This is a genomic window from Sphingorhabdus sp. (assembly GCF_050921905.1).
In the GTDB taxonomy this organism is placed as follows: domain Bacteria; phylum Pseudomonadota; class Alphaproteobacteria; order Sphingomonadales; family Sphingomonadaceae; genus Sphingorhabdus_B.
In genome coordinates, this window is the sequence record NZ_CP050888.1 from 2,370,432 (window position 1) to 2,428,102 (window position 57,671).

The following is a 57,671-nucleotide window of genomic DNA, read 5'->3' on the forward strand; positions in this document are numbered from 1 at the left end:
AGCATCTTCCTACTACGATTGATGAACAAATTGAGTTCCTCCGATCAAGAGGGATCGTCGGCGATGAAGACTTGATGCGTCGCTGGCTAAAGACAGTCGGCTATTACCGCTTGAGCGCCTATTGGCTCCCTTGGGAATTGCCACCAGCAGATGGAGAAACCCGTTCCAAGCGATTTCCGGCGGGCACGAATTTTAAGGATATCATCGACATTTACATTTTTGATCGCCAGTTGAGATTGCTGATCATGGAGGCAATTGACCGTTTTGAGATTGCTGTTCGCGCGCGGTGGACCAACCTATTCTCTTTGGCACATGGTGCCCATGCCCATATGGATTATACAAATTTTCAAAACGGTTTTGACTATGCTAGAATGTTTTCAAAAATAAGCACCACGGTCGAGCAAAGCAGTGAAGTGTTCATTGAACATTATCGAAAGAAATACACCTCCCCCTACCTGCCACCATTATGGCAGATAACCGAGTTGATGACTCTCGGCGAAATTTCGATGTGGGTGAAAGCAGCCAAAGACAATAATATGAAGGACGCCGTTGCCAAAGATTTGGGTTTGCCGAACAAGGAAACCATGGAAGGCACGTTGCAGCTTCTATCCTATGTCCGGAATATCTGCGCGCATCATGGACGTCTTTGGAATCGCCGAACAGTCAAGCGCGCGCCGAACATTAAAAGTTTTCGGCATGACATGGACATTGAAGTAAACGGCAACCAGCACCAACCGAGAAATTCCGTTTACAATGTGCTTGTCATCCTTGCGAAAACGCTGCGCCATCAAAGTCCGGATACGACTTTCCCTGATCGTGTGCGTTCCTTGGTGGAAACGCGTGCCGCAGGCCAGATGCGCTCTATGGGTTTTCCGGAGGATTGGAAGCAAAGGCCGATTTGGAAATAGGACGACCAAGGGTGCAGCGGTTTTAAGGAATGAGTCGCGGGCCATTTAGGGAGATTGGCATTGAGGTGGTTAAGGAAAGGTTGAGGGATTATTGCCAGATTGGACGGGACGCCCAGTCGGCTGGAAAACCCATTGCTTCCAAATCGCCAGTAGGGTGGGTTGTGATGTGATTTCGAATATCGAGGGCCCAGTTTGAATCTGGACACACGGTTTTTACGACATGACCGACCATGGTCAGTCCGTTGTAGAGTCTGGCGGGTGCCTGATTTGCGTTGTGGTCAAGAGACTGAGCGAGGCTCGTTGGCTTTAACGCTAACTTTGGCGGCCTTAGAAACTGTCGGTTCCAAAGCCTGCCATGATGTGCGCAGATGTTTCGCAAATCTGTCACATGACCAATTAACGGCACTAGGACGGTTTCGGGCAGGCCTAAAGGCTCCGCTATCTTGTTTCTTAGTGCACGGTCGGCAAGGTTTGAGTACCATCGGGATAGCTGACCAAATGACAACATCTCCGCAACCATCCATGCTGGCGGCAAAGATGGGCTATCGTAATTATCTCGATAATGCTTGATGTAGGTTTCACGTGATCGGCCTGTTTCGGAGGTTAACTTCGACAGATTGTCGTGAAATTCTGAACGGTTGGAATAGTGGCTAGCATCAGCGTAGCTATGGCCATTGCCAAGATGCGCTATTTGATATGCCCAACTTCCTCGCAAGGCCACCTCGACATGCTCGGTGCCGCGCATGGTTAGGCGTCTCAATATCCGGTCAAAATCATACAGGGCTGTGACGGCTTCAAAAGTTGTGCCGGGTTTAAATTTTAAGCCGTCCATTCTTTTTGGATGCTCAAAATACAACCAATACGCACTAAGCCGGTAATAGCTGACATGCTGTAACCAATATTCCGCCTGCGCTTCATCGGCGATCACCATCCCGTTCGCACGAAGATGCGCGATCTGCTGCTCATATGTCAAAGCCGGTTTGGTGTAAGTGCGGGTCATCTATTACTTTTCTATAGCAACATGAAGCACTTAATAAAAGACCCGCCAAGTGTGCATATCCGAATGGATAGAGGCCTGGCGGGTGCGATTGGTTATCATGTACCCGATCCAACCCTACATTTCAATGAAGAAAAGGGTGGCAGGTGAACTTGTTTGCTTCGCTCTCATTGGCCCTGTCATTAATTTCGTGTGTGGGCGGGCGGTTGAACATTATGCCGCCATGGCTTTGATGAACCGTTCGCCGAATATTACGGCGAACTGGGCCTTTGCCATGGTCCACTCACGTGGTGGCATCTTCCACTCTTTTTCCGATCGGTTCAAGATCAGATAAAGCAGTTTGGTTGCAGCCTCGTCGCTGGGGAAGTGCCCTCTGGCTCTGACCGCCCGCCGCAGCTTTGAGTTCAGCGCTTCGATGGCATTGGTGGTGTAGATGATCCGGCGCACTTCCTCGGGGAAGGCGAAGAACGGAATGACCTCAGCCCATGCCCGCCGCCAACTTTGGCCGATGGCGGGGTAACGCATGCCCCATTCGCTGGTCTCGAAGGCGGTGAGTGCCTCTTCGGCGGCTTTGGCATCGACGGCGCGGTAAATGCTCTTCAGTGCGGTTGCCAGCGGCTTTCGGTCTTTCCAGGACACAAAGTCCATAGAGTTGCGCAGCAGATGCACGATACAGGTCTGAACCACAGCTTCGGGGAACACGGCGGTGATGGCGTCGGGGAAGCCTTTGAGGCCGTCGACCACGGCCAGCATGATATCATCGACGCCCCGGTTCTTGAGTTCGTTCATGACGCGAAGCCAGAACTTGGCCCCTTCATTCTGCTCGATCCACAGCCCCAGAACCTCCTTGCGACCGTCAGCGCGGACGCCAAGGGCAATGTGGATCGCCTTGCTGCGGACCATGCCTTCGTCGCGGATTTTGACACGGATGGCGTCGAAGAACACCAGCGGATAGGCCGGATCAAGCGGGCGCTGCTGCCAGGCGGCAACCTCATCCAATATCGCGTCGGTGACGGTCGATATCAGGTCAGGCGATACGTCTATGGCATAAAGCTCGCGCAGATGCCCGGTGATCTCGCGCGTGCTCATGCCGCGCGCATACATTGAGATAATCTTATCGTCAAAGCCGGGAAAGCGGCGCTGATACTTGGCGATCAGCTGCGGATCGAAGCTGCCGGAACGGTCCCGCGGCACGTCGATATCGATCTTGCCGGTATCGGTAATCACGGTCTTGCGGCCATAGCCATTGCGGCTGTTGCCTGCCTGATCGTCGCTGCCCAGATGATAATCCATCTCAGCACCCAGCGCACGTTCGGCCAACGCCTTCTTCAAAGAATCAAGCAATCCGCCCTGATCCAATGCAGAAGCAGCATCCGTGCCAGCCAAAAGACGATCCAATAACTCAGCCGGGATCACAGGCTCTTTGCGTCGTGACATAGTAGGTCTCCTTCTTACCCATTATGCCCGCCCACACACGAAATTAATGACAGGGCCCTCTCATTTTATAATCCATTGACGGTTAGGACCGCTCTTATTCAATTTTCCCTCTTTCTGAAGGATTTGGCCTGCCCATCGCATAGCATATTGCCATGTATAGAATAAATCTCCTGACTTGCGCAGCTCTGCTTCGTGGTGATCCCAAATATACTTTGCGATATCTGGTACTCGAGCCGTTCCGCCTTGGCTTGTCAGCGCGTCAAGTACCCAGATTTTTAGTTTATCTCGCGTAACCATTTATTACTCCGCAGCAACCCCAGCTTGTTCAAGCCCCAAAGCCTGACCGCCAGCGCCAGCGCAAAATTCGATTGAGTTCATAGCAAAGCAGTTTATGTTCTATTAATGTTCTCGTCAAGCTTCAGGTTGCGCATCTCGTTTCGCAATTCCGTCGAGTTTGCTTTGGGGTAGTGAAGCGTAAAGCGCTTCTAGACGTTTCGGCTCGGTAATCTCGGTTTCGACTATCAGGTTTACAATGCGAAAAATCGCCAATGCAGTCTCTCTATCATCTCGGAGGTCCATTTCGCCAGGATGAACGCTTTCGTTGCCGACCACTCGAACAGTGTCCAAGGCCTGCTGAATTTGCGTCTTAATCTTACCAGCGGCTACCAGCTCTCCGATAGAAGCATCAATCGTCTTTTTGGTTGCGCCAAGGTGAGGCAGAAGCTTTTGTATAACTAAACGAAGAAGTGCCGCTGAGCCGCGAGGTGATCGGGGAAGAACTGCCCGAGCTTCCTCGTAATCGGGAATACAATCGGTAGGCAAATCAACTGCGGGCGGAGGTGCATCTGTTTCTGCGGGGAGAACAATTTGCCCTCCAATGTAAATCGCCTCGCGCCCGCAAGCTTCGCAAAGTGAAAAGTTAACAGGAGGCATACTGCCAAAATTTCGGTGGCTCAAAAGTCCTGCACCGTCACGAGCACTTGGACTGTTGCTTGCACCCCAACGGTGAACAGCGTAAGTCCTGCAATCGTTAAAAGGACAGGTGAATTTGGATGTTAGCCCTATTACGTGCCCATCTGTAGACTTTTTCTGTTCGTCAATTGCTGACTGAGCGCTTACGTATTGAGTATTCATCTACTCCGCCGCAACCCCAGCCGCTTCAAACATATCGAGGCCATCATTTTCGGCGACGATGACTTCGGTCACGTCTTTCTTTTTGCGGTTGTCGAAGCTGTTCCATACCTGGCCCCAATCGCCGCGTGTCGACGCCTTGCTGTACTCGGTGGCGCGGGTTTCGAAGAAGTTGGCGTGCTCGACGCCGTTCAACAATGGCGCGAGCCATGGCAGCGGGTGGTCTTCGACCATGTAGATGGGTTGGAAACCAAGCTGGCCCAAGCGCCAATCGGCGATGTAGCGGATGTAGCGTTTGATTTCCTTGGCGGTCATGCCGGGGACTGGGCCCATTTCGAACGCGAGGTCGATGAAGTTATCTTCCAGACGGACGACCTTCTGGCAGCAATCGATAATGTCTTCCCGCACCGACTTGGTGAGGCAGCCGCGTTCGGCGCAAAATGCGTGGAACAGCTTGGTAATGCCTTCGCAGTGCAGGCTTTCGTCGCGGACCGACCAGGATACGATTTGGCCCATGCCCTTCATCTTGTTGAAGCGCGGGAAGTTCATCAGCATCGCAAAGGAGGCGAACAATTGCAGCCCTTCGGTAAAGCCGCCGAACATGGCAAGCGTGCGCGCAATGTCTTCGTCGGTGTCGACGCCGAATTGGTGGATATAATCGACCTTCGCCGCCATTTCTTCATATTCGAGGAACGCCGAATATTCGGACTCGGGCATGCCGATGGTGTCGAGCAAATGGCTGTAGGCCGCGACATGGACGGTTTCCATGTTGGAAAAGGCAGTGAGCATCATCTTGACTTCGGTCGGCTTGAACACGCGGCCGTAATTTTCGTGGTAGCAATTCTGCACCTCGATATCGGCTTGCGTGAAGAAGCGGAAAATCTGCGTCAAAAGATTGCGTTCATGGTCCGACAATTTCTGCGCCCAATCGCGGCAATCTTCGCCCAAGGGCACTTCTTCGGGCAACCAATGGATCTGCTGCTGGCGTTTCCAGAAGTCATAGGCCCAAGGATATTCAAAGGGCTTGTAGCTGTTGCGGGCTTCTAACAATGACATCTTCGTTGCTCCAATATCTCTTCATTTCTGTTCCCTCTCCCCTTGCGGGAGAGGGTTGCGCAGACTTGGCAATATCGTTGCCTAGTCGTCGCTGGGTGAGGGGGCTGCTACGTAGAAACCCCTCACCAACTTTGCCTAGGTCGCTATGCGCCCAAGGCTTTATATCCTCTCCCGCAAGGGGAGAGGAGGATAACTTACTGACACGCCAGACACTCTTCATAATCGGTTTGCGCCGCAAGCTCGATAACGGGCGCTTCGGCGGTATTGTCCGCCTCAACCCCGCCGGCAAAACCGGCGCGCTGGATTGATTTTGAACGCAGATAATATAGCGACTTCACGCCCAATTCCCACGCGCGGAAGTGGAGCATGAGAAGGTCCCATTTTTCCACATCAGCAGGGATATAGAGGTTCAGCGACGTTGCCTGATCAATAAACGGTGTGCGGTCGGCGGCCAGCTCGATCAACCAACGCTGGTCGATTTCGAAGCTGGTTTTGAACGTATCCTTTTCCTCTGGCGTGAGGAAGTCGAGATGCTGAACCGAACCGCCCTTTTCCAGTATGCTGTTCCAGACATTGGTCGAATCCTTCGACTTTTCCTGCAACAATTTTTCGAGATAGGGGTTCTTAACGATGAAGCTGCCCGACAAGGTCTTGTGCGTGTAGATATTGGCCGGAATTGGCTCAATACACGCGCTGGTGCCGCCGCAGATGATCGAAATCGATGCAGTTGGCGCAATCGCCATCTTGCAGGAGAAGCGTTCCATCACGCCCATTTCTTCGGCGTCGGGGCAAGCACCACGTTCGTTGGCGAGCATCATCGATGCCTCATCCACTTGCGCGCGGACATGTTTGAAGAACTTCATGTTCCATGATTTGGCAAGCGCGCTTTCAAAGCCAACGCCGCGGGATTGTAGGAAGCTGTGATAGCCCATGACGCCAAGGCCGATCGACCGTTCACGGCTCGCCGAATATTTTGCCCGCGACATTTCGGGGGGCGCACGATCAATGAAATCCTGAAGCACATTGTCGAGCATGCGCATCACGTCTTCGATAAAGACCTTATCACCGTTCCATTCGTCCCATTTTTCAAGGTTCAGCGATGACAGGCAGCAAACGGCCGTCCGGTCATTGCCCAAATGGTCGCGGCCCGTTGGCAAAGTGATTTCCGAACATAGGTTCGATGTCGAGACCTTCAGGCCCAGATCGCGGTGATGCTTGGGCATTGCGTTGTTCACGGTGTCGCTGAAGATGATATAAGGCTCGCCGGTTGCAAGGCGGGTTTCGACGAGTTTCTGGAACAAGGAACGGGCATCGACGGTGCTGCGGACTTCACCTGTCTTAGGGCTGCGCAGGTGGAATTCTTCGCCAGCGCGGACGGCTTCCATAAATTCGTCGGACAGCAACACGCCATGGTGCAGGTTCAACGCCTTACGGTTGAAGTCGCCCGATGGTTTGCGGATTTCGAGGAACTCTTCGATTTCTGGGTGGCTAACATCCAGATAGCACGCCGCCGATCCGCGACGCAGCGAACCTTGCGAAATCGCAAGTGTCAGGCTATCCATGACGCGGACAAACGGAATGATGCCGCTGGTCTTGCCATTCAGGCCAACAGGCTCGCCAATGCCACGGACATTGCCCCAATAGGTGCCAATGCCGCCGCCGCGCGACGCCAGCCAGACATTTTCGTTCCAAGTGTTGACGATGCCTTCAAGGCTGTCATCTACGCTGTTCAAATAGCAACTGATCGGCAGGCCACGGCCCGTGCCGCCATTGGACAATACGGGCGTTGCCGGCATGAACCACAGGCGCGAGATATAGTCGTAAAGACGCTGCGCATGCGCCTCATCATCGGCATAAGCCGACGCAACACGTGCGAAAAGGTCCTGATAGTTTTCATCGGGCAACAGATAACGGTCCCGCAACGTGTCCTTGCCGAATTCGGTCAACAAGGCATCGCGAGCGGAATCAGTGACGACATTGAAACGACGCACGTCAACGGACTTGCTCGACGCATGCGCCTTGGCTTCAACGATCTCCGCCTTTGCCGCTTCAGCTACTTTTTCAAGCATATCTGTCATCATTCCTGCGGTCATGTCGTCCGCCCCTTGGCCTGTATCCCTGAAATCCATTTTAACCTGTAACTCCATTCATTGCGACACCCCGAAACTGGTTGTCGGTTTTCCGACATCCAGCGACCAGATGTATCTTGGCGGGAACCGATGTTCCCATCTTGTTCGACTCAGGGCACGAAGCGCCCTGATAGCATTTTTTGACCTTGTCAGGGGGAGTATTTTGACTTGTCCCCAGCTTATCGACGGGAAAAAGGCCCCCGCCGACACATTCGTCTACTGAAGCATAAAGCACAATTTGTGGTAATGCCCCCTGTGGCCAACCGCTACCTATAGTGCCTTATTCATCTTCAGACGCAAGGGATAAATACAAAATCTTGATCTCAATTCGTCGCTAATGTGATTCCATTCGTCGCACCTTGGCGCGTCCTAACAGCACGCGACGCGCGGATCTCCTAAGTGAAATTCAGAGCGCAAGATGCAAAATGGAGCAATGCCTATTTTTTACATGCCAAAGTGAATGTCCCGGTTGGGGGTCGCATATTCGGTGTTCTGGCTGTGCTTGCAAACTAGGATTTGCAATGACGCTTGAATAGACGCTCCAGCCCGTTAAGGGGCATGGCATAGTGAAAGCTCAGGGGCCGATATGACTGTAATCATCCGCAATGCCGACTTGATCGAAAGCGTGGCCGACGCGTTGCAATATATCAGCTACTTTCACCCGATGGATTATATCCGGGCCTTGGGCGACGCCTATGCGGCGGAGCAATCGCCTGCTGCCAAGGACGCCATTGCGCAGATACTAACCAACAGCCGCATGTGCGCAGAGGGGCATCGCCCGATTTGCCAAGATACCGGTATTGTTAACGTCTTCGTCAAATGGGGTATGGATTGCCGGTTGGAAGACACTTCCACACCCTTGCAGGACGTGATCGACGAAGGCGTCCGCCGCGCCTATTTACACCCTGAAAACAAGCTGCGCGCGTCGGTGCTTGCAGACCCAGCATTCACGCGGCGCAATACCAAGGACAATACGCCGTGCGTCCTGCATGTCGACCTCGTGCCTGGCTCTAAAGTGTCCATCGATGTTGCCGCCAAGGGCGGTGGCAGCGAGAATAAGTCGAAGTTCAAGATGATGAACCCGTCGGACAATATAGTGGATTGGGTCGTGGAGATGTTGCCGCAAATGGGCGCTGGCTGGTGCCCGCCCGGCATGTTGGGTATTGGCATTGGCGGCACGGCGGAACATTGCGTGTTGTTGGCCAAACAAGCATTGATGGAACCCATCGACATGGGACCATTGAAGGCACGCGGGCCGCGGAACGATATTGAAGCCATGCGCATCGAGATTTTTGACAAGGTCAATGCGCTTGGCATTGGCGCGCAGGGGCTTGGCGGACTTTCCACCATTCTTGATGTGAAGATCATGGATGCGCCCTGTCATGCCGCGGGCAAGCCCGTGGCAATGATCCCTAATTGCGCTGCCACGCGCCACGCCCATTTCACGCTGGATGGGGCTGGCCCTGCCTATCTTGAGGCGCCAAAGTTGGACCAATGGCCCAAGGTGGATTGGAAACCCGACGCTTCGGCGATTCGGGTCGACCTCGATATCTTGACGCCTGAGATTGTGGCCGGCTGGAAACAGGGAGACCGCTTGCTTCTCAACGGCAAGATGCTGACTGGACGCGACGCTGCCCATAAGCGCATTGCCGATATGCTGGCCAAGGGTGAGGAATTACCCGTCAGCTTCAAGGGGCGGATGATCTATTATGTCGGGCCTGTTGATCCGGTTGGCGAAGAGATCGTCGGACCAGCAGGGCCGACCACCGCGACCCGCATGGACAAGTTCATGGACATGATGCTTGAGCAAGGCCTACTCGCTTGCGTCGGCAAGGCCGAACGCGGCCCGGCGGCAACGCAGGCCATCGCCAAGCATAAGAGCGCTTATCTCATGGCCGTTGGCGGCGCCGCCTATCTCGTCGCCCGGGCCATTAAGGGCAGCACAGTCGTCGGCTTTGCAGATTTAGGCATGGAAGCCATTTACGAGTTTGAAGTGCAGGACTTCCCCGTAACCGTTGCGGTCGATAGCGACGGCAACAATGTCCACCAACTCGCGCCTGCGTATTGGCAAAAACGCATCAAAGATGAAGGTTTGTTGCAGGGGGTCTAAGCCCCGCAATTACTGACCGCGCATTTGGGCGTCGATTTGCGCCTGAATTTCGGGTGGCAGGCCCTGCGCCGCGCCGCCGCCTTGTTGTTGCTGCATCTCCTGCATCTGCTTTTGCATTGCTTCGATTTCCGCGCGCGACTTGAACTCAAGCAACTCGACATCGAATGTCAGTTCGCTTCCGCCCGGAATGGCAACTTCGCCTGTTTGCGGGTTGCGCTGATCCTCTGGACCATAGCCAAGCGCGGCTGGAATCCACAGGCGATATTTGCCGCCGCGCTGCATGATCTTCAGGCCTTCGGAAAAGCCGGGGACGACGCCCGTTACAGGAAAACCAGCTTGCGGGTTTTGGTCAAAAACGGTGCCGTCCTTCAACATACCCTTATAACTTACAAGGACCACGTCATTGTCCGTCGGGTTGGGGCCTTCGCCAGCTTCCATGATTTTGTAGCGCAGGCCAGATGGCGTTGTCACAACATCACCAAATTCCTGCCGCACGTCGCTGGTACCCCAATATGCCAAGCCACCACCTGCAGCGAGAACCAACGCAATCGCAGCCCAATATTTAGTGAGCGAACCTTTTTTAAGAGGCTGAATGGGAACGGCGGTGACAGACATGAAGAAATTCCTATTGGCTGGGTTGCGCGCTGACTAGCAGAATGCGGCGCGGATTCTAGACACAAAAAAAGCGCCAGTTAAAGGCGCTTTCCTTGTTGCAGAGTGCGGACGCCTATTTCGCGCCGTCACGTTCCTGTTGCTTACGCTCCATCTTGCGTGCGCGACGTACGGCAGCAGCCTTTTCACGCGCGCGCTTTTCCGATGGCTTTTCAAAATGACGACGAAGCTTCATTTCGCGATACACACCCTCACGCTGCAGCTTCTTCTTCAGCGCGCGTAGGGCCTGATCAACATTATTGTCGCGAACCATGATTTGCATAAAAAACTCAACTCCGCATCGAATCGGCAAAATGGCTTAAAACAGCCACTTTGAAAGGCTAAAAACGAAAATCGCCGCGTTCACAGGCGGCGTGTTGATGTGGCCCCTACCCATGTCGTCGCCAAATATCAAGCGGAAATGGCGCTTTTTGTGGGCTTGGTTGGTGTTTGAAGCCGCAGCTTGCTGGAAAACTATCCGCCTTTGTCCAATCGCCTAACACTTGCCCTAACGCCTTGTTCGTTTCATAATGCAACGCAACTGGCGAGCAGGAGAGCGCACATGGCCACCCAATTAATGTCGAATAGCAGGTATAGCGAGGCGGAGTGGACCGCGCGGCAAGAGCTTGCTGCCTGTTACCGGATATTTTCGATGTTCGGCTGGGATGAGCTTGTGTTCAACCACATTACGGTCAAAGTGCCTGATGAGGACGGCGCGTTTTTGATTAACCCTTATGGCATGCATTTCGGTGAAATTACCGCGTCGAGCCTCATCAAAATCGATATTGATGGCAACAAGATCGACGTCGATAACCCGTGGCACGTAAACAAAGCAGGCTTCGTCCAGCACAGCCTGTTCCATCGCACCTTGCCCGACGCACATGCGATCATCCACACGCACACCACCGCAACCGTTGCCGTGTGCAGCCTTGAGGGCGGCTTGCAACCAGTGAACTTTTACGCATGCAACTTCATGGGACAATTGGCCTATCATGACTTTGAAGGCGTCACCGTGCGCGAGGAAGAGGGTGCGCGGCTGGTCGAGCATCTCGGCGACAAGCGGATATTGATGCTGCGCAACCATGGCCCTGTCGTCATGGGCAAGACGCTCCCGGATGCCTTTATCAAATATTGGGCGCTCCAGCGCGCGTGCGAGCATCAGATGGCGACGCTCCAAATGGGTGCGCCTATCACAGTGTCGCCAGAGGTGATCGCCGTGCATCAGCGCGATTTGTACATGGCATCGCCCCCCGGCGGATCGGGCCGCGTTGAATTTGACGCAATGGTGCGTAAGGCCGACCAAATTGACAAAAGCTGGCGGGATTAAGATTGTGGGCATCCCCCTCCCGCTTGCGGGAGGGGTTAGGGGAGGGTAGAACCATAAAATGATACCGCGACATGCCCTCCCCCGGCCCCTCCCGCAAGCGGGAGGGGAGTGATGACCAAATTCACCGTCAACGACCGTCCGGTCCAATATAAGATGGACCCGCAAACACCGTTATTGTGGGCGTTGCGCGACGCGTCGAACTTGACGGGCACCAAATATGGCTGCGGCATTGGCGATTGCGGTGCGTGCATGGTTGAAATTGATGGTGAAGCTATCCGTTCCTGCCTTGTGACTATAGCAGAGGCGGAAGGCCGCTTTGTCACAACGATTGAAGGTCTGAGCCGTGACCGGAGCCATCCATTGCAACAAGCGTTTGTGGCCGGCAATGTTCCACAATGTGGCTTTTGCATTTCCGGCGTTATTATGGCGGCGTCTGTGTTGCTGAAGAAAAATAGCAATCCCACCGATGCTGAAATTGACGTCGCGATCACCAACCTGTGCCGTTGCGGCATTTATCCACGGTTGCGCGGCGCGATCAAACGTGCGGGCCGTGTCATGCGCGGCGAAGAACGCATTGCTGCCGCCCCGCCGCCGGGTATCACCCCTGAAGACGCGGCACGCGCCGTGCCGGCTTTAACGGTGACGGAGTAAATACAGGCAGCTTCTAACAATCGAACGAAATTGAGGTTAACTTGGAAAAAGTTGAGTTAATGGCGCAGATAACCAATGCCCATAATAACTGGTTTTTGGGCTTAGCTGGCGTTGCCGCCCTTTCTCGCGATGATGTGGTTTCGCTCCTAGAAAAAGACCACGCTCAATTTGGAGAGTTGCGCGCGGACTTTTCTCAACTTAAAAATTTTCTAAACAACGCCTGTGACAGAGATATCGCGCTAAAGGAGTTTCTACTCAGCCATTTCAGAGCTCTAATAAAGAAACTTTTGAACTCATTAAGACCTATTGTAAAACAACAAATCAATTCTCAACGTTTGAGAATGCGAGCATTTATAATTTTTCTCGAATTATTAGAAATGCGCGGCCCCGGTCTTGTAATTGCCAGCTTGTCGGCCGGATCGCCGCCATGTTCAATTGCATGTGCGCCTGTTTTGGCGTGCGGCCACCCTTTTTAAGGTTGCAGTGCAAACAGGCGGTGGTGACATTTTCCCAACTGGTAATGCCGCCCAGGCGACGCGGGACGATGTGGTCAAAGGTCAGATTGTCACCCGACCCGCAATATTGGCATTCGAACTTGTCGCGCAGGAACAGGTTGAAACGCGTGAATGCCGGATATTCGGACGGCTTCACATATTGGCGCAGCGCAATCACCGACGGAATTTTCATGTCCAGACTTGGACTATGCACATGCCGGTCATAGTTTGAGACAATGTCGACCTTGTCGAGGAAAACCGCCTTAATCGCGGTCTGCCATGGCCAGAGGCTCAGCGGATAATAGCTTAATGGCGTGTAATCCGCATTCAGCACAAGCGCAGGACAGTTTTCCGGGTGCCTTGCCCGGCCCGCCGCCTCGAAAGTTCCGGTATGCAACATCAGTCGAACCCTACTCCTTTTTTGTCATACATGCTTTAAGCTTATTAGCGTTACAGCATTCTGACAGTCGCCAACCTATTTACACATATTGTGACGTCAATAGGGTAAAGCTACTGAATGTGGTATAATTGGGGATAATTTTTTGACGGCATTGGACTTCATCTATTCCTATCTGGGCCAGATTGTGGTGCCGAAGGGCCCGGTGGTCACCAGATTTGCTCCGAGTCCCAACGGGCAGTTGCATTTGGGGCATGCCTTTTCGGCGCTGTGTGCCCATGAATTTGCGCGCGCCTTTGGTGGTCAGTTTCGCCTTCGGATCGAGGATATTGACGGGACACGCAGTCGGCCTGAGCATGTTCAGGCGATCCTTGCCGATATGCAATGGCTGGGGCTTGCGTATGACGGTGACGTGCAGTTCCAATCGCGACATACCGCCCGTTATGCGACCGCGCGTGCCCGGCTGAACGCCGCTGGCTTGTTATATCGCTGCGGCTGCACCAGAGGGGACATCGCCGAAGCGTTAAAGCATAAGCCGGTGCCCCATGGCCCCGATGGTCCGCATTATCCGGGCACCTGCCGGGAGCAGCCCTTTTTGGGAGATGCTCCCTATAGCTGGCGGCTCGACGTAAAAAAGGCCGTGGACTTGGTAGGCCCGCTGTTGTGGATGGATTTGGCGGCGGGGCAGCAGTTTGCAGACCCCATGGCCTTTGGCGATGTCGTGCTGTGGCGCAAGGACGCTCCTGCATCTTATCATCTCGCCGCGACCGTTGACGATGCCGCCGATGGCATAACTTATGTGGTGCGCGGCAAGGACCTGTTCGCCTATACCGCCATACATCGGCTGCTGCAGAATTTGCTCGACTTGCCGGAACCAGTCTATTGGCATCACCCGCTCTTGCTGGATAGCGCGGACGAAAAGCTGGCCAAGAGCAAATCCTCACCCGCTTTGTCCGCCCGCTATTTGGCAGGCGAAAGCGGAACCGAACTTATGGATAATTTGCGTCACCGCACGCTTCCGCTTGGAATTTCCTTATCGGATGCCTAGATAGGGGCAACGGGGTATTGGCCCTGAACAAGGACTTGTCCCGATGACTATAGTGTTGGTTCTCCTCATCATTGGCGCTGCCGGTGCCGTGGCCTTTGCGTTAATCCGCGGATTGCATGCTTTTGCCAATTTGCGTCCGGCAGAACTGGATGAAACCGGTCTGCCCAAATCGCTGACGGTGCAAAACAAGATGATGTTTGCGCGCGTGAAGTGGCAGGCGATCACGATCGTCCTGCTTGCTGTTTTGGTACTTGTTGCCGGATCGCAATAAACAAAGCGCGCATGGTTAAGCTCAACAAAATTTACACGCGGACCGGCGATGACGGCACAACGGGCTTAGTCGACGGCTCACGTGTGTCGAAAACGGCGTCGCGGTTGCACGCGATTGGCGAAGTCGATGAAGCCAATTGCGCGCTGGGCGTTGCGATCCAGTCATTGGCCGCGGATGAAGGCGATACGCCCTTGGTCAATGAATTGCGCCGGATCCAAAACGACCTTTTTGATTTAGGTGCGGATATTGCGACGCCGGGGGAGAGTTTCGAACCTTCTCCTATGGAGCTGCGGATAATTGCGTCTCAGGTCGAATGGTTGGAGGCGGCGATAGATAATGCCAATGCGCAACTTCCGCCGCTGACCAGTTTCATCCTGCCGGGCGGTAGCTTACCAGCCACTCAGATGCATATGGCGCGGGTAACGTCGCGTCGCGCCGAGCGCGCACTTGTCGCCGCATCGCTGGAAGTGGCGATCAACCCGCACGCGTTGCATTACCTGAACCGTCTGTCGGACTATCTCTTCACTTTGTGCCGTTTAATTAACGCAACGCGCGGCGGCGACATATTGTGGGTGCCGGGCGCATCGCGCTAGGGTCAGCTTTCGCGAGAATCACAATATGGGTGCGTAATACAGCCCATTATGCACCTGTGGCATTCTTTACCGCTTGCGCCCGCACGGCCCAAGCGATTCAATGACAAATTTATAATCGGCCTGCGCACGGGCGGTATCTGCATTTGATGCGCCTTCAACGCGGTCAGAAGGCAGAGCGCGCGGAAGACCGCATGCGAGGCGATACCATAATAAGGTAAAGCGCTGCGGTGCGGTTGCTGATGCGTCAATGACTTCGGCTGTTGAGACGGCCCATGTTTTTTGCTGGCCCGGGCGGCTCAATATGGTGAGCGATAGCGGCTGATCATTGTCCGTTTTCAAGAAAATCTGCGTTTCGCCTTCCCCCAAAACGGTTCCCGCGCTGTGAAAGGCGCTGCTCACGCTGGTAATGCGGCGCGGAGCATTAGCTTGGACAGCCTCCTTCGTGATGGCGCGGACGAGCGCATCGTTCGTTGTGCTAAATAAAGCCAACGCATTTGGCCGTGCCAGTTGGACTTCGCCGGGTCGACCGGTCACCTGTCGGCCAAACAGATATATGCGCTGTTTTTGAAGTTTGGGAATTCTTCCTTTCGCGTTTTTTGGCACATCGAGCAGGAAACGGACGCGCGGCGTGATACCGCCCTGGCCGCGAATCAATGCCATGACGTCGGCCTCAACCAGCACGCGTTCGAACGAAGCTGGGACACCTGCCGATTGTTCAGCAGACAGTTTTCGGACATTTCGAACGGTCACATCGACAATAAGAGGCGATATTACCACCAAATCGGCAATGTCTGAAAAGCTTGCCTGATCGGCCTCAATTACAAAGGAAGGCGGCAGGTCAAGTGGTGCTTGCGCCGATGTTGCCGCGCTGATGCTTAGTAAAATCAAGCATAAACCTGTTTTTGCATGAACGAATCGCATTCATTATCCTTTTCTTTGCCCGCCCGTGGACGCCATTTAGGCCTCTATCATATTGGAGGATATTGCCTACCCATCCATGAATTGCGTCTTAATAGCAGAATCCGGATTGCTAGGCCGGTAAGGGTTGGCTAATGCGTCGGTGAATCGAGCAAAAAAAAATGAATTCGATATCGCGGGGGGTGCATCGGGGGCATGGTCAATCATGCTTCATAATGTATTGTTTTGTTTTGAAGGTAGGAGAGTTGTTTCCGCATGGCATATGCTGATCAAGATGGGATGAGCACAAACCGTTTGGTTTCTGTCATCATTGTTATCCTACTTCACGCTTTCCTCGGTTATGCCTTGGTCACGGGCCTTGCGTATGACGCGGTCACGGTCATCAAGGAAAAAATGACCGTTGTAGACGTGAAGGAAGAAGAGCCACCCGAAGAAGAAGAGCCACCACCCGAACCCGAAAAGCAGATCGAGCCACCAGTTGTCTCGCCTCCGCCTTTGGTTCAGACGGTGACGCCGCCGCCAACAATCCGCACGGTTGCTACGCCGCCACCCTCTGCGCCGATTGTGCCTACGGCAGCGCCACCAGCACCACCTCCGCCGCCACCGGCAGGTCCATCCTCTGATGCGCGGCCGCGGGGCAACCCGGGCAATTGGGCCAACACGAACGACTATCCGTCGCGCGCGTTGCAGCAGGAGCGTGAAGGGACCACCGGGTTTCGCGTCACGGTTGGCGTTGATGGTCGCGTCATCGACTGCACTGTCACGCAGTCCAGCGGTCACGACGATCTTGATGCGGCGACATGCACCAATGTTAAGCGTCGTGCGCGCTTTGAGCCCGCCGTTCGTAATGGTGAAAAGGTTCAAGGCACCTATTCGAACCGCGTACGGTGGCAAATACCGAAATAATTTCATGGCCCGGCAAAGGGGGAGCCTTCGCGCCGGGTCTTTTTTGCTAAATAGTTCTATTTTTTGAGAGGTAGTTAAAATGTCGATTTTGTTTCTGACGGCGGCGGGTGCCGCAAACCCAGATGTGGCCGCACAATTCGGTCTTATCCCTGCGCTTAACGAAGGTGGTCCAATTTCATGGTCGATCTTCATCGTCATGGTCATCATGTCGATCTTTTCGTTTTACATCATGTTCACGAAGCTGTTCGAACAGCAAAAGGTGATGAACCAATATAAAGACGTCCGTGCGCAATTCTGGCGCGCTGCAACGCTTGAAGAAGGCGCTGCAAAGCTCGACAAGAACAGCGCATATCGTCAAGTCGTCGACGACGGCATTGCCGCGCAAAAGCAGCATGGCCTTTTGACTGACCCAATCGAAGCGCATGATTGGTTGCACGGCGCGATGGCCCGTTCAGAAGATTCGATCAACAACAAGCTGTCGAGCGGCCTACCGTTCCTCGCAACGGTTGGTGCAACCGCTCCATTCGTTGGTCTGCTCGGTACGGTTATCGGGATCTATTCGGCGCTGATCAAAATCGGTATCGCGGGTCAGGCCGACATCGGCAAGATTGCTGGTCCAGTTGGTGAAGCATTGATCATGACCGCAATTGGTCTGTTCGTTGCTGTTCCTGCGGTGCTTGCCTATAACTGGCTTCAGGCCCGTAACAAGACAATCGCACGTAGCTTGGCAACCTTCTCGAACGACGTGCTTGGATACATCTCTTCGGGTGGCCGCTTGAAGCCATCTGTGACTGCAGCAGTAGCAGGCAAGCCAGCGCCAGCAGCGGTTAAGAAGTAAGATTGGGTGAGGGCTGCGTTTGCGCGCAGCCCATCCGCCAGCCTGTGCTGGCGCTCGATTTTTGACCCAATTTAGTTAGAAGAGGATTGGCCAATGGCAATCAGTTCAGGAGGCGGCGGCGATGAAACGCCAATGTCTGACATCAACACAACGCCGCTCGTCGACGTCATGCTGGTGCTCCTCATCGTGTTCCTTATTGCAATTCCGGTTGCGATCCAGACAGTGAAGATGGACATTCCGATCATCAAGTTTGAACCCACCAAGGCAAAGCGTGAAAACGTATTGCTGTCGGTGACTACAACTGATGTTGCCGGACGTGACCCGGGTGATCCGGCGTACGAAGGTGCAAACCCCGGTGGTGAGTGCCGCATTTACTGGAACGTTACCCCAGTCGATTCGACCGAACTGGTGGATCGCGCTGCAAAGCATCTGAAGGCTGAGTTTGAAAAGCTGGGTGGCCCAGAAGCCGCCGCCGCCGGACAAATCTTACCTGAAATGTTGCCTGAGGCGCATATCCGTGGTGACATTAACACGCCCTATCGTTGCATCGGTGGAGCAATTTACACCATGCAAATGGCTGGGTTCGCGCGCGTTGGCTTCATTTCGTCGCCATTTGAAAACGCGAATGTCCAGTAAGCAATTTAAGGAGCAATCATCATGGCAATGAGTGGCGGTAAAGATGATGGCCAGCCGATGATGGAAATGAACACGACGCCGTTGATCGACGTCATGCTCGTTCTCCTCATCATGCTGATGATCACCATCCCCCCGGTTTCGCACGCCGTAAATATTGACCTTCCGGTTAATGACCCAAATCAACCACCGCCGGAAGTTCCGATCGATCCTGTGATCAACAAGATCATCATTCTGCCGAACAGCACCATCCAATGGAATGGCACACCCGTGACATTGCAGCAGATGGAGCAATATCTGGTTCGGACGCGGTCGATGAAACCTGAGCCGGAGCTTCAGTTCCAGCCAGCCCCAACGGCGCCTTATGACACCGTGAACAAGGCGTTGGTCTCTGTGAAGCGCAGCGGCATTACGAAGTTCGGATTTGTCGGCAACGAACAATATCGCGTCTTCGGTAAGGCCGCGCGTGAGGGTCGTTAGTCTAAAGGCTGCAAACTTAGTCGACATGGAAAGGGCGGTGCAGAAATGCGCCGCCTTTTTTGTTGATGGCCGCGATTTAGGTCGGAACCGCCAAGCCACGCCATGTGTGATCCTCACGAGCAAAGAAACCGGTTCTGTCGCTCCAGCGAAGGCTGGAGCCTATCGCGCTTGGCCGGTTAGCGCCGTGCTTAGACGATAGACGGGATAGGCCCCAGCCTGCGCTGGGGCGACGGTATGTTTGTAGCCGGTGCAGCAGCGGTGGCGGTCGGTGGCGTTCGATGTGGGTAACTTCCGAATGGCTCGCACGAAGACCTCAAGAGCATGAAGGTAATTATGTGCGTCGCTCCAGCGGAGGCTGGAGCCTATGTCGCCTGTCGGCTTAAACTCGCCTTTCGGGCTAAGCCGACAAGCATGATGGGTCTCAGCCTGCGCTAGCTCAACGCGGGCTTTGACTGAAAGGTCACACTAGGTCACATACTCATAAATTAGATTCCCAAAGTGATTGATATCTGATTCAATGCTTTTCCTGAAAGGGAGAAGTTGATGGCCCGGTTTGATTTGACAGATTTCGAGTGGTTGGTGATCCAGCCTTTGTTGCCGACCAAGGTGCGTGGCGTGAAGCGGGTTGATGATCGGCGGGTTTTGAACGGGATATTCTGGCGGTTACGCACTGGCGCGCCTTGGGCGGATATTCCGGCGCGATACGGTCCGTATACGACCTGTGTGAACCGGTTCAACCGCTGGCGCAGAGCTGGTGTGTGGAAGCATATATTGGATGCAGTTTCCGTGGCTTACGAAGGCGATATCCAGATGATCGACTCGTCCTCGATCCGGGTTCATCAACATGGAGCCAATGGTAAAAAAAAGACCAGCGATCCCGTTGCATGGGTCACTCGCGTGGCGGCCTGACCACCAAGATACATGCACTGGTCGATGCGATGGGCATGCCGATCATGCTCAAGCTGACCGAAGGGCAAGCCGCCGATGGTCGCAGTGCAGTAGACATGTTCGATACCGTCGGCAAAGGGGATATCCTGCTCGCCGACCGGGCTTATGACTCCGATGCGTTGCGCGCCGAAATGGAGGCGCGCGGTGCCAGGGCCAATATCCGCGCCATGCCGCAACGCGTGATCAAACCGGTATTTAGAGCGTTTTTCGAGCCGTCTGAATCGAAAGGGGATTCCCATCGGCCGTGATTTCTGATTCAGTATCGGTGCCGGTGAAGGAGGCTGGCATGGATGGGTCAACCACTATCGATGGATTTGCGTTCGCGGCTTTTGGCGGCGGTTGATGATGGTATGAGTTGTCGCGGGGCAGCTGCCCGCTTTGGCGTTGCGCCATCGACGGCGATCCGCTGGCACGCGCAGCGGCGCGAGACCGGCAGCTTTGCACCGAGGCCTCAAGGTGGTGATATGCGTTCGCGGCGGGTTGAAGAGCGCAGTGACGATATTTTGGCTCTTTGGGCGGCACGAAAGGATATCACCCTTGAAGAGTTACGCACGGGCTTGGCCGAGATGGGCCTGACCGTCTCTGTGGCCGGGCTTCACCGCTTCTTTGTGCGCCGTGGCATGACGCGTAAAAAAAGACTGGCCATGCCATCGAGCAGGACCGGCCCGATGTCCTGAAGCAACGGCACGACTGGTTCGACGGCCAGATCGATCTGGACCCGGAGCGCCTCGTCTTCATCGACGAAACATGGACTGCGACCAACATGACCCGCAGCCATGGCCGCTGCCCCAAAGGCGAACGCCTGCGCATGGGCTTGCCGCATGGCCACCGCAAAACGACCACACTGGTGGCGGGCCTTCGCATGACCGGCATGGTCGCGCCGATGGTGCTGGATGGTCCGATCAACGGAGACTGGTTCGAAGCCTATGTCACCCAGGTGCTCGTACCGGAACTGAGGCCCGGTGACGTCGTCGTCATGGACAACCTGTCCAGCCACAAACGGGTATCAGTGCGCGAACGGATCGAGGCCGCGGGCGCAATACTACGGTTCTTGCCGCCATACAGCCCCGACTTCAATCCAATCGAAAAGGCCTTTTCCAAACTCAAAGCAATGCTGCGAAAGGCAGAAGAACGAACCGTGAGTGGCCTTTGGACCCGGATCGGCAACCTCGTCGATATCTTCCAGCCCCACGAATGCGCCAATTACTTCAGCTCATGCGGATATGACCCAGAATGATCGACAAACGCTCTAGTAACCTCCTCTATAAGCAACGCAACCTCGTCGAGCGCTTCTTTAATAAACTCAAGCACTTCAGAGCAGTTGCCACGCGATACGATCAAAGAGACGATAATTATCTCGCATCTGTCCAACTCGCATCAATCCGGATCTGGTTGAGACATAATGAGTCTGTCACACTAAAGTCTCACCTAAATCGACATGTCACCGTCCTGTTTGGCCGATTACATGCCCTTGCAGCCATTGGGCGGTCGGCGATGTTGCGCACGCAGGCTGACAGACCAAATCCTACATTGCAAGCGGGTTGACCTGCTATGGGCCAAAGCGACGGGACTTTAACGAATGCATATTGCCGACAATCGGCGGGTTTTACTTCCCGCGGGAAAGCCGCGTCATCAATATGGCGGCCCGCTTCGCTTGACGCTTGATACTGGCGAGGTCGACGGTCTCGCCGGGAGAGTGGTCGCCCTTGCTGTAAACGCCGAGGCCCACAAGTCCATCCAGTTCATTGGCGACGAAGCTGATATCGCCAGCACCACGCTTCAACGGGTCAAGCACAGGCTGTTCGGCAAGGCCAAGGTCGCGGTTGACAGCATTAAGACCAGCCAGAAGCGCCTTGTTCCCATCCGTCGGCGCCATCGCGGGATAGCTTCCCGGGTCGAAGCTGATCGTCGCTTTCGTTTTGGGGGCCGATGCGGCGACAATATCCAGCATCTTTGTGCGGACACGTGCGCTTTGTTCTTCGGACAAAGTCCGGAAATCGCCGCGCGCAATGGCCACGCCGGGAATGATATTGGTCTTGCCCTTCGCATTGACGCGGACGCCATCTGTATCAAAGTTCACTTCCTGCCCGGCTGCAACCAGGCCGACGTTAAACGTCAGGTTCTGCTCTGGCAGTTCCGTACGGAACCGGTGCAGGATGCGCGCAAGTTCAAAAGCCGCGCCATCGCCATAAGTGGTGTCGAATATCAGGGAGCTGTGTCCCGTGACGCCGGACACTTCCAATTTCCAACTGTTCGACGAACGCCGCGATATAACGCCCATATCCCTGCCGTTTTCAATAGAAAGCCCTTCAAAATCGAGCGCCACGTCGGCGGTTTTCCCCGCTGCGATCAACGGCGCACGTGTGATGTCAATCGGGTCGCCGGCATCTTCTTCATCCCCCGTCATATGGATTTCTATGCTGGCGTCCTTCAATGTGCCTGCCGCTTGCATCGCGCGCAAAGCAGACACGATCACGACCATGCCGCCCTTGTCATCGCCTGCACCCGGGCCAATCGCTTGTTCGCCATTGCGGACAAAGGTCTGGAACGGGCTATCTGCCTCAAATACCGTGTCGAGATGGGCAATGAGCAACAGTTTCTTCGTGCCCTTCTTACCCGCCTTGGTCGCGACGAGATGCCCCGAACGACCCGCTTTTGCCATATCGATCCATTCGACCTTGAAGCCCAGCGGCTCCAGCTCGGCCCGCATCATGTCGCCGACGGTCTTTACGCCGGGAAAGTTCATGGTGCCCGAATTCTGGTTCACCAGCTTTTCAAGCAGAGTGATGGATCGTTCATATTCCGCGTCGACGGTCGCGACCATCTTGGTTTCGGGTGCAGATAATTTGGCATGCGCCACGGGTGAAAGGGCGACGAGGGCAATGCTGCTGCACAGCATGAAGGCACGGAATTTCATGATACACTCCAGATTAAGTCCCGCATGATGTGCCGTGCTTTGCCGATTGAGGCAAGGGCGTTGAACAAGCCGATTTTACGCGGGATTCTTGTCCGACAGAATATGTTCCAAAATGAAATGCGGGACAGTGAGCGTGGATATCAAAATGAAGGCGGTCCGGATGATGCTCATGTCAGCGGGAACATCGCCCTGATACAGGAACATCACTACACCCAGGCCCAATGACAAAGCGAATACCGCGCAAATGATAGCGGCCTTCTTCAATGGTGACAGGTCTCCTGTCTCGCGTAACGCGTCGGCCATATGCCGCGGTGAATGGAGGCCGCAAAAGAATATCGCAAATGCCACAAGTGGCGGCAGGAACAAGGCGGCGACGATGCAGGCAAGCACCTCCAACGCGCTTTGCTTGTCATCATGGCGGAATGCCCAATAGGCGAAAACGAGGCTGCCCAATGCCGCCGGAACCGACGCCGCGCCAAGCAATGCGGCGATCACTGCGCCATTATTGCTACCGGTCAGCGCTGCGAATATCATCGCGACATCGTCAGGGCTGGCAAGCGCGGGCAATGCTACCAAAGCCCATCCGACCATCATGGCCAGAAACGGGTCAACTCCGCCGCGCCAGTCGCGGCTGAAATGGACTATTGAAATGATGAGAAACGAGATGAGCGCAAGCTCAGGAAGTAATATCCATAAGAACACCATAGCGGCTGCGCAGAGCAGATAACCGCCAATGATCCTGATTTTACCAGTGATGCCTTTCTGCCCGAAATGCGCTGCGGCGATTTCAACATCGAGCGTTCCGTGCGGGATTCCTGCAAGTACGATTGCAACAGCAGCCAGCATATTAACATGCGGGCTGTTCATGCCGCCCCAAAAGCGATCAATGATAACCAGCAGCAGTGTAGCCACCGGTAACGCAAACAGGCGCAGCATTTTTGAAAATGCTGCGCCTGCAGAATTCGGATATAAAATTGTAGTCATATAGTAGTGTACGCCACCGAAGCGGCGTACGTCCAGCGCTTAACCTTAAGTCTTATCGCCATATTCGGCTTGCGACTTGCGTACTGCGATCATGTAGATCAAGACGCCAACGCCGGCCTTTGCGATCAAGTCAGCGATTGTGTAGCCGACTTGCACACCCACGGTTACGTCAGAACCGCTCAGGTTGGTGTAAGGGATCATGTATACGATCGGGTAGAAACCCCATGATGCGAAGGTCAGCAAACGTGCCTTCTTCACCAATTCGCGCACATTTTCTGGCTGGCTGTTGATCGATGCGCCGAGACCGGCAAACAGTTGCCACATGATGTAGACAAAAGGAATTGCCGACAATGTGCCCCACAATACGCGGGTTGGAATGTCGGTTGCGATTTCACCTGGGTAGCCCAGGATGATCATCAGCGCTGCTGCGCCGCCAAGCTTGATCGACTTCGATACGGTTTCGTCTTGGCTCAAGCGCATCACGAGGATGAGCTCGATCAGCAACAATGGCACGGTCAGCAACCAATCGACATAACGATAGGCATCGTTAAATGCATAGCCGCTTGCGGCCACTATACCGCCTTCAACGGTATATGCACCTTCCCAGCTTTCGAAAATACGGAAATAATGATATGCGGCAATGGCAGTAACCAAGCCGGAAATGGTCAGCGCGGTCTTGTAGGCTGGGGCTACTTGCGAGCGACCTAACCACAAAAACAGCGTTGCTGCTGCCATAGTGGCAAATGTAAATGAGAATGCATTATAGACCAATGAATATTGGCCAAAAGTTAGATTTTCCACGTTTTTTCCCCCTTTTGACGACGCCCCTAAGGGAGTCGAGGAGTAGGTTAACCGATGCATTAGATGTGTCAACCCACCCTTTATACCATGTTTTTCCCATATTGCTGGAAAAGGTCGGCCAGCTGAAGAGGGAAGGATGGAGTCGCCATGCGCCGATTGGCGAGTTAGGAGGCAGTGCAATTTGTCTATTCTTGAACATAACAAATCGCGGCTGGACGCCCTGATCTCGAACAGTCCGATAGCATCGGTCGTTAGTGATCCGCGTCAGCGTGATAATCCAATCATTGCCTACAATGCAGCCTTTATTGCGCTAACGGGATACGCCGAAGATGAAATCATTGGCCGGAACTGTAAATTTTTGGCTGGTCCAGCCACTGAGCCATGGTTGAGTGAAACAATAAGCAGCGCGGTTCAACGTCACACGCCAGTCCTTGTCGAAATCCTCAATTACAAGCGCGATGGAACACCCTTTCGCAATGCGGTGCTCGTTGCGCCTATATTTGACGAGGCCGGCGATCTTGAGTTCTTTCTGGGCTCGCAGGTCGAACTAGAAGCCGGCGCGCCAATGTTACATGAGAACCGCCGTATCGCCGCGGTATCGGCGGTGAAGGCATTGTCACGGCGGCAACGCGAGGTGCTGGCCGAAATGGCGCTTGGGCATCTCAACCGGCACATTGCGTTCAGGCTTGGTGTCAGCGAACAGACTGTCAAAATGCACCGGGCATTATTGATGGAAAGATTGGGCGCTGCCACCTCTGCCGATGCCATTCGCATTGCGGTCGAAGCCGGACTGTAAACAGGTCCTTTTGTCCGCAAGACACATCTCCGAACGGCGACGAAATGGAACATTCGGGCTTGGAACCGATTACGCTTTCACGAAACAATTACGTGAAAAGAGAATCTTATGAAAAGTCGGATATTTTTAGCAGGTATTGCGCTTGCTGCCCTCACCCCTGCTATGGCCTCTGCGCAGGACGATGGTTGTCGCCGTGACGGCAATGGCCGTATCATTGGTACAGTCGTTGGCGCAGGCGCAGGCGGCGTGCTTGGCAATGTGATTGCTGGGCGTGGCGACAAGACCGAAGCCTCTATAATCGGCGCGGTCGTCGGTGCGGTCATTGGCAATCAGGTGTCCAAATCGAACCGTGGCGACTGCCGCACGGCTTACGGCTATTATGACGAACAAGGCCGCTGGCATGCAACGGGCGTTAGCGCAAACGAAGCCCGCGGCTATTATGACCGCAATGGCAGTTGGGTTGAAGGCCAACCAAACGGATATTATGACAATGGCCGATGGGTCGTGGCGAGCGGCGACCCCGAAAACGCAGGCTATGTCGATCGTGACGGCTATTGGGTTCCGGCATCATCCGTCGGCTATTATGACCGCAACAATCGTTGGGTAGGTGGCACGGCGACGGGCTATTATGACACTAACGGCCGTTGGGTCGCAGGTCCCACACAGGGACGGTACGATGCCCGTGGCCGCTGGATTGTAGGTGACACGGCATATGCGAATGAAAACAGCGCCAATTGGAATGCGGTGGAACAGCCAGGATATTATGATAGCAACGGCCGCTGGGTCGCTGGCCGTGCATATGGCTATTATGACTCGCGGGGTCGCTGGGTTTCGACACGTGAGGGTAGTTATCAGAACAATGATAACCGTCCGAACAACCCATATCGTCCGGGCACGGGGCAATATGACCTAAACCAAATGCCCATGGACATTGCGAGCCGGATTAGCTGGATGCGGGAATATATTCGAAATTCGGTGCAATCACAGCAAATGAGCCGGGCAAGTGCGCAATATGCGCGGCGTGAGCTGACCGCGATTGAGTCGCAGAACCGCCAGTTCAACCGGGACGGTCGATTTACGTCACGTGAAGAGCAAACGATACGGCGACGTTTGGACCAGCTGACTAGGCGCTTTGAACAAAGCGAACGTCAAGCGCGCAACAATTAGGGTCAGGACCACATAAAACCAAAAAACAAGGCCCGGCAGTCCCTCAACTGCCGGGCCTTTAGCACTGATCCGATGCGTTAGGATCAGTAGCTATAGTACATGTCGAACTCGACTGGGCTTGGCGTCATTTCCCAACGGGCGACGTCTTCCATCTTGAGTTCGATATAGCTTTCAATCTGGTCCTTGGAGAACACGTCACCCTTTAACAGGAAGTCGTGATCAGCGGCCAGTGAATCGAGCGCTTCGCGAAGTGAGCCGGCAACGGTTGGAACTTGCGCGAGTTCTGCCGGTGGGAGGTCATACAGGTTCTTATCCATGGCTTCGCCTGGGTGGATCTTGTTCTGAATACCGTCGAGCCCCGCCATGAACAGCGCCGCATAGCACAGATACGGGTTAGCCATTGCGTCTGGGAAGCGCACTTCGACGCGCTTTGCCTTGGCACCGGCACCATAAGGAATACGGCATGATGCCGAACGGTTACGCGCGGAATATGCGAGTAACACAGGCGCTTCATAGCCGGGAACCAGACGCTTGTAGCTGTTGGTGGTCGGGTTGGAAAATGCGTTGATCGCCTTGGCATGCTTGATAATGCCACCAATGAAAAACAGGCACATTTCCGACAGGCCAGCATAGCCGTCGCCCGCAAAGAGTGGTGTTTTGCCTTCCCAGATCGACAAATGGGTGTGCATGCCCGAACCGTTATCTTCCTTGATTGGCTTTGGCATGAACGTTGCGGTCTTGCCATAAGCGTGCGCCACCTGATGCACGACATATTTGTAGATCTGCATACGGTCGGCGGTCTGCGTTAGCGTGCCGAAAGTCAGGCCAAGCTCATGCTGGGCCGCGGCAACTTCATGGTGATGCTTGTCGCACGGCAGGCCCATTTCCAACATGGTCGAAACCATCTCGCCACGGATGTCCATAGCGCTGTCGACAGGTGCGACGGGGAAGTAACCGCCTTTGGCGCGCGGGCGGTGGCCCATATTGCCGCTTTCATATTTTGTGCCGCTGTTTGTGGGCAGTTCGATATCGTCAATCTTGTAATAAGACGTGTTGTAGCTGTTTTCAAAACGCACATCGTCGAACATGAAGAATTCGGCTTCTGGACCGACATAGATGGTGTCGCCAATGCCCGTGGTCTTCAAATAAGCTTCGGCGCGCTTGGCGGTCGAACGCGGGTCGCGGCTGTAAAGCTCGCCTGTCGATGGCTCAACAATGTCGCAGAAGATGATCATCATTGGCGTTGCCGAGAATGGATCCACATATACTGCGTCCAGATCAGGCTTCAGGATCATGTCGGATTCGTTGATTGCTTTCCAACCCTCAATCGACGAGCCGTCGAACATCAGGCCGTCTTCCAACTCATCTTCGCCAATGACGCCCGCGCACATCGTCAGATGCTGCCATTTGCCCTTGGGATCAGTGAAGCGCACATCGACCCACTCGATTTCCTCATCCTTGATGCGCTTGATGATGTCTTTGGCTGAAGTGCCCATAATGCGTTCCTTCTTTCGCTTGTCTTTCTTAAGTGATTTGGATTTTTTAGACGGCATCATTATCGCGTTCGCCGGTGCGGATGCGCAGCGCAGTCTCAACGGGAATAACGAAAATCTTGCCATCACCAATACGGCCAGTTTGCGCGGCGGCGGCGATCGCTTCAACAACGCGGTCAGCAAGGCCGTCTTCCACTACAACCTCAAGCTTTACCTTAGGCAGGAAGTCGACGACATATTCTGCGCCGCGATATAATTCGGTATGGCCCTTTTGACGGCCAAAGCCCTTGGCTTCGGTCACGGTGATGCCAGATACGCCAACTTCGTGCAGCGCCTCTTTCACTTCGTCCAGCTTGAACGGCTTGATGATCGCTTCGATCTTTTTCATGGCATTTCCTTATATGGCGCGTGAGGCATAGTCTCCGCGCGCACGGATGATAGCTACTGCTTATCAAGTATCGTGCCAGATCGGGTGACGCCCAAACGGCGGATTTTTAGGCGATTGCGGCCATGGCATCTGCCTAAATTTTAGGCAGATGCCAGATTCATGGGCAGCAGATTTTACTTGGCCGCCCTTTTTGCGCCTCCGCTCAAGGCCGCGTCATTCGCCTTGGCATAATGCGCGCGGCTGACCACATAAGCGCGCATTTGTTCGGCCTCTTTTGGACTGAGCACGCTGCTAAAGCTGACCATGCCGTTGCTTTTCAAGATGCCGTCGATGACAACCGATTTCCACGTTGCAGCATCGGTAATCGTGCCGGATTTGCGTAAGTCAGGCAGCACGCCGTTGCCAACCGCGCCGGGGCCGTGGCAGACGAGGCAATAGCGTTGATAGTTTGATCCGCCCGCTGCGATATCTGCTGGCGTCCCGAACTGCTTGGTCGGATTCCACACATAAAGCGGGGTTTCCGGCAAGGCGGGCAAGGCAACTTTGCCGCCCAATTTAAGCACGATCAAGCGCGGCAAGTTTGGCACCGATGCGCTGGTCGCCCCAGCATAGCCCGACACCAAGGGAAAAGCACCGCCCTTGCTGGTAAGGAATGCCACATATTGTTCGCCATCCACAGTATAAGTTGACGCGCCAGAGAGCACACCTGACTGCACATTGATGTTGAGCAATTGCTTGCCCGTATCCGCCGCATAAGCGCGAAACTCACCCATCGCCGTGCCTTGGAACACCAGATTGCCGGCAGTGGTCATCGTTCCGCCATTCCATGATGCGGGATGGTCAACGGTCCATTTGGCCTTGCCGGTTTTGGGGTCAAACGCCACCAATTTGCCAGTCGTGGCGGCCTTCACCGCTTTGACGAAATTGATATCATCGGGCAAATCCGCCGTCGCCATCGCGCCGCCAGTATTAAAACCAAGCTTTTTGCGCTCCATCTCATTGGGTGCCATTGGCGGCAGATACGCGCCGCCGATATATAAAGCAGGAATATAGACAAGGCCGGTGGCGGGATTAAAGCTCATCGGGTGCCAATTATGCGCGCCAAGCGCGGACGGGTTCGCCATATACAGCTTGCCGGTTTTTTCATAGCGCGCGTCTGGATTTTCAATCGGACGTCCGGTTTTCAGGTCGTACCCGGTCGCCCATGTAATGCCGTCAATGAACGGGTTGGCGGACAGCAATTTGCCATTCAACCGGTCGATCGTGAAGAAAAATCCGTTTTTGGGTGCGTGGTAGAGAACTTTGCGTTCTTTGCCGCCCCGCGTTTCGGTGGCCAAGATGATCGGCTGCGTCGCGGTATAGTCCCAGCTTTCGGCAGGTGTTTCCTGATAATGCCAGACATATTCGCCGGTATCGGGTTTCAGCGCGACGATCGAGGACAGGAACAGATTGTCGCCTTCGCCATTTGACCGGATGCCGTGGTTCCACGGGTTGCCATTGCCGACGCCGAGATACAACTGATCCAGTTCGGCATCATAGACAATCGCGTCCCACACGGTCCCGCCGCCACCGCTTTCACGCCAGTCACCCTTTTTCGGCTTGGCGCTCCACGTTTTCGTCGCTGCGGTTTTCAGGATTTCGTCGCTGGCGGCGTTGTCCGGCTCGCCCTTAGGATTGGGGGTGGTGTAGAAACGCCATGCCTGCTTTCCGGTCGCTGCATCATAAGCCGTGACATAGCCGCGTGCGCCAAATTCAGCGCCACCAAAGCCAATGACGACCTTGTCCTTCACCACACGCGGGACGCCCGTGATGGTGCCGTTCGATTCCAGATCAAGCGTTTGCGCGCTCCAATTCTGCTTTCCGGTGCTGGCATCAAGCGAGATCAGGCGGCCGTCGATGGTGCCAACAAAGACGCTACCTTTCCAGAAAGCGACGCCGCGATTGACAACGTCGCAGCAGGCTTTGACGCCGCGCGCTTTGTCGACTTCGGGGTCGAAGCTCCATAATGGCTTGCCCGTTTTGGCATCATAGGCGAAAACTTTGGACCAAGCGGTGGAGACAAACATCTTGCCATCGACCACCACCGGCGTTGCTTCTTGGCCGCGCGCATCGGGTAAGTCGGCAAACCACGCTATCCCTAAATCTTGCACATTGCTGTCGTTAATCAACTGCAACGGGCTGTGCCGTTGTTCATCATAATTGAAGCCGGTCATCGCCCAGTTGGACCCATCACCACCGGTTTTCAAATAATCACCGTCAATCGCGGCAAAGGCTGAAATGTCGGAGTCCACCGCAGATTTTTGGCAGGAACCCAGCATCAATGCCGCGCTTAGGAATGCCGCTGCGGCCAAAAGCTTTTGTGTCATATTCTCTCTCCCCGAAAGGAGAGGCTATGCCGATGCCGCGCGCACGTCCAGTGTGAATGTAATCGGCGGATTAAATTATCTGCTGAATGGCAGTTTTCATTTCGGACGCGGCCTTGTCGTAAACGCGCGCCCGCAGATTGCCGACGGTCTCTTCTGAAGAACTTGCGAGCGAACCCCCGCCGAAGGGCGGTGCGGGGTCATATTCGAGTGCCAATTGGATTGTCCTTGCGACATCCTCGCCAGAGATTGCCGCAATAAGGTCAAGCGCGAAATCAATGCCTGAGGTGACGCCGCCGGCCGTGATCAGATTGCCATCACGCACGACGCGCGCTGGCTTGTGCGTTGCGCCGAACAGGGGAAGCAATTGCGTATAGGCCCAATGGCAGGTTGCCTTTTTGCCTCGAAGCAGCCCTGCCGCGCCGAGGATGAACGCGCCAGTACACACGCTAGTTATATGATCGGCGCCCTTGGCCTGTTGGCGCACGAAATCGACGATGGCTGTGTCCACAATCGCATCGCGCACGCCGTGGCCGCCGGGTACGCATAATATGTTCGCTTGCGGGCAATCGGCAAAGCCGGAGCGCGGCAGGATTGAAAAACCGCAGTCGGTCGTCACGGCTTGTCCGTCTTTGCTGACAACATGCACTTGCGCGCCGGGTATGCGCGACAAAAACTGCACTGGCCCGGTAAAATCGAGCTGCGTAACATTGTCGAATAGGACGAAAACGATGTTCATATTGCCGCGCGTTGTAGCCGTTTAGATAAGCTCAATCGCAAGCGCTGTCGCTTCGCCGCCGCCAATGCACAAGGACGCAACGCCGCGTGTCTTGCCATGGCGTTGCAGCGCCGCGACCAGGGTTGTGATGATCCGCGCGCCCGACGCGCCAATGGGGTGGCCAAGCGCAGTAGCGCCGCCATGCACGTTAATCTTGTCATGCGAGATGCCAAGATCGTGCATGGCAAACATGGCGACACAGGCAAAGGCCTCGTTCACTTCAAACAGGTCCACATCACCGATGGTCCAACCCGCTTTTTCCAAGCATTTGTTGATCGCGCCGACTGGTGCAGTGGTGAACGCCGATGGTTCCTGTGCATGGGCGGCATGGGCCACGATACGTGCGATGGGGTTTTGTCCTTTGGCGTCGGCGACCGACTGACGCGTCAGGACAAGCGCCGCCGCACCATCGGAGATGGATGAGCTGGTTGCCGCCGTTATCGTGCCGTCCTTGGCAAAGGCCGCTTTCAACGTCGGGATTTTATCGGGCATGCCCTTGCCGGGTTGTTCGTCCGTGTCGACAATGACATCGCCCTTGCGCGTGGCAACGGTCACGGCGACGATTTCCTGCTTGAACGCGCCATCGGCAATCGCTTTTTGTGCGCGGCGTAGCGATTCAATCGCATACGCATCCTGCGCCTCGCGGGTCAGTTGATACGCATTGGCGGTGTCTTGTGCGAATGTGCCCATGGCGCGGCCAGCCTCATAGGCGTCTTCAAGGCCATCGAGGAACATATGGTCATAGGCCGTGTCATGCCCGATGCGCGCGCCGCTGCGGTGCTTTTTCAGTAAATAGGGCGCGTTGGTCATGCTTTCCATGCCGCCTGCGATGACATAATCGACCGACCCTGCGGCGAGAGCCTCGCTGCCCATGATGACAGTCTGCATGCCTGAACCACATACCTTGTTCACCGTCGTTGCTTGCACCGATTTGGGCAAGCCAGCCTTGATCGCCGCCTGACGGGCAGGGGCTTGGCCCAAGCCTGCGGGTAGGACGCAACCCATGTAGATACGCTCAATATCTGCGCCATCGACCCCTGCGCGTTCCACCGCCGCCTTCACCGCCGTCGCGCCAAGGTCGGTTGCCGAAACGTCAGCCAATGCCCCCTGCATCGCGCCCATTGGCGTGCGGGCATAAGACAGGATTACAACGGGATCGGCGCGGCGCATGAGAGTTTCCTTTGGTTTCGATTTTGACGTCTTATAGGCCGCCGGGCCATCAAAAACAAATGTGAATCACCCCTATTGCCGCTTTAGAACAGCGCCTTCAAATCGCGTTTCAGGATCTTGCCATTGGCGTTGCGCGGCAACGTATCCTGCGTGAAGATGATCTTTACCGGCACCTTGAACTTCGCCAGACGTTCGCTGACATATTCACGAAGCTCCTCCTCAGTGGCCGTCATGCCAGGTGCCAAATGCACGACGGCTGCGGGTTCTTCGCCCAGGGTCTGGTGCGGTATGCCCACCAAGGCAGCATCGGTAACGGCAGGATGTTCGTAGAGGATGTTTTCGACTTCGGACGAATAGATATTCTCGCCGCCGCGAATGATCATGTCCTTGGCGCGGTCAACGATGAAGCAGAAACCTTCTTCATCTACGCGCGCAAGGTCGCCTGTTCTTACCCAGCCATCGACAAAGGTTTCGGCGGTGGCGTCGGGGCGGTTCCAATATCCTTTAACGATTTGCGGGCCGCGTGCCCATAATTCGCCAACCGCACCAACGGGCAATTCCGTCATGCCGTCCTCGGACATGATTTTCAGGTCGGATACAGCAACCGCCGGGCCGCAGCTATCCGGGCGGTTGAGATAATCTTCGGCTACATGTGAAGTTACCGTCGCCATGGTTTCGGTCATGCCCCAGCCATTGCCGGGGAACGCGCCGAAGATTTCGTAAATCTTGCTCACCAATTCCGGCGCAGATGGCGCGCCGCCATAGCTGATCGCGTCGATGGAGCTGAGATCATATTTTTCGCGGTCGGGATGCTCGATTAACTGCCACGCGATGAAGGGCACGCCGCCCGTGGCATTGATCTTCTCGCGCTCGATAACCTCGAACGCCTTCACGGTATCCCATTTGTGCAACAATATGATTTTGTGGCCCGCCTGAATGGTGGGGATCATCGATGCAGAACAGGCGGTGACGTGGAACATCGGGATCACAAGCAACGAAGCCCGAATGCTTGGGTCAGGCAGAGCATCGCCACGACGCAATATGGTCGCCGCGCCGGAATAAGCGCTGGAAAGGCCATTGGTGAGCAAATTGCGGTGGGACCCCAGCGCCCCTTTGGGTTTGCCGGTTGTGCCGCTGGTGTAGAAAATCGTGACGGCATCATCCGGCGCGATTGCTACATCGGGCAGCGCTAGGTCGGGCAAATCAGAATAACCTTTTGGTCCGCCAATCACATTTTCGAGCGGAATAGCAGGCTCTGCCATCGCGGCCCCACCGCCACGCGCAACCATCACATGCTTTAGCGCGGGCATTTCGGATGTGTGCGGCGCAATGCGGTCCCAGCGTTCAGCATCGCAGATTAAAACCGCAGCGCCCGAATCGGCCATGCCAAAGGACAGTTCTTCGCCCGTCCACCATGCGTTCAACGGCACAACAATCGCGCCAGTCACGGCGGCGGCGAAAAAGGCAACAGGCCATTCGGGCAGGTTGCGCATGGCAAGGCCTACGCGGTCACCCTTTTTAACGCCGCATTCTTGTAAAGCCTGCGCCAATGACGCGACGGCGCGGTGCCATGCGTCATATGTGACGCGCTCATCTTCATACACCACAAATTCGCGGTCACCGAATGATGCCTTGGCATGTCCGGCAAGCACGGCCAGATTGGGCACAGCATTTTTCCAGACGCGCGTTGGCACGCCTTCAATCACAGCAGTTTCCATTTCAAATGGCATACCCGGTGCGCACAAGGCGGCCTTTACCTGATCACGGGTCATCACGGGCCAACCCGCAGGTGGCGTCCATTTTTTGCCTGCCTCGATCATATTCTCTCCCTTCAAATCGCCACGCTTTGCGCATGTTCGCAATGTCGATACGCCAAAATGGTTTCAATGTGCAACGCTTCGCGCTAGCAATTCATCAACTGGTTAAAGGGAGAGAGAAATTGACCGCAAATATGCAGACTGTGCTCGAAAAACAGCGCGCCGCGTTTACCGTCGCCATGCCGGAACCGATGTCGGTGCGCCGCGACCGTATTGACCGCGCGATTGCGTTGCTGATCGACCATGCCGAAGATTTTGCAAAGGCCGTTTCGGCGGATTTCGGCCATCGCAGCCGCGAACAGACGCTGTTGACCGATATCATGCCTTCGGTCAGCGCGATGAAGCACGCCAAGAAGCATTTTGAAAGCTGGGCCAAGGGCGAGAAGCGCAAGCCTACCTTTCCGTTGGGGCTGATCGGTGCCAAGGCCGAGGTCGTGTTCCAGCCCAAGGGTGTGGTCGGCGTCGTCGCGCCGTGGAACTTCCCCGTTGGTATGGTGATGGTGCCCATGGCGGGTATTCTCGCCGCCGGTAACCGCGCCATGATCAAGCCATCCGAATTTACAGAGCGGGTATCGGCCTTGTTTGAAGAACTTGTGCCCAAATATTTCGCTCAAGAGGAAATGGCGGTTTTCACCGGCGACGCTGAAGTCGGTATGGCCTTTTCGAAACTGGCCTTTGATCATATGATCTTCACGGGCGCGACGAGTGTTGGCAAACATATCATGCGCGCTGCCGCCGACAATCTGGTGCCGGTCACGTTGGAACTTGGCGGCAAGTCGCCGACCATCATTGGCCGCAGCGCGGATAAGAAAAAAGCGGGCGAGCGGATCGCGTTGGGCAAGATGATGAACGCAGGCCAAATCTGCCTCGCGCCCGATTATCTGTTGGTGCCAAGCGATCAGGAGCATGATGTGATTGAGGCTGTGAAGGCTGGCGTCACGGCGCAATATCCAAAATTGCTGCACAATGATGATTATACGTCGGTCGTGAATGGCCGTAATTATGAACGGCTGCAGGGCTATCTCGACGATGCGCGGGAAAAGGGTGCGGAGCTTATCGAGATTAACCCAGCGAATGAGGAATTTGCCACATCGAACGGCAACAAAATGCCGTTGACCATCGTGCGCAATGTCACCGACGATATGAAGGTGATGCAGGAGGAAATCTTTGGCCCCATCCTGCCCGTGATGACCTATTCATCGATGGAAGAAGCCATTGATTATGTGAACGCGCATGACCGGCCACTGGGCCTTTATTATTTCGGATCGGACAAGGCCGAGGAAGAACGCGTGCTGACGCGCACCATTTCGGGGGGCGTTACCATCAACGATGTGGTCTTCCACAATGCGATGGAAGACCTGCCCTTTGGCGGAGTCGGGCCATCGGGCATGGGCAATTATCACGGTGCCGACGGGTTCAAGACGTTCAGCCACATGCGTGCGGTCTATCGTCAGACGGGCATCGATGTTGCCGGCATCGGCGGGTTCAAGGCCCCTTATGGCAAGGCAACGCTCAAGACATTGGCAAAAGAGCTGAAGAAATAAGGGAACTGAAGAGATAAGGATGCACTTGCATCATAATGGAGGCTCGGTTAGAGGAGCCTCCGCTTGATCGGGTTCGCCCGGTAAAGATGTGCCCCAGTGGTGGAATGGTAGACGCGCTGGATTCAAAATCCTGTTCCGAAAGGAGTGCCCGTTCGAGTCGGGCCTGGGGCACCATTTCGGACTCTTCGGAGTCCTCAAGACCTAACCCGTTGAAAATCCTGAAAGGAATCGCCGCTTCGGCGGTTCTATATCCCTCATTTCGCTTATAGCGAATGCGACCCTCAAAAGTGAGTTTCAAAGCGGCTCGCTTGTCCACCAGATCACCAAAAACCCACATTTTACTGGGGTTTTCGAGGAATTCCATGGCGGTTCTATAAGTTGTGTCGAAGTCTGCGAGCGGACGACCGCAATCTGCGATTTTTTCCTTCGCTTCGACCTTGGCAGCTTCGAGTGAGCGCAGGCGGTTTTCATATGCGCCAATCAGCGCATCCGAGTCTGCATTCACGATGCGATCTACGAGTTGCTCAATCTGCTTTTCAAGGCGCGTCACTTCGGCAGCGAGGTGCGCGCGATTGCCTTGTGCGCTGGCCACGCGCGCATTCCAGAGATCGCGGAACATCTCTGTTGCGAGTTCATAGAGTTCGCGTGACGGGCTGAGCGCCGCGAGCACTTCCTTGAATTCGTCCTCAAGCGCATCGCGCTTGATCGACTTGCCGTAGGAGCAGCAGTCTTTTGTCTGGCAGAGATAATAAGGGTAACGCGCATTGCGTCCCTTCGTCCAACACGCCGTGAGCGGTTGGCCGCAATCATCACACTCGACAAATCCGCGCAGCGGAAAATCGGCATTGATGTCTTTGCGCGCAGGCAGTTTGGCATTGCCCTTCAAACGATCCTGCACGGCATTGAATGTCACGAGACTGACAATCGGCTCATGCTTCGCCGCCAGCATGTGAATGTTCCACTTGGGATAGTTCAGATAGCCCGCGTAGTGAACGCGTTCGAGCAGTTCGAGCTGGACTTGTAACGGTCGTCTAATCGCATATTCGTCAAGGGGGATTTTTGACATATTTCTTGGGGCTACGATTGATTGATCGCAGTGATGTTCGTTTTGGTTTGCTAGTTCAGCTTTGGTTGCGTCGTTGATAGTCGTTTGTCGGGAACATGGTCGTCTACGCGGTCGAGACTTGCGCGCCGCATGATAGGTTTCGTAAGGAAGGATCTTGCCAATGTTTAGTTCGCATTTTGCCGATAAGGCACTTGCAGCCGTTACAACGCAATGATCCAGCCCGCGCCCCGACAGGGACGGCTCGACGCGCCCAAAGCATGAACGCAAACGAGAAAGAGGTTTTCAACTCAGTCTATTGGCCTTTCTATTCTGCCTTGCGCGTCAGGCTGTGGCACCAGCTGAACGATTGAACAGTTCGCCGGTTTTGAGCATCGTATGCATGATGACCGCGAGTTTGCGCGCAACTGCAATGGCTGCTCGCTTGAACCCGGCCTTTTCCCTGAGCTTCAAGCCCCAGACACGCAGAGCACTGTCCGCTGTCGTCCGCGTCAGGATCACCATAGCGGCTTCGTACAGCAATGCGCGAAGGTGATTGTCGCCGCGCTTCGAGATGCGTCCGGCATAATCGACCTCACCTGACTGGTAACGCTTGGTGGTCAAGCCGATCCAGGCACCGACAGAGCGCGACTTGGCAAAGTTGGCGGGATCCTCGATCGCTGCAATAAAGGACGACGCTGTTACCACGCCAATACCCGGGATCGTCATGAGCAACTGGCACTGCTCGTCCGCACGCGCTGTGGCGATGAGCTGCTTGCTCAGCTGCGCGACACGCGCACGCACCGCCAGCCACGCTTCGAGCAACGGCAAAACGATCCGCTCAAGCCCGGCGTTCGTTGCCAGCAAAGTGCGGATGTGGCCCTCCAATATGTTCCCTGCACTTTTGGGAACAATCAGCCCGAACGTTTTCATGACACCGCGTATCTGGTTCGATATCTGAACCGTCATTTTCAACATCTGATGGCGGGCGGCGACCAATGTGCGAACGAGCATGCTATCAAAGCTCTTCACTCGAACCTCGCGGTAAAAGCCAACCTCGGCAAGGTGGGCCAGCCCATCTGCGTCGTTCACGTCGGTCTTGTTCGGTGCCATGTCGAGTGCTGCTTTGGCATGACGTGCATCGATACAAATCGCTGGCACGCCCTGCGCCGTCAGCGCATGAAAGAACCACACCGACAGCGGGCCTGTTTCAAAAACGACGCGTCGCACACTCGGCGCATGTGTGCGGATCACTTTGGCTATAACTGTGGGATCAGACGCGCATTTGCCGCGCCATATCCGTTTGCCGCCTTCGCGAACCGAGATGAAAGTGTCTTTCAAAGATACGTCTAAACCGATATATTGATCCATGATTGTCCTCCGTCAGGTGCTTGGGCCCAGTCACAATCGTGAGCCCGTATTTTTATCCTATCGGGGACAACCAGCATTCAATCACAGCATCGTCCAGCTAATCACAGCCCCGCGATTACCCTATGTTTCGTGCCGGTCACTTATGTCATTATGCCACCTTTGCTTCGAACGCCAGCGGGCTGATGCCACCCAGATACGAGTGGCGGCGACGGGTGTTGTAGAACCCGTTGATGTATTGGAAGACTGCTGCCTCTGCCTGCCTTCGTGTTGACCATTTCTGACGCCAGATCAGCTCCGCCTTCAGCGATTTGAAGAACGTCTCAACGGATGCATTGTCGTAACAATTACCTTTGCCGCTCATCGATGGCCGCAGGCCGTAGGCCTGCAATTTCTTTTGATAATCATACGCACAGTATTGGCTGCCGCGATCAGAATGGAAGATGCAGCCTTCGGCGGGTTGCCGCAGGTTTACCGCCATATCCAGCGCCCTGATTGCCAGATCCTTGTTGGCTACGCCGCCCTTCGGGTCATTCTGTCGCTGACCGCCCAGCCAACGACACGGCGGCTGTGTAGATCAAGAACAACAGCGAGGTAGAGCCAACCCTCGGCAGTCCATATGTAGGTAATGTCGCCTGCCCATTTTTGGTTAGGAGCAGCGGCAACAAAATCGCCGTCCAGCCAGTTCGCAGCGATGCCAAGACGATGATTACTGTTGGTGGTGACCTTATGCTTGCGGGTGCGAACCGGGCTTGGCTTTATGATCCCCCGGATCATAAGTTACCTGCGCTCCCGTTGATCCGCATTAAACGGCCAACACGGCGCTCGCCTACAACGAGCCCTACCTCGTTACCGCCCTACGGGCGTTGCCTTCGGCCCAACTCCATAGTCATGCGAGGACGGCCATAGCTGCCGAGACTGAGGCCATATTGTTCACGGATGTGGGCCAGCACTTTCATGTCACCGCGTGACCGTCGGCTTGTCGGCCGTGCGTGCCAGGACCGGTAACCGCGCGTCGATACCTGCATCACGCGGCAAAGCATCTCCACTGGCCAGACATGCCGCCACTTGTGCACGAATGCGAACCTCACTTGCCGAGGCTCGCGAAGAACTGGGTAGCCTTTTTTAGTATCTCCCTCTCCTCCTTGAGGATACGGTTCTCTAAGCGCAGGCGTTCATTCTCGCGGGCTAAATCCGCTTGCGGCGCTGATACCAGATCGGTTGGCCGATACTGCGATATCCACTTGCCCAGCGTCGACAATCCAACGCCCAGGTCAGCAGCAACACGCCGCCGTGACAATCCGCTGGTCAAAGCAATCCGGACGGCCTCTTGTTTGAAATCTTCTGTATGCTTCATCATCTCTTCGGTCTCCTTGTATGAGTGTTTAACTCTCAAGTGACCGGCACGAAACATAGGGTAATCGCGGGGCTGTGATTAGCTGGACGATGCTGTGATTGAATGCTGGTTGTCCCCGATAGGATAAAAATACGGGCTCACGATTGTGACTGGGCCCAAGCACCTGACGGAGGACAATCATGGATCAATATATCGGTTTAGACGTATCTTTGAAAGACACTTTCATCTCGGTTCGCGAAGGCGGCAAACGGATATGGCGCGGCAAATGCGCGTCTGATCCCACAGTTATAGCCAAAGTGATCCGCACACATGCGCCGAGTGTGCGACGCGTCGTTTTTGAAACAGGCCCGCTGTCGGTGTGGTTCTTTCATGCGCTGACGGCGCAGGGCGTGCCAGCGATTTGTATCGATGCACGTCATGCCAAAGCAGCACTCGACATGGCACCGAACAAGACCGACGTGAACGACGCAGATGGGCTGGCCCACCTTGCCGAGGTTGGCTTTTACCGCGAGGTTCGAGTGAAGAGCTTTGATAGCATGCTCGTTCGCACATTGGTCGCCGCCCGCCATCAGATGTTGAAAATGACGGTTCAGATATCGAACCAGATACGCGGTGTCATGAAAACGTTCGGGCTGATTGTTCCCAAAAGTGCAGGGAACATATTGGAGGGCCACATCCGCACTTTGCTGGCAACGAACGCCGGGCTTGAGCGGATCGTTTTGCCGTTGCTCGAAGCGTGGCTGGCGGTGCGTGCGCGTGTCGCGCAGCTGAGCAAGCAGCTCATCGCCACAGCGCGTGCGGACGAGCAGTGCCAGTTGCTCATGACGATCCCGGGTATTGGCGTGGTAACAGCGTCGTCCTTTATTGCAGCGATCGAGGATCCCGCCAACTTTGCCAAGTCGCGCTCTGTCGGTGCCTGGATCGGCTTGACCACCAAGCGTTACCAGTCAGGTGAGGTCGATTATGCCGGACGCATCTCGAAGCGCGGCGACAATCACCTTCGCGCATTGCTGTACGAAGCCGCTATGGTGATCCTGACGCGGACGACAGCGGACAGTGCTCTGCGTGTCTGGGGCTTGAAGCTCAGGGAAAAGGCCGGGTTCAAGCGAGCAGCCATTGCAGTTGCGCGCAAACTCGCGGTCATCATGCATACGATGCTCAAAACCGGCGAACTGTTCAATCGTTCAGCTGGTGCCACAGCCTGACGCGCAAGGCAGAATAGAAAGGCCAATAGACTGAGTTGAAAACCTCTTTCTCGTTTGCGTTCATGCTTTGGGCGCGTCGAGCCGTCCCTGTCGGGGCGCGGGCTGGATCATTGCGTTGTAACGGCTGCAAGTGCCTTATCGGCAAAATGCGAACTAAACATTGGCAAGATCCTTCCTTACGAAACCTATCATGCGGCGCGCAAGTCTCGACCGCGTAGACGACCATGTTCCCGACAAACGACTATCAACGACGCAACCAAAGCTGAACTAGCAAACCAAAACGAACATCACTGCGATCAATCAATCGTAGCCCCAAGAAATATGTCAAAAATCCCCCTTGACGAATATGCGATTAGACGACCGTTACAAGTCCAAACCGCATCAGCCACATACGATGGACACATCCGCCCCCGCGTCTTGTGTCGAAGCGCCGCAACAAACGGCTCTAGCCAAGCCTCAAGATCATCCCGCCAATCACCAACCATCGCCAGCCTCCATAAGCTGGCCCCCTATGAATCACCGATCGGACAAAAAGGGAATCCCCCAAATTACAAATCTGCCAAAGTAGTGCTAGGTCGAATGCGGAAGGGCTGCTTTGGGTGGCCACCAACTTACATGCGGCCTTAAGTCATCGGCACGGGAGGCCAATTGGCATTGGGTGGCTCAGCCTTGATCACCCAGTAAACGTAACATGTGAGCGGTGTGATTATATGGTTCAAGTAATCTGCGTTGGCTGAAACCCGTTCGGTACACTGATCGCCAAAGTCTAGCGAAGACGCAGTTAGGGGCTATCACCCGTTTCAAAGTTGTCGGGCAAACCCTCAAATGCGAAGGGGTTGAGAAATTGCCGACGCCATAAGAAGGCGCGTTCGGCCTCGCCGAGTTGCGCTTCGTCGCAGACCGCTGTCCATTGGGCTTTGATGCGCGTGATCTGTTGCACGATTAAGGCGCGCGCGCGCGCATCACTAAGCAGAAATACCGGCGCGGCTTCTAGGCATAGCGACAATTGGCTCATACGACGGTTGCCGAGGATAAACATAGCTTGCGTCGCCTCTCCGCCCGTCCGGCCCTGCGGGCATAGATCATAGGCGGGAGTTAGCCGAAGCGATTTTCCATCCCAAAATGCAGCATGGTTGCGAGCATGATCATCGGTATTGCCGCACAATATATTGAATATGATGCGCGCAAACAGTTCGGTTAGTGTTTCCACAGGATCATCGAAGCGGTGACGGATGATGGTCGCCAGTTCCTCATAACTTGCGTAGCGCGCTTCCGTTTCATCAAGGTCGAACATCGTCAATGCCGAGACAATGCCCCGACGCAACCAGCTTCCGTCGCTAGAAACGCGGTCGAAACGTTCGATCAGCAATACGTCTTTGCCGAGCGCATTAGCGAGCTTGACCGGTGCAACGGCAAGGCCGACGCGCTCTGCAAGACGCATGGCTACAAATTCGGCCTTCACCACATTGTAAAGGTCGGTCGTCGCCGAGAATTTAGCAATGTATTTCTTGTCGCCGTCGTCGATGAGCGCTTTGGGACGGGCGCCCCCAAGTGACGAGCCATGCTGCAATGCCTGGTCGAGTTCGGGCGTAAGGTGCACGCCTTTCTCGACTCGCTCAGCAGACTCCATAAGTTCGGCAAGTGTGGCGTTCTTGTGCTGGCGCGGCACATAGTCGGTCGGCGAGCGCTGGAAGTCGAGCATACCGATGCGGTCGGAGCCGGATTCCAGCAAGTAGGTTAACTCGTCCAGATCGATTTGCGCTGCTTCGTCACCCTTCAGGCCTGTCACGCGGTTGATGATGACGCGCCGCCCCCATGCGTCGGGCGAGCCGTCGCGGATGCTGCTGGGTAGCAGCATCTTGTTGTGAGTTTCGATGGCGCCGGCGCGCAGCGGTAATTCGGGGTCATAAATGGCGATCGCGTCGGCGCGTGCTAGATAACTTTGGCCATAATTAAAGGTCAGCCGCCCATTGCGCGCGCGCGCTAACCGTCCGGCGACAACGGGCTGGGTTGCGTTGGGAAGCCAAATCCACACGAACGCCTCTTCGATACGATTTTCAGAAGTCATCTTTCACCTCGTTGCGCGCTTTATGGATGGCTTTTGGAAGCAGGCGAAGTTTGTCCTCTTGTTCGACGAGAAGCGTGGTGAGGCCGTTTCGGTCGCTTTCAAAGAGCGGGGCGCCAACGATGGTGGCGGCCTCGAATACCAAGCCGATGCCGCAGCGCGGATCGCCCTGCTCGATACGACGCATCATGTCGCGCGACACGCCGGCGCGCGTGGCCAATTCTTCCATGCTAAGTCTACGTTCGATCCGGTGGATGCGAATGAGCTGGCCAAGTACAGCAACGGCTTCCCTGCCGTAGCGGGAATAGGAACGGGGAACGGATTTACTGCGCTCGATAGTCATAAGGATGCCTTTCTTTATCCTTGCGATCCATACCTCAACATGAAGGTGGCGTCAAGAAAACGGCTTACATATAAGTCATATAGCTATTTACGACTTATACGTAAGTCTTTGCAGATGGATGTTGCTATGACGACACTCCGTCCGGAGTGCTTGTCGTCAACGGCCTCCTCGTTCGATACGGCCTTTGCGAGGTTTAACCAACGCGGTTCTGCGCTCGCTAAGGCGCCCGAGTTGCAGCTCTCCTTAGTCGCATTCCGGCGGGCTTCTCATTTCGCTAACTTTTCGGACGTTCGTTAAGCGTTTTGCATTTCGCAAAACTTGCCGTTCGTTCAACTCACATTTGGTTGCTGCCTAAGACTGCTTTCGTGGATGTTATCAGGCGGAGCTAATCGCTGCTTTGTTGTGGGAAGCGGACATGCAGATGAGCTTCGTTTTCCGGCTTATTCTGGGCCGAGAGCAGACTGCCTGCTTCTGTGGGTGGATTGATGAATAGCTGCAGCTTACGTCGGTTAGAACGCTTGGCTGTTCCCGACCCCATTTCTGCCATCACCCCAAAACGAATACTGGGATCACCGCTGCGGCAGCTTTCGTGGGACCGTAACCACCCTCGGAATGACGGAAATTAGCTTGGAAGCTATCCCGTATTGCGTGTCGGATGTGCTTGGACGCCTAGCTCGACTGGACAAGATGACTGCGCCAGCGGCAATTCCGAGGCGCGGCATCTGCCAAGCTCGGGCATCATCCTCTACGTTCCGCAGGCTGAGTGGGAACCGGGATTAGAGCATCGCGACCAGGCAAGTGATTTCAGGCGAGGAGTTGAACTAGATGAAAGGGCTGGTAAGTTTTCTGGGACGGGACATGATCCAGACTTAGCTCGTTGCGCGCTTTCGTCCAAACAGTGCGTTTGCCATGACAAGAACTGCCTAAATGATGTTGACGGCGCTCTCAATTTAGCCAATAGAGAAACGATTTTCTGAATATGAAAACTTAGGATGTTCATGATGACCGATGACGCAAGAGTTGCACTTGGTACCCTGAAAATTCCCCGACCGTACCTGCTGTTTCTCGGCGATATGGTCGATCCCCTCGATCAGAAAACCGCTGCAGGCATCCACGAATGGCGGCCGGAGTGGTGCGCGGGGCAATTTCGGTTAACCCCAGAGGCAAACAGCCTCGGTTTGATTGATATGAATCCGGAGCAGGCTGTTAGAGCTGGGGCGCGAACAATGGTCATCGGGACGGCAACCTTTGGGGGACGCCTCCCGGATGCTTGGGAGGATATAATTATTTCGGCGATGCAGGCCGGGCTAGACATTGCTTCCGGCCTCCACGACCGGCTTTCGATGCGCCCTCGATTGGCTGAAGCGGCTAAACAATTAGGGCGCAATTTATTTGACGTACGCGGACTCCCGCGGGAATTTAACCCGCCAGTTGGCAGCGGCCGATCTCGAACCGGCAACCGTTTGTTGACCGTTGGGACCGACTGTGCCGTTGGTAAGAAGTTTACCGCACTATCAATTGAGCGTGACATGCGCGCACAAGAGATTAGTTCCACCTTCCGGGCAACCGGGCAAACGGGACTTCTGATTAGCGGCGGCGGGGTCGCTATAGACTCAGTGGTGTCAGATTTTCTTGCCGGGGTTGTGGAAATGCTCTCGCCGGATAACTTGCCTGATCACTGGGATGTGATTGAAGGACAAGGATCACTCTTTCACCCGGCATACGCCGCAGTGAGCTTAGGGCTCTTGCACGGCAGCCAACCAGATGCGTTTGTGGTTTGCCACGAGGCTGGCCGCCAAGAGATTTTAGGGTACCCTGATTTTGCCATTCCTCGACTTGAAGAATGTATTGAACTTACCATTGCTTTGGGCCGTAGAGTGAACCCCGCGATCCGCTGTGTGGGGATTAGCCTAAACACTGCTTCTTTGTCTGAACGCGCTCGTGTAGACGCATTGTCAGAGGTGGAACGCCAGATCGGTCTCCCGTGCATCGATCCGGCGATCACCGGTACAAGTCCGATCATCAATAACTTGGGACTATGAATGTAGGCATTGTCGCATGAGCGAACATGGGCTAGACATTTCATTTATGGAAAAAGCTATGACCACCGCTTCGGCAATACATAATTCAAAAGATCCCGGCCGGGTGCTCCGCTCGCTTCGCGCAGAACGCGGTTGGACGCTGGCAGAACTTAGCAGCCGCACGGGTCTGCCAGTCTCGACACTTTCCAAGGTCGAGAACAACAAGATGGCTCTTACTTACGATAAGATGGTCAGAATCGCCACAGGCCTCAACATCGACATCGGCGTCCTTTTTGCTAGCCCCCAAAGTGACCTTGAGGCAACACCAATGCCGCTTTCGGGGCGGCGCAGCATCACGAGATCTAATGAAGGGCGCGAAATCGAAACCCCGGTGGCGCGCCAGACTTATGCTGCTGCGGACCTGCTCGATAAACAACTGGTTCCGTTGCTGATGGAGGTGCGGGCTCGCAGTCTTGAGGAATGGGGCCCGTTGCTTCGTCACCCTGGCGAGGAATTCGTATTGGTGCTTGAAGGAACACTTGAGCTTCACACTGAGTTTTATGCTGCTGTCCAACTGCGCCAAGGCGACTCCATCTATTTCGACAGCGCAATGGCTCATGGGTACGTAGCTGCAAGCGAAGATCGATGCCGCATACTTTCGGTAAATGCCACAGCCGATTGGGGAAAGCGCCAAGTCGACGCCCGTCTCGGTCCCCAAGCGAACACTATCCTGCCGTTTACTCGCGGCAACTGATGCAGAGCATTCCACAATGGACTTAGCTTTTCGTGATCGCACATCCCAAAGCCTGGAAACGTCGACGAAGCCTCATACCTTGCAGCTTCCAGCGGGCTGAGCGCCTCCGCGATGGGCCTACAGGTTCGTTGGAAGGGCAAGGTGAGGGGTGCAACTCCGTATCAGTCCAGTGCTGCGACGCAGTCTATTTCTATCTGTATGCCAGCCAGCAGGTTGCAAATGATGGTTGTACGAGCTGGGCGAGCCTCGCCAACGACCGACGCATAAATAGCATTAAACTCAGCGAAGCGCTCTGCTTCGGTTAAGTACACCTGAACACGCGCCACCTTGGACCAATCTGCTCCCGCAGCGCGCAACACCCGCTCGACATTTTCGAGCGTTCTGCGAGCTTCAAACTCAAATGATCCGAGTTCAATCTTGCCACTCGCAGGGTCCTGCGGTCCCTGCCCGGACACAAACAGCAACTTACCGCTTGCAATGACACCGTGTGCAAAAGGCCCGATCACGGGCGGAGAGTCATGCGGAAACAAAGGCTCAATCATATACACCTCATTTATCAAAATCTGATAATTTTTTCTATTGACGAAAAACAATGAGCGTGGCTACCCCTATTTTCAAATATGGAGTAATGAAAATGTCTCAACACCTAGACGCCGATTCGGCTGCGTTTGCCGCAATGGATCGGCAATCAGTGCTGCATCCCTTTGTTCGCCTGGACGAATATGCGCGCGGCATGTCACCCGATCCCCTGGTGGTTGACCGCGCCGACGGACTGTGGGTTTATGACGCGAAGGGGCGTAAGATACTGGACGCTTTTTCCGCTCTCTATTGTGTCAACGTAGGCTACGGCCGACAGCGCATAGTGGATGCTATGGCAGAGCAGGGTGCGCGCCTACCATACTATCATGTTTTTGCCGGGGCCACCCACTCGCCTGCCGCTCAATTGGCGGAAAAGCTTATTGAACTGACAGGCGGACGCATGAGCAAGGTATTCTTTGGCTCTTCAGGCTCCGACGCGAACGAAACGCAGATCAAGCTCGCTTGGTATGTCAACAACGTAGCGGGCAGGCCGCAGAAGAAGAAGATCATTTCCCGGGAACGCGGCTATCATGGCGGGACAATCATGACCTCCAGCCTTACCGGACTGCCAGCATACCATCAGGGCTTTGACCTAATCAAGGACGTCGTCCGCCGCACCGTCGCGCCAGATATGTTCTGGTCGGGTTTTGACGATCCCGCAGCTTTCGTCCGGCATTGCGTTGCAGATCTGGAAGCCATCATCGCTCGCGAAGGGGCAGACACTATTGCAGCCTTCATTGCTGAGCCGATGATCGGGGCGGGCGGGATGGTGCCGCCGCCACCGGGCTATTGGCAAGCCATTCAGCAGGTTCTGCGCCGCCATGATATTCTGCTGATCCTTGATGAGGTGGTCACTGCCTTTGGTCGTTTGGGGGAGTGGTTTGGAGGAGACCTTTGGGGCATCGAACCTGATCTTGTCACCTTGGCAAAAGGCTTGACTAGCGGCTACGCTCCCCTTTCTGCTGTCTTGATTGGGCCGAGGGTCTGGGAAGCATTGGAAGCTGGAGGACCGAAGCTCGGCGCATTCGGCCATGGCTATACTTATACAGCTCACCCGACCTGTGCAGCCGCAGGCCTCGCCAACATCGCAATCATCGAAGAAGAAGATTTGCTCGCCAATGCACGTGATGTAGCACCCTATCTACAGGCTGGGCTTGTAGATCGCCTGGCTGGGCACCCGCTCGTTGGCGAGATCCGGGCCCAGGGCTTGGCTCTAGCTGTCGAATTCACTGCTGAAGGATCGCCACGTCGTCACCTAGCAAAAGACCTGAAGTTTGCTGGTCGGGTCTTTGCACGTGCCGTCGAGAACGGACTTTTCGCCCGCACCATGCCGCATGGCGACATCATCGGACTTGCACCGGCAATCAGTCTTACCCGAGGAGAGGCTGATCTTATTGTTGAGCGCTTGGGCAAGGCCATTGACGAGGCAGCGGCCACGCTCAGTCCGTCTGAGCGAAGAGCTGCCTGATGCCGAAGCTCCGTTTTCGCATGATCGATGTGTTCACCGAGGTGCGTTTCGGTGGGAACCCACTGGGCGTATTCTTCGACGCAGATGAGATAGATGCGGCGATAATGCAGACAATGGCCCGCGAGCTCAACATGAGCGAGATCGTCTTTCTGAGCCGTCCAACAGATCCGGCTAACACGGCCCGAGTTCGCATCTTTACGCCCGAGCTCGAAATTGCATTCGCCGGCCATCCTAACGTTGGCGTCGGCTGGGCTTTGGCGGAGGATGGGCTGACGGGGCCATTTCGGCTTGAACAGCCCGCTGGCATCGTAACCGTTGAAGTTGACGATAACCCCACGGTACGTCGCTGCCGCATCGCGGCGCCTAAAACGCTACAATTGGGTGAGGCACCAGACCGTACTTTGGTCGCTCCTTGCGCATCGTTACAGTCGGACGAAATCGGCATGCCGAGGCTGGCGTCTGTCGGTCTTGCCACCCTGTGCGTCGAAGTATCCCCCGAGGCACTAGACCGAGCCTCGTGCGATCCTGCGGCATTCGCGCGCTTGGCGATGCAACGCCCAGACCTTGCTGATATCTGCCTGCTCATGCTGTACACTCGAGATCAGCATCGTATAGATGCTCGCATGTTTGCTCCACTTTCTGGCACTATAGAGGATCCTGCCACGGGCAGCGCAGCTGCTGCTTTAGCCGCCTTGTTGCTTGCAGAGTCGAAAGATGATCAGCTGACTTTGGAAATAACCCAAGGCGTAAAAATGGGACGCCCCAGCGAAATGCAAGTCGAAGCGAGACGAACGCCTGATGGCATTCGTGCGTGGGTTGGCGGCGCTTGTGTCCCGGTCCTTTCGGGCGAAGCTTTACTGTGACGTGTGATCCTCTACCGCTCGGATATGTCGACGACTGGTCTGTACGGCCCGGAGACAAAATTGCGATCCGCGCGGAAGGAACAGGAAAGTCGAAGATCGACTTGGTAAGGCTGCACGGTCTTTCCGGCCACCCGTTACCCTTGAACTACCGCAGTGAGCGTATCGGGCCATCCATTGAGACTATTCTTCAGCCCAAACAAATAGACACGGGCTCACGAGCTGAGACAAATCAAGGGCCCAGCGCAGCCCTGCGGGACGTGTGGGAATGGTCAGTTACAATCCAACCGACCCTAGTCGATAAAGGAGGCGTCATCAAATGGGGTGACAGATTCGAGTTGGAGCTGAAAGACGGTTTTTTGAAGCTAAGCTTCGGCCTTGCGGTCCTGTCCCTTCCGGTCAAGGCCGGTTCATGGATAGACGTCAAATGCACCTACAGTGGACCTTTACTCCAATTGGAATTGCATCCTGTTGGGATCGATGCGAGGTGGCAGCAGGAGCGAAAGACGGAATTACGCGTTGCCGCCATGGATATATCCGGCGACCTCGTTATCGGCTCTGGTTTTTCTGGCAAAATCGAGGCTCCTTGCTTCCGTCGTAATGGCGCGCTTTCTGCTCGTTGGGACTTTTCAAAGGCAATGCAGCAGCAGGAAGTGCCAGGTGAAGGGCCACATGCCTCGACTCTTCGGCTGATCAACACACCCAGACGGGCTGTCAAAAGTTCACGCTGGGCCGGACAGTCGTTTGACTGGCGCCAGCGCCCCGACCTTTATGCCGCGATTCATTTCCATGACGACGATCTGTCGGACTGTGAATGGCCCACGACATCCGAGCTTCGTTTGCCACCAGACGCCGCGAGTGGCATTTACGCTGTGCGAATTGAAACTGCTGCTGGCCTGCATCACGTTCCCCTTTTCGCTCGTTCACATCGCAATCCGGCAGTATTGTTCCTCGCTTCGACCTTCTCATATCTCGCCTATGGCAACAGTTTGTGGGCACCGCCCAACGAACAGGAGATTATCGCTTCGTATCCTCGCGAGGCTGAAGCGATGCGTCGTGCTGGCCTGTCCACTTACTGCCGGCATCGCGATGGCTCAGGAATCGGCTTAGTTTCCACCAAACGGCCGATACTCAACGCGACACCCGGTTTGATGGGTGAAGCGATTGGTGGACAAGTCGCCTTCAACGATGATCTCCGGATAATTGAGTGGCTGGATCGGACTGGTGAACATTGGGGCCTAGTCAGCGATCACGACCTCCATCGTGAGGGGGCTGCCGCATTGGGCGGCGCGCGGGTCCTAGTCACTGGATCGCACCCTGAGTATCACAGTCGCGAAACTCTTGACGCGATCGAATCCTTCACACGGCAAGGCGGTCGTTTGATATACATGGGCGGCAACGGTTTCTACTGGCGGGTTTCAACGCTCTCTGACGCTCCGCACGTTATGGAACTTCGACGAGCAGAAAACGGGATCCGGATGTGGATCGAGCCCGAGGGTGAATATCACCACCAGTCAGATGGCGAGATGGGAGGGCTGTGGCGCAGGCTTGGCCGGCCGCCGAACCACTTGGTCGGGGTGGGCTATAGCGCTCAGGCCGACAATGAGCGCTCGAGCCAACCCTACGTTCGAACCAAGGAGGCAGAGAATCCTCGCGCATTATTCCTGTTTGAAGGCGTCACCGCTGATCGGATCGGGGACACCACCTCATTGGGTGCAGCCGGGGGATATGAGATAGACAGAACCGATCAAGGGCTTGGCACACCTGGCCATGCCCTTGTCGTCGCCCGGACAGAAGAATTTGACGCTGATGTCCTGCCGGTCAACGAGGAACGGCTCACCCACACTCGACTTGATGCTGCTGACCCCATTCGCGCAGATCTCACCTTCTTCGAAGGGCCTGCCGGCGGAGCGGTGTTGTCTACGGGCTCGGTTCTTTTCGCAGGCGCGTTGGAAGAACGCGAAGGCGCTGGTCGCATCATGGACAATGCATTGAAGCGCTTTGTAGATCCCGAACCCTTCAGACTGCCGCAGGAGCCAGCATGAAACAAGATTTTGCCGACGTGGTCGCTCTTCGTCGTGATATCCACGCCCATCCAGAATTGGCCTTCGCTGAGGAACGAACAGCTGAGGCTATCATTACCTTCTTGGCGGACTGTGGTATCGACGTGCACCGTGGAATAGGCGGCACCGGTGTAGTCGGGGTCCTGCGGGCAGGCAGTGGGGCCCGTGCAATTGGACTTCGGGCTGACATGGATGCGCTCCCCATTACTGAGTCCAACCATTTCCCTCATGCGAGCCGTCATGATGGGCGAATGCATGCCTGTGGACATGATGGGCATGTTGCCATGCTGCTGGCAGCGGCAAGAACACTTTCTAGGGCAGGTCAGTTCGATGGAACCGTCTATTTCATCTTCCAGCCCGGCGAAGAAAGTGGACACGGCGCACAAGCAATGATCGAAGATGGATTGTTTGAGCGTTTTCCGATGGAGGCGGTCTATGCAGCACATAACTGGCCGGGGCTACCTGTTGGTGTGTTTGCAGTTTCCCCTGGACCTGCTATGGCGGCATGTAATGAAATCACCATAGAAATCAGAGGGAAGGGCGGACACGCAGCGCTCCCTGACCAGGTTGCAGATCCTGTGCTTGCTGCCTCGGCGATTGTCCAAGCTCTACAAAGCATCGTTTCGCGCAATCTACCACCAGCCGAATCTGCAGCGGTGAGCATAACCAAATTGGCAGCGGGTGACAGCCTGCACGTCACGCCCGAGACTGCTACGATCGCAGGTACAGTAAGAACATATTCACCTGCCGTGACTGACGCCATTGAGAAGCACATAGTGCGAATTGCAACGGGTGTTGCCGAAGGCTATGGTTGCACCGCAAGCATTGACTTTGAAAGAAATTGTGCGGCGACCATCAATCACTCAGGTCCAGCCGAAATCGTTGCGACAGCCCTCACTTCTTATTTCGGTTCTGAGAACGTGAAACCCATGTCTCCAGCCATGACGGCTGAGGACTTCGCTTACATGCTCGAGCGAAATCCTGGATGCTATTTTTGGATTGGTAACGGTGAGGGTGACGAACGTGCCGAAGGGCATGGGCTCGGCCCTTGCACACTTCACAACCCGAGTTACGATTTTGACGACCGATTGATACCTATAGGTGCGGCGGCATGGACGGCAATTGTTCAGCGTGCTCTTCCTCCACTGGGACTGTAAAGCCGCGATTAGCCCAAACCAGCGGCATGCCGTGCGGCAAGGTGGCCGAACACCATGGCCGGACCGATAGTTATACCCGCACCTGGGTAGGAACCGCCCATGAAGCTAGCGGCATCGTTGCCGACGGCGTAAAGGCCTCCTATCGGCTTGCCGAGCGTGTCAAGCACGCGGCTGTCCGGATCGGTTCGCAAGCCGGCGAAAGTGCCAATGTCTCCTGGCACTAAGCGGATCGCATAGAAGGGAGGTTTGGTAATCGGAGCGACGCAAGGGTTCGGGGAGACCCCTGCGCTACCGTTAAACCTCTGGTAGACGTTCGATCCCTTGGCGAACTCTGGGTCCTCACCTCGAGCGGCGGCTGGGTTCCAGGCGGTAACTGTCGCTTCCAGAGTTGCTGGATCAATGCCGCATTTGCTCGCAAGTTCCGCAATCGAGTTGGCGCGAACGATATAGCCGGAAGCTACATGCCGTCCTAACCTTCCCGGGAAAGGCGGCGCCATGCCCAGTCCGTAACGTCTGATTGATGCAGCGTCTGTGACAAGGAAGCATTCAATCGAGCCATCGGCGGCCCGGCACGCTTCCGACATAGCCGGGACAAAGTCGTGGTAAGAATTTGCTTCGTTGGTGAAACGCCGGCCTTGTCGATTTACTGCGATGTAACCAGCTTTTCCGCGATCAAAGAAATGCGGAAACGGTGTATTGGTCCCGTCGCCATTTGGTGCGAGCGACACCGGTGTCCAGGCTGCAGCATGCTTAAGATCCTCGATGAAATCTGCTCCATGGGCTTCGGCCAGCAAAACGCCATCGCCGCAGTTTTCGTCGGGCGCAAGCGTGCGGTGGCTCGATGAAGATGCAATGGCATCGCCAATCCGCGCGCGAAGTTCCGGACTTGCAGGAAATCCGCCTGTAGCCAACACGACACCACGCCGAGCTCGAACTTCAACTTCGCCTTTTGCTGTTGAAAGTACGACACCCGTAACTTTGTCGCTGTCGAAAAGAAGTTGCGAGATTGTCGAATTCAGCTCTATTCGTACACCGCGTTCGATCGCTGAAAGTGCCAGCATGGCAATCAGCGCCGCGCCGTTCGATAGACGCGTGCCACGTGGATGAGTTAATCGGTCGAGAGCATATCGCGCGAACAGCTGGCTGACCTTGAAGGTCGAAATGACCGACCGTTGCATCCCATAGAAGTGCACGAGGTCCTCACGGCCTACCATCATGCCGCCGAGAATCGTCGTTGTCGAGAGGGGCGGGCGAAGTTCAGCGAAGTGCTTCCCCAAACGCCGACCATCGAACGGCTTCGGCCCCAGCGAACGGCCGCCTGCCAGTCCACCGGGCAAGTCAGGATGGTAGTCTGGCCACGCAGGCACAAGCGAAAAGGCTACATGGCTGTTTTCTTCGAACCAGTTTAGCACCTCTGCGGCACTGTCGACAAAGACTTCCGCCTTGGGCAGATCGATCCGATTGCCAGCTTCGGCGCGCAGGTAAGTTAGCGCAGCCTCACGACTGTCTTCGATCCCATGTTCACGAGCAGGTTCATTGCAGGGTATCCATGCGATGCCGGCAGAATAGCATGTCGTTCCGCCGAAGACCGAGGCCTTCTCGGCAACTATAACGTCAAGCCCTTCTGCTGCCCCAGTTACCGCTGCGGCCAGCCCGGCAGCTCCTGAGCCTGCCACAAGGAGATCACATTCGAGAATTTGTCTGTTCATATTCATTTTATCATGCCCAAATGTCCGGCAGGCAGTTGATCTGACCGTCGGAGTAAAGCGCTGCCTGCTCACGATCGCGAGCGAACAAGAGAGGGCCATCCAGATCGACAATCGTGCAGAGTTGCCCCACCAGGAAAGCTGGCGCCATAGCGAGGGACGTGCCGCACATATTGCCGACCATGACATCGAACCCCATCTCGCGAGCCGTACGTGCCAGCGACAGGGCAGCGGTCAGACCTCCGGTCTTGTCGAGCTTTACATTGATGACCTGGTAGTAGGGACGCAGGCCTGGTAGGTCGTCCTCAACCTGCACGCTCTCGTCGGCCGCCAGCGGTATGGGGCTGTTCAGACCTTCGAGGACTTCATCCTCGCCGGCACGGACGGGCTGCTCGATCAATGCAACCCGAGCTGTAACCAAGGCTGGGAGCAGCTTTTCAAGCCCCTCGCGGCCCAACGACTGGTTGGCATCGACGCCAAGCCATATATCGGGCCGAAGAGCCCTGATCGACTGCACTCTGGCTGCGTCCTCACTGTCCCCTAAAAGCTTGAGCTTCATCGCCACGGCATCGGGATAGTCTAGGGCCGCCATTGCCATTGCATCAGGAGAATCCGCGCCGATTGAAACGGTCGTCGTCAGCGGTCGAGGCCGGTCAAGTCCCGCAAGAAGCCAGGCCGGTCGGCCCGCAAGCTTGGCCTCCAGCGCCCAAAGTGCGCAGTCAAGTGCATTGCGGGCTCCGCCCGCCGGGGCCAGCTGCGCCAGCTCCTCGCGATTTATTCCTGACAACACGTCATGGCGCAGAGCCTCGATCTCGGTCGCCACGCTTTCTGCAGTTTCCGCGTGGTAGTAGACGCCGCTGGCTTCACCCCTACCTTCGCAATGGCCTTCACGAATTGAGACAGTAACAACCGATTCCTCCGTCGTTACCATCCCTGCAGTTCGGAAGGACCGCCGAAGTGGCCACCGCTCGACCTCGACCCGGAGCTCACGTCCGAGTGCCACCCGATCAGAACTTGAAACCGATGCGCGCTTCTACAGTCGCGGGTGCTCCAAAGCTCTCATAGACGCCCCCGTAAAATATGTCTGCGCGCTGCACCCGGTAGAGCCGGTCGGCGATATTGCGTCCTACAACCTCAAGATAAAAGCGATCGGAAGGTTCGGTCCAGCGCAGCGAGGCATTGAACAGCGTTGACGGGTCGTCGAAGTTCTGTGGGGCATCGATTGTCAGCGGGAAGATGATCGAGGAGCGGTATACAACCTCGGCACGTGCCTTGAGCTTGCCTCCAGCCAGGTCGCCCTCCCAGTTCAACCCAGCTGTGCCACTGAATTTTGGAGAAAGCGGCAGTCGCGTTCCGGTTAGGTCAAGACTGTTTGACGGCGAGATATATCTGCCAAACTTGCTGTGTAGATAAGTGCCGCCCACGTCGATTGACAGTCCGCCGCCTAGCTTGGCGTCGGCGTTGAGTTCAAGCCCGGAGATCTTGGCACCATCGGCATTGCTGACCGAAGCTAAAGCGCCACCGCCTGCACCAGTGCCGGTAAACACGAGCGTACGGAGTTGGAGATTCTTGTAATCGTAGTGAAACACTGAAGCATTGAGCGTCAAAACATCTGCGATCTTTGTTCGTATGCCAGCCTCGTAGGCGATTATGCTTTCTGGCTTATAGACCGTAGGTGGGCCCGATGCGAGCAAGTTGAAGCCGCCGCTCTTGAATCCCTTTGTCACCCCAGCATAGATCAGCGTATTGTCGCCAGGACGGAACTGAATTTGACCTTGGGGGGTGAAGGACTCAAAGGTCTTATCAACGTTGGCAGTTACTTTGCTTAGCAGATTGATCTGCGCGCCCTTCTTGTTTTCGTGGTTATAGCGCGCGCCAACCATGATCGAGAGCTTGTCGGTGATAGCGTATGTGCCCTGACCAAAAATGGCCCAAGACTGCCCATCGCCGATGGTATTAGCCCGCGCGAATGGCAAGGGTACAATCCAGTTGACGAATTGCTCGCCTTTGTCATCGTAGAAGAAGACACCCGCCGTCCACTGCAGAGGACCTTGACCCTGATTGTAGACTTGGAGTTCCTGAGAGAAAGCCTTGACTGTTGTGGTGGAGTTGAACGCTTCGTTGAAATCGCCTGTAAAATCGTAGTCGAGCGCGTCTGCTGCGTCATAGTGCGAGTAGCCGGTGATCGATCGCACGCCAACTGAGCCAAGGTCGAGATCAAATGTGGCCCCGTAAATTTCGGAATCACGCCTGCTGTAGACAGGAGAATCAAGGCGGATATTGCGCGAGTCCTGCCTTTGCAGAGCTGCCGGAACGAAAAAGCCATAAAAATTGTCAGGAGATTTGCGGAATGTCGGATCAGTCGATGCGCCGTAACCCACATTTCCGTCATCTCGGACGATCTGCGTTAGAAGCGACAACGTAAGATTCTCGGCCAGCTGGAACCGCAGCTGCCCGCGCAAGCCAAGGAAATCTTGGCGATCAAGCCGTGTTTTGGTCGAGAGGTTACGGGTGTATCCGTCGTCATTAGCGTAGCTCACCGCGATGCGTCCCGAGACCGCATCGTTTCCAACGTTCAGAGCGGCCTGGCCCCGAAAAAGATTGTAACTGCCATATCCGAGCAGACCCTCAACGCTGGTCCCCGCCTCCGGGGCGCGGGCGATAACGTTGATCGCGCCGCCCGTTGCATTACGTCCGTACAATGTACCCTGAGGCCCCTTAAGCACTTCGACCCGCTGAATATCGAACAAGTCAGTTAGAATCATGCTCGACTGAGGCAAGTAGATACCGTTCAAGTGGACGGCGTTCGAGGGATCAGAGCCTACGCTGCGAACGTTGTTCGACACTCCGCGAATTGCCACGTTTGTTTCGCGATTGCCAAACGAAATTGCGAGACCCGGCACTCGCTGCTGCAGGTCGAAGGAATTGGTTATCCCAGAGGCGGCCAAGTCATCGGCACCGAGAGCAGTTAGCGACGCAGGAACGTCGTTAATGTTTTGCTCGCGCTTAAGCGCAGTGACAACAATCTCAGACTCGGCAGCAGCATCAGCCGATGAGTCAGCCATCGCGAGCTGTGGCAAAAGAAGTATCGAAACTCCAACCATCCATTTCAACTTACGCATAAACACCCCCCTAATTCTGTTATGAAAACACAATTGGCTTTTTTGCCAAAACGTCAAGCATATTTTTCAATAATGGAAATATTTATGGCAAATTTGTCTTTTTGGGCAGCTTTGAGCGTAGCATCAACGCCAACCCTGCGGTACCAACCGCTAGTCCGCAAATTCCTAAGCTTAGGCTGGCCCCAAGTGCATTGCCTCCTAGATGTGTGTTCAGTAAGGCAATCCCCGCGGGCCCAGCACCCAAGCCTACGCCAATGCCGAGGCAAACCTGCAGAGAGGTAGCTAGGCCGCGCGTCCGATCGTCGACTATGTTATGAAGGGTCACAGCGTTAGCCACATAAGCAACATTTGCTGCAGCCTGCCAAAGGGCAAAAGCAGCCAAGGCAGACCAAGCGAAGGGTAACTGTATTGCTAAAGGCG

49 protein-coding genes, 1 tRNA gene and 4 pseudogenes (2 of these 54 cut by a window edge) are annotated in these 57,671 nt (G+C 55.2%); 26 read left to right on the top strand and 28 right to left on the bottom strand.

The features are described 5' to 3' along the window. Positions 1-908: the 3' portion of an Abi family protein gene (locus HEQ18_RS11565; RefSeq protein ID WP_432814829.1), read on the top strand. It extends 10 nt beyond the left edge of the window; the window shows 908 of its 918 coding nt (coding positions 11-918); its start codon lies off the left edge, out of view; the stop codon is at positions 906-908. Positions 909-996: 88 nt separating this feature from the next. Here HEQ18_RS11565 and HEQ18_RS11570 read toward each other — a convergent pair whose 3' ends face one another. The 5 genes from HEQ18_RS11570 to HEQ18_RS11590 all read right to left on the bottom strand — a co-directional run bounded on the left by HEQ18_RS11570 (position 997) and on the right by HEQ18_RS11590 (position 7,598). Next, positions 997-1,908 carry an Abi family protein gene (locus HEQ18_RS11570; protein WP_432814830.1) on the bottom strand — a complete coding sequence of 304 codons (912 nt, stop codon included), beginning with the start codon at positions 1,906-1,908 and terminating at the stop codon, positions 997-999. A gap of 210 nt (positions 1,909-2,118) precedes the next feature. Continuing rightward, a complete protein-coding gene (locus HEQ18_RS11575) occupies positions 2,119-3,342 on the bottom strand; it encodes an IS256 family transposase (RefSeq protein WP_432814241.1) in 1,224 nt (407 codons plus the stop codon). A gap of 411 nt (positions 3,343-3,753) precedes the next feature. After that, complete coding sequence (locus HEQ18_RS11580; protein WP_432814831.1) at positions 3,754-4,476, bottom strand: DUF4145 domain-containing protein; 723 nt, start codon at positions 4,474-4,476, stop codon at positions 3,754-3,756. Further along, positions 4,477-5,529, bottom strand: a complete 1,053-nt coding sequence (locus HEQ18_RS11585) for a ribonucleotide-diphosphate reductase subunit beta (RefSeq protein WP_432814832.1) — start codon at positions 5,527-5,529, stop codon at positions 4,477-4,479. Positions 5,530-5,723: 194 nt separating this feature from the next. Next, entirely contained in the window at positions 5,724-7,598 is a 1,875-nt protein-coding gene (locus HEQ18_RS11590) for a ribonucleoside-diphosphate reductase subunit alpha (RefSeq protein WP_432816005.1), read from the bottom strand. A 646-nt stretch (positions 7,599-8,244) separates the two neighbouring features. Here HEQ18_RS11590 and HEQ18_RS11595 point away from each other — a divergent pair. Beyond that, complete coding sequence (locus tag HEQ18_RS11595) at positions 8,245-9,768, top strand: fumarate hydratase (protein ID WP_432814833.1); 1,524 nt, start codon at positions 8,245-8,247, stop codon at positions 9,766-9,768. A gap of 9 nt (positions 9,769-9,777) precedes the next feature. Here the strand turns inward: HEQ18_RS11595 and HEQ18_RS11600 are convergent, their stop codons facing one another. Together HEQ18_RS11600 and rpsU are read right to left on the bottom strand one after the other, a co-directional pair. Beyond that, on the bottom strand, positions 9,778-10,383 hold the full coding sequence (locus tag HEQ18_RS11600; protein ID WP_432814834.1) for an FKBP-type peptidyl-prolyl cis-trans isomerase: 606 nt from the start codon (positions 10,381-10,383) through the stop codon (positions 9,778-9,780). A 112-nt stretch (positions 10,384-10,495) separates the two neighbouring features. After that, entirely contained in the window at positions 10,496-10,702 is a 207-nt protein-coding gene (gene rpsU / locus HEQ18_RS11605) for a 30S ribosomal protein S21 (protein WP_125231027.1), read from the bottom strand. Between the two features lie 279 nt (positions 10,703-10,981). Here rpsU and HEQ18_RS11610 point away from each other — a divergent pair, with 279 nt between their 5' ends. Together HEQ18_RS11610 and HEQ18_RS11615 are read left to right on the top strand one after the other, a co-directional pair. Continuing rightward, positions 10,982-11,746, top strand: coding sequence for a class II aldolase/adducin family protein (locus HEQ18_RS11610; protein WP_432814835.1), 765 nt, complete (start codon positions 10,982-10,984; stop codon positions 11,744-11,746). 111 nt (positions 11,747-11,857) lie between these two features. Next, complete coding sequence (locus HEQ18_RS11615) at positions 11,858-12,397, top strand: (2Fe-2S)-binding protein (RefSeq protein WP_432814836.1); 540 nt, start codon at positions 11,858-11,860, stop codon at positions 12,395-12,397. 351 nt (positions 12,398-12,748) lie between these two features. Here the strand turns inward: HEQ18_RS11615 and HEQ18_RS11620 are convergent, their stop codons facing one another. Next, complete coding sequence (locus HEQ18_RS11620; RefSeq protein WP_432814837.1) at positions 12,749-13,291, bottom strand: HNH endonuclease; 543 nt, start codon at positions 13,289-13,291, stop codon at positions 12,749-12,751. A 151-nt stretch (positions 13,292-13,442) separates the two neighbouring features. On the opposite strand from HEQ18_RS11620, the gene gluQRS reads away from it, so the two are divergent. Genes gluQRS through HEQ18_RS11635 form a run of 3 tightly spaced genes read left to right on the top strand, consistent with a single transcriptional unit; the run spans position 13,443 to position 15,200 of the window. Further along, a complete protein-coding gene (gene gluQRS, locus HEQ18_RS11625) occupies positions 13,443-14,336 on the top strand; it encodes a tRNA glutamyl-Q(34) synthetase GluQRS (protein ID WP_432816006.1) in 894 nt (297 codons plus the stop codon). 43 nt (positions 14,337-14,379) lie between these two features. Next, positions 14,380-14,607: a hypothetical protein gene (locus HEQ18_RS11630; protein WP_397606233.1), complete on the top strand. Its 228-nt coding sequence runs from the start codon at positions 14,380-14,382 to the stop codon at positions 14,605-14,607. An 11-nt stretch (positions 14,608-14,618) separates the two neighbouring features. Continuing rightward, entirely contained in the window at positions 14,619-15,200 is a 582-nt protein-coding gene (locus HEQ18_RS11635; RefSeq protein ID WP_432814838.1) for a cob(I)yrinic acid a,c-diamide adenosyltransferase, read from the top strand. A 66-nt stretch (positions 15,201-15,266) separates the two neighbouring features. Here the strand turns inward: HEQ18_RS11635 and HEQ18_RS11640 are convergent, their stop codons facing one another. Beyond that, the gene (locus HEQ18_RS11640) at positions 15,267-16,121 is read right to left on the bottom strand and encodes a hypothetical protein (protein WP_432814839.1); all 855 of its coding nucleotides are present in this window, start codon (positions 16,119-16,121) and stop codon (positions 15,267-15,269) included. Between the two features lie 252 nt (positions 16,122-16,373). On the opposite strand from HEQ18_RS11640, the gene HEQ18_RS11645 reads away from it, so the two are divergent. The 7 genes and pseudogenes from HEQ18_RS11645 to HEQ18_RS11675 all read left to right on the top strand — a co-directional run. Continuing rightward, complete coding sequence (locus tag HEQ18_RS11645; protein WP_432814840.1) at positions 16,374-17,024, top strand: energy transducer TonB; 651 nt, start codon at positions 16,374-16,376, stop codon at positions 17,022-17,024. Positions 17,025-17,103: 79 nt separating this feature from the next. Beyond that, entirely contained in the window at positions 17,104-17,862 is a 759-nt protein-coding gene (locus tag HEQ18_RS11650) for a MotA/TolQ/ExbB proton channel family protein (RefSeq protein WP_432814841.1), read from the top strand. A 93-nt stretch (positions 17,863-17,955) separates the two neighbouring features. Then, the gene (locus HEQ18_RS11655; RefSeq protein ID WP_397606238.1) at positions 17,956-18,498 is read left to right on the top strand and encodes an ExbD/TolR family protein; all 543 of its coding nucleotides are present in this window, start codon (positions 17,956-17,958) and stop codon (positions 18,496-18,498) included. 21 nt (positions 18,499-18,519) lie between these two features. Next, entirely contained in the window at positions 18,520-18,975 is a 456-nt protein-coding gene (locus HEQ18_RS11660) for an ExbD/TolR family protein (protein WP_432814842.1), read from the top strand. 543 nt (positions 18,976-19,518) lie between these two features. Further along, positions 19,519-20,084, top strand: a pseudogene (locus HEQ18_RS11665) (IS5 family transposase); the annotation flags it as partial. 129 nt (positions 20,085-20,213) lie between these two features. Beyond that, positions 20,214-21,160 (top strand): IS630 family transposase gene (locus HEQ18_RS11670; protein ID WP_432814446.1). Its coding sequence is split into 2 segments (ribosomal slippage): positions 20,214-20,553 and positions 20,553-21,160, totalling 948 coding nucleotides; the frame shifts between segments, so codons are not numbered across the junction. Between the two features lie 14 nt (positions 21,161-21,174). Next, positions 21,175-21,333: pseudogene (locus tag HEQ18_RS11675) on the top strand (IS5/IS1182 family transposase); the annotation flags it as partial. A 196-nt stretch (positions 21,334-21,529) separates the two neighbouring features. Here HEQ18_RS11675 and HEQ18_RS11680 read toward each other — a convergent pair. From HEQ18_RS11680 to HEQ18_RS11690, 3 genes are all read right to left on the bottom strand, one after another. Beyond that, positions 21,530-22,840, bottom strand: a complete 1,311-nt coding sequence (locus HEQ18_RS11680; protein WP_432814843.1) for a M20/M25/M40 family metallo-hydrolase — start codon at positions 22,838-22,840, stop codon at positions 21,530-21,532. A gap of 75 nt (positions 22,841-22,915) precedes the next feature. After that, a complete protein-coding gene (locus HEQ18_RS11685; RefSeq protein ID WP_432814844.1) occupies positions 22,916-23,824 on the bottom strand; it encodes a Brp/Blh family beta-carotene 15,15'-dioxygenase in 909 nt (302 codons plus the stop codon). Between the two features lie 45 nt (positions 23,825-23,869). Further along, complete coding sequence (locus HEQ18_RS11690; RefSeq protein WP_397606401.1) at positions 23,870-24,625, bottom strand: bacteriorhodopsin-like; 756 nt, start codon at positions 24,623-24,625, stop codon at positions 23,870-23,872. 181 nt (positions 24,626-24,806) lie between these two features. On the opposite strand from HEQ18_RS11690, the gene HEQ18_RS11695 reads away from it, so the two are divergent. Then, positions 24,807-25,421 carry a PAS domain-containing protein gene (locus tag HEQ18_RS11695; RefSeq protein ID WP_432814845.1) on the top strand — a complete coding sequence of 205 codons (615 nt, stop codon included), beginning with the start codon at positions 24,807-24,809 and terminating at the stop codon, positions 25,419-25,421. Positions 25,422-25,529: 108 nt separating this feature from the next. After that, positions 25,530-26,588 (top strand): glycine zipper 2TM domain-containing protein, encoded by a 1,059-nt coding sequence (locus HEQ18_RS11700; RefSeq protein WP_432814846.1) that lies wholly within the window; start codon positions 25,530-25,532, stop codon positions 26,586-26,588. Between the two features lie 83 nt (positions 26,589-26,671). Here the strand turns inward: HEQ18_RS11700 and glnA are convergent, their stop codons facing one another. The 6 genes from glnA to HEQ18_RS11730 all read right to left on the bottom strand — a co-directional run bounded on the left by glnA (position 26,672) and on the right by HEQ18_RS11730 (position 34,600). Continuing rightward, positions 26,672-28,084 (bottom strand): type I glutamate--ammonia ligase, encoded by a 1,413-nt coding sequence (gene glnA, locus HEQ18_RS11705; RefSeq protein ID WP_296196538.1) that lies wholly within the window; start codon positions 28,082-28,084, stop codon positions 26,672-26,674. 46 nt (positions 28,085-28,130) lie between these two features. Further along, the gene (locus HEQ18_RS11710; RefSeq protein WP_125231011.1) at positions 28,131-28,469 is read right to left on the bottom strand and encodes a P-II family nitrogen regulator; all 339 of its coding nucleotides are present in this window, start codon (positions 28,467-28,469) and stop codon (positions 28,131-28,133) included. 173 nt (positions 28,470-28,642) lie between these two features. Beyond that, positions 28,643-30,835, bottom strand: a complete 2,193-nt coding sequence (locus tag HEQ18_RS11715) for a PQQ-dependent dehydrogenase, methanol/ethanol family (RefSeq protein ID WP_432814847.1) — start codon at positions 30,833-30,835, stop codon at positions 28,643-28,645. A gap of 70 nt (positions 30,836-30,905) precedes the next feature. After that, positions 30,906-31,571, bottom strand: a complete 666-nt coding sequence (locus HEQ18_RS11720; protein WP_432814848.1) for a DJ-1/PfpI family protein — start codon at positions 31,569-31,571, stop codon at positions 30,906-30,908. A 21-nt stretch (positions 31,572-31,592) separates the two neighbouring features. Next, positions 31,593-32,780: an acetyl-CoA C-acyltransferase gene (locus HEQ18_RS11725; RefSeq protein ID WP_432814849.1), complete on the bottom strand. Its 1,188-nt coding sequence runs from the start codon at positions 32,778-32,780 to the stop codon at positions 31,593-31,595. Between the two features lie 83 nt (positions 32,781-32,863). After that, a complete protein-coding gene (locus HEQ18_RS11730; RefSeq protein WP_432814850.1) occupies positions 32,864-34,600 on the bottom strand; it encodes a class I adenylate-forming enzyme family protein in 1,737 nt (578 codons plus the stop codon). Between the two features lie 131 nt (positions 34,601-34,731). Here HEQ18_RS11730 and HEQ18_RS11735 point away from each other — a divergent pair, with 131 nt between their 5' ends. Together HEQ18_RS11735 and HEQ18_RS11740 are read left to right on the top strand one after the other, a co-directional pair. Beyond that, complete coding sequence (locus HEQ18_RS11735; protein ID WP_432816007.1) at positions 34,732-36,141, top strand: coniferyl aldehyde dehydrogenase; 1,410 nt, start codon at positions 34,732-34,734, stop codon at positions 36,139-36,141. A 90-nt stretch (positions 36,142-36,231) separates the two neighbouring features. After that, a tRNA-Leu gene (locus HEQ18_RS11740) sits at positions 36,232-36,315 on the top strand. A 550-nt stretch (positions 36,316-36,865) separates the two neighbouring features. Here HEQ18_RS11740 and HEQ18_RS11745 read toward each other — a convergent pair. Then, positions 36,866-36,991, bottom strand: a pseudogene (locus HEQ18_RS11745) (zinc ribbon domain-containing protein); the annotation flags it as partial. Here HEQ18_RS11745 and HEQ18_RS11750 point away from each other — a divergent pair. Beyond that, a complete protein-coding gene (locus HEQ18_RS11750) occupies positions 36,938-37,165 on the top strand; it encodes a hypothetical protein (protein ID WP_432814851.1) in 228 nt (75 codons plus the stop codon). The pseudogene HEQ18_RS11745 and the gene HEQ18_RS11750 sit on opposite strands and share 54 nt — an antisense overlap. Before the next feature lie 363 nt (positions 37,166-37,528). On the opposite strand, the gene HEQ18_RS11755 is transcribed toward HEQ18_RS11750, so the two are convergent. Continuing rightward, positions 37,529-38,554 carry an IS110 family transposase gene (locus HEQ18_RS11755; RefSeq protein WP_432814488.1) on the bottom strand — a complete coding sequence of 342 codons (1,026 nt, stop codon included), beginning with the start codon at positions 38,552-38,554 and terminating at the stop codon, positions 37,529-37,531. Positions 38,555-38,702: 148 nt separating this feature from the next. After that, positions 38,703-39,911 (bottom strand): annotated as a pseudogene (locus HEQ18_RS11760) (IS3 family transposase). 176 nt (positions 39,912-40,087) lie between these two features. On the opposite strand from HEQ18_RS11760, the gene HEQ18_RS11765 reads away from it, so the two are divergent. Further along, entirely contained in the window at positions 40,088-41,113 is a 1,026-nt protein-coding gene (locus tag HEQ18_RS11765) for an IS110 family transposase (RefSeq protein WP_432814488.1), read from the top strand. 781 nt (positions 41,114-41,894) lie between these two features. Here HEQ18_RS11765 and HEQ18_RS11770 read toward each other — a convergent pair. Then, positions 41,895-43,181, bottom strand: coding sequence for a type II toxin-antitoxin system HipA family toxin (locus HEQ18_RS11770; RefSeq protein WP_432814852.1), 1,287 nt, complete (start codon positions 43,179-43,181; stop codon positions 41,895-41,897). Continuing rightward, a complete protein-coding gene (locus HEQ18_RS11775) occupies positions 43,171-43,521 on the bottom strand; it encodes a helix-turn-helix transcriptional regulator (RefSeq protein ID WP_432814853.1) in 351 nt (116 codons plus the stop codon). Before HEQ18_RS11775 ends, HEQ18_RS11770 begins: the two co-directional genes overlap by 11 nt. Before the next feature lie 998 nt (positions 43,522-44,519). Here HEQ18_RS11775 and HEQ18_RS11780 point away from each other — a divergent pair. Next, the gene (locus HEQ18_RS11780; RefSeq protein ID WP_432814854.1) at positions 44,520-45,563 is read left to right on the top strand and encodes a DUF1611 domain-containing protein; all 1,044 of its coding nucleotides are present in this window, start codon (positions 44,520-44,522) and stop codon (positions 45,561-45,563) included. A 16-nt stretch (positions 45,564-45,579) separates the two neighbouring features. Further along, the gene (locus HEQ18_RS11785; RefSeq protein ID WP_432814855.1) at positions 45,580-46,296 is read left to right on the top strand and encodes a helix-turn-helix domain-containing protein; all 717 of its coding nucleotides are present in this window, start codon (positions 45,580-45,582) and stop codon (positions 46,294-46,296) included. 161 nt (positions 46,297-46,457) lie between these two features. Here the strand turns inward: HEQ18_RS11785 and HEQ18_RS11790 are convergent, their stop codons facing one another. Then, positions 46,458-46,889, bottom strand: a complete 432-nt coding sequence (locus HEQ18_RS11790; protein ID WP_432814856.1) for a RidA family protein — start codon at positions 46,887-46,889, stop codon at positions 46,458-46,460. Here HEQ18_RS11790 and HEQ18_RS11795 point away from each other — a divergent pair. From HEQ18_RS11795 to HEQ18_RS11810, 4 genes are all read left to right on the top strand, one after another. After that, complete coding sequence (locus HEQ18_RS11795; RefSeq protein WP_432814857.1) at positions 46,889-48,343, top strand: aminotransferase class III-fold pyridoxal phosphate-dependent enzyme; 1,455 nt, start codon at positions 46,889-46,891, stop codon at positions 48,341-48,343. The genes HEQ18_RS11790 and HEQ18_RS11795 overlap by 1 nt on opposite strands. Then, positions 48,343-49,206 carry a PhzF family phenazine biosynthesis protein gene (locus tag HEQ18_RS11800; protein WP_432814858.1) on the top strand — a complete coding sequence of 288 codons (864 nt, stop codon included), beginning with the start codon at positions 48,343-48,345 and terminating at the stop codon, positions 49,204-49,206. The genes HEQ18_RS11795 and HEQ18_RS11800 overlap by 1 nt, the downstream gene beginning before the upstream one ends. Positions 49,207-49,541: 335 nt before the next feature. After that, complete coding sequence (locus tag HEQ18_RS11805; protein WP_432814859.1) at positions 49,542-51,248, top strand: N,N-dimethylformamidase beta subunit family domain-containing protein; 1,707 nt, start codon at positions 49,542-49,544, stop codon at positions 51,246-51,248. Further along, entirely contained in the window at positions 51,245-52,423 is a 1,179-nt protein-coding gene (locus HEQ18_RS11810) for a M20 aminoacylase family protein (RefSeq protein ID WP_432814860.1), read from the top strand. The genes HEQ18_RS11805 and HEQ18_RS11810 overlap by 4 nt, the downstream gene beginning before the upstream one ends. Before the next feature lie 8 nt (positions 52,424-52,431). On the opposite strand, the gene HEQ18_RS11815 is transcribed toward HEQ18_RS11810, so the two are convergent. The 4 genes from HEQ18_RS11815 to HEQ18_RS11830 form a co-directional block, all read right to left on the bottom strand. After that, positions 52,432-54,132 carry an FAD-dependent oxidoreductase gene (locus HEQ18_RS11815; RefSeq protein WP_432814861.1) on the bottom strand — a complete coding sequence of 567 codons (1,701 nt, stop codon included), beginning with the start codon at positions 54,130-54,132 and terminating at the stop codon, positions 52,432-52,434. Between the two features lie 10 nt (positions 54,133-54,142). Then, complete coding sequence (locus HEQ18_RS11820; RefSeq protein WP_432814862.1) at positions 54,143-55,132, bottom strand: dipeptide epimerase; 990 nt, start codon at positions 55,130-55,132, stop codon at positions 54,143-54,145. A gap of 4 nt (positions 55,133-55,136) precedes the next feature. Next, positions 55,137-57,251, bottom strand: coding sequence for a TonB-dependent receptor (locus HEQ18_RS11825; RefSeq protein WP_432814863.1), 2,115 nt, complete (start codon positions 57,249-57,251; stop codon positions 55,137-55,139). A gap of 82 nt (positions 57,252-57,333) precedes the next feature. Continuing rightward, on the bottom strand, positions 57,334-57,671 hold the 3' end of the coding sequence (locus tag HEQ18_RS11830) for an MFS transporter (protein WP_432814864.1). Its footprint extends 889 nt past the window's final position; the window shows 338 of its 1,227 coding nt (coding positions 890-1,227); the start codon falls outside the window, past its right edge; it ends in the stop codon at positions 57,334-57,336.

Bases quoted from the DNA above. Each gene is read 5' to 3' on its own strand.
- HEQ18_RS11715 (WP_432814847.1), bottom strand. From the start codon at position 30,835: ATGACACAAAAGCTTTTGGCCGCAGCGGCATTCCTAAGCGCGGCATTG.
- HEQ18_RS11730 (WP_432814850.1), bottom strand. From the start codon at position 34,600: ATGATCGAGGCAGGCAAAAAATGGACGCCACCTGCGGGTTGGCCCGTG.
- HEQ18_RS11660 (WP_432814842.1), top strand. From the start codon at position 18,520: ATGGCAATGAGTGGCGGTAAAGATGATGGCCAGCCGATGATGGAAATG.
- HEQ18_RS11770 (WP_432814852.1), bottom strand. From the start codon at position 43,181: ATGACTTCTGAAAATCGTATCGAAGAGGCGTTCGTGTGGATTTGGCTT.
- HEQ18_RS11765 (WP_432814488.1), top strand. From the start codon at position 40,088: ATGGATCAATATATCGGTTTAGACGTATCTTTGAAAGACACTTTCATC.
- HEQ18_RS11580 (WP_432814831.1), bottom strand. From the start codon at position 4,476: ATGAATACTCAATACGTAAGCGCTCAGTCAGCAATTGACGAACAGAAA.
- HEQ18_RS11575 (WP_432814241.1), bottom strand. From the start codon at position 3,342: ATGTCACGACGCAAAGAGCCTGTGATCCCGGCTGAGTTATTGGATCGT.
- HEQ18_RS11585 (WP_432814832.1), bottom strand. From the start codon at position 5,529: ATGTCATTGTTAGAAGCCCGCAACAGCTACAAGCCCTTTGAATATCCT.
- HEQ18_RS11780 (WP_432814854.1), top strand. From the start codon at position 44,520: ATGATGACCGATGACGCAAGAGTTGCACTTGGTACCCTGAAAATTCCC.
- HEQ18_RS11795 (WP_432814857.1), top strand. From the start codon at position 46,889: ATGAGCGTGGCTACCCCTATTTTCAAATATGGAGTAATGAAAATGTCT.
- HEQ18_RS11590 (WP_432816005.1), bottom strand. From the start codon at position 7,598: ATGCTTGAAAAAGTAGCTGAAGCGGCAAAGGCGGAGATCGTTGAAGCC.
- glnA (WP_296196538.1), bottom strand. From the start codon at position 28,084: ATGGGCACTTCAGCCAAAGACATCATCAAGCGCATCAAGGATGAGGAA.
- HEQ18_RS11630 (WP_397606233.1), top strand. From the start codon at position 14,380: ATGACTATAGTGTTGGTTCTCCTCATCATTGGCGCTGCCGGTGCCGTG.
- HEQ18_RS11810 (WP_432814860.1), top strand. From the start codon at position 51,245: ATGAAACAAGATTTTGCCGACGTGGTCGCTCTTCGTCGTGATATCCAC.
- rpsU (WP_125231027.1), bottom strand. From the start codon at position 10,702: ATGCAAATCATGGTTCGCGACAATAATGTTGATCAGGCCCTACGCGCG.
- HEQ18_RS11725 (WP_432814849.1), bottom strand. From the start codon at position 32,780: ATGCGCCGCGCCGATCCCGTTGTAATCCTGTCTTATGCCCGCACGCCA.
- HEQ18_RS11655 (WP_397606238.1), top strand. From the start codon at position 17,956: ATGGCAATCAGTTCAGGAGGCGGCGGCGATGAAACGCCAATGTCTGAC.
- HEQ18_RS11650 (WP_432814841.1), top strand. From the start codon at position 17,104: ATGTCGATTTTGTTTCTGACGGCGGCGGGTGCCGCAAACCCAGATGTG.
- HEQ18_RS11645 (WP_432814840.1), top strand. From the start codon at position 16,374: ATGGCATATGCTGATCAAGATGGGATGAGCACAAACCGTTTGGTTTCT.
- HEQ18_RS11710 (WP_125231011.1), bottom strand. From the start codon at position 28,469: ATGAAAAAGATCGAAGCGATCATCAAGCCGTTCAAGCTGGACGAAGTG.
- HEQ18_RS11610 (WP_432814835.1), top strand. From the start codon at position 10,982: ATGGCCACCCAATTAATGTCGAATAGCAGGTATAGCGAGGCGGAGTGG.
- HEQ18_RS11680 (WP_432814843.1), bottom strand. From the start codon at position 22,840: ATGAAATTCCGTGCCTTCATGCTGTGCAGCAGCATTGCCCTCGTCGCC.
- HEQ18_RS11735 (WP_432816007.1), top strand. From the start codon at position 34,732: ATGCAGACTGTGCTCGAAAAACAGCGCGCCGCGTTTACCGTCGCCATG.
- HEQ18_RS11620 (WP_432814837.1), bottom strand. From the start codon at position 13,291: ATGTTGCATACCGGAACTTTCGAGGCGGCGGGCCGGGCAAGGCACCCG.
- HEQ18_RS11640 (WP_432814839.1), bottom strand. From the start codon at position 16,121: ATGCGATTCGTTCATGCAAAAACAGGTTTATGCTTGATTTTACTAAGC.
- HEQ18_RS11635 (WP_432814838.1), top strand. From the start codon at position 14,619: ATGGTTAAGCTCAACAAAATTTACACGCGGACCGGCGATGACGGCACA.
- HEQ18_RS11720 (WP_432814848.1), bottom strand. From the start codon at position 31,571: ATGAACATCGTTTTCGTCCTATTCGACAATGTTACGCAGCTCGATTTT.
- HEQ18_RS11685 (WP_432814844.1), bottom strand. From the start codon at position 23,824: ATGACTACAATTTTATATCCGAATTCTGCAGGCGCAGCATTTTCAAAA.
- HEQ18_RS11775 (WP_432814853.1), bottom strand. From the start codon at position 43,521: ATGACTATCGAGCGCAGTAAATCCGTTCCCCGTTCCTATTCCCGCTAC.
- HEQ18_RS11570 (WP_432814830.1), bottom strand. From the start codon at position 1,908: ATGACCCGCACTTACACCAAACCGGCTTTGACATATGAGCAGCAGATC.
- HEQ18_RS11815 (WP_432814861.1), bottom strand. From the start codon at position 54,132: ATGAACAGACAAATTCTCGAATGTGATCTCCTTGTGGCAGGCTCAGGA.
- HEQ18_RS11595 (WP_432814833.1), top strand. From the start codon at position 8,245: ATGACTGTAATCATCCGCAATGCCGACTTGATCGAAAGCGTGGCCGAC.
- HEQ18_RS11600 (WP_432814834.1), bottom strand. From the start codon at position 10,383: ATGTCTGTCACCGCCGTTCCCATTCAGCCTCTTAAAAAAGGTTCGCTC.
- HEQ18_RS11825 (WP_432814863.1), bottom strand. From the start codon at position 57,251: ATGCGTAAGTTGAAATGGATGGTTGGAGTTTCGATACTTCTTTTGCCA.
- HEQ18_RS11755 (WP_432814488.1), bottom strand. From the start codon at position 38,554: ATGGATCAATATATCGGTTTAGACGTATCTTTGAAAGACACTTTCATC.
- HEQ18_RS11700 (WP_432814846.1), top strand. From the start codon at position 25,530: ATGAAAAGTCGGATATTTTTAGCAGGTATTGCGCTTGCTGCCCTCACC.
- HEQ18_RS11615 (WP_432814836.1), top strand. From the start codon at position 11,858: ATGACCAAATTCACCGTCAACGACCGTCCGGTCCAATATAAGATGGAC.
- HEQ18_RS11800 (WP_432814858.1), top strand. From the start codon at position 48,343: ATGCCGAAGCTCCGTTTTCGCATGATCGATGTGTTCACCGAGGTGCGT.
- HEQ18_RS11785 (WP_432814855.1), top strand. From the start codon at position 45,580: ATGAGCGAACATGGGCTAGACATTTCATTTATGGAAAAAGCTATGACC.